Below are 56465 nucleotides of genomic sequence, written 5' to 3'. Positions count from 1 at the left end.
CGCGGGGAGCTTGCGCCAGGTGAGGGCGCAGGCCACGCCGCCGACCACGGGCAGCACCCAGGCCAGAGGCAGGCGCAGCACGCTCATGGCGATGAAGGTGGCGGCGGTGATCAGCGCGCAGGGCAGGGGCCCCAGGGGGTGCCGGGCCAGCGATGCCGCCAGCTTGCAGCCCATGCCTGCCACCAGCCCGGCGGCCACGGCGCCCATGCCGCGCAGCGCGCCGGCCATCATGGGGTGGCTGGCAAAGGCCGCGTACAGCGTGGCCACGGCCAGCAGCAGCAGCATGGGCAGCAGCAACATGCCGGCCACGGCCACCAGGGCGCCGCGCAGGCCGAAGTAGCGGTCGCCCACCATGATGGACAGGTTCACCACGTTCGGGCCGGGCAGGATCTGGGCGGCGGCCCAGTCCTCGATAAATTCGTCGTTCGTGATCCAGCGTCGGCGCTCCACCAGTTCGCGCTGCACCACGGCCAGCACGCCACCAAAGCCCTGCAGCGCCAGCCAGGTGAAGGCCCAGAACAGCTGGCCCAGGCTGTGCGGGCGCGGACGTTGATCGGGTGTAATGGTGGGGGCGGTCATGGTTACGGGCATGGCGCTGGCTGCGAAGCCGGCCATGGTAAGCCGGCCGCGCCATGCCTGTCGTACATGAGTCAAAATAACTTGTAACGCCCAATAGATAAGCGCTGGGAGCTATCATTTTCATGTTTTCACCATGGGTGGCGAGGCAACTGTTCCATCAATGCACCCCTATATCCTGCTCGCCATCTCCATAGCGGCCGAGGTCGTCGCGACCTCGGCCCTCAAATCCTCCCAGGGTCTTACCCGCCTGTGGCCCAGCGTGCTGGCCGTGCTGGGCTATTGCGCGGCCTTCTATCTGGTGTCCAAGGTCATGAACCATATGGCCACCGGCGTGGTGTACGCCATCTGGTCGGGGCTGGGCATCGTGCTGATCTCGCTCGTGGGCTGGTGGCTGTATGGCCAGAAACTGGACTTGCCGGCCGTCGTCGGCATGCTCATGATCGTGGGCGGTGTGGTGGTGATACAGGTGTTGTCCAAGACGGCTGGAAATTAGGCATTGAACAGGCATCTGGCGCTTATCCAGCAAGCGTCAAAAGCTATAAATTTGAAAGCAATTATGGCCATGCCGTCCGAGAATCACACCCTGTCCGCCACGGATGCGGCCCTCGCGACCTTGCTGCGCCGGGCCGAACCCTGTTTGTGGCTCAACCCCCGGCGGCAGGCGGTGCTTCCCCGGGCGCAGCCGGTGGCCGGCAGCTCCATCGGCCTGGACGATACGCGCGCCGCCGCGGCGCGGTTTGCGCGTTTCGCGCCGCTGCTGGCGCGCCTGTTCCCCGAGCTGCAGGCCACGGCGGGCGTGATCGAGTCGCCGCTGTTGCCGGCGTCCGGCCTGCATGTCGGGCAGGGGCGTTTGTGGCTCAAGGCCGACCATTTGCTGCCCGTGGCCGGCTCCATCAAGGCGCGCGGCGGCATGCATGAGGTGCTGGAGTTTGCCGAGCGCCTGGCCCTGCGGCATGGACTGATAGGCGCGCAGGCCGGGCCTGACGACTATCTGGCCCTGGCCAGTCCTGCGGCGCGCGCCCTGTTTGCGCGCCATACGGTGGCCGTGGGCTCCACCGGCAACCTGGGCCTGTCCATAGGCGTGGCCGCGTCGGCCCTGGGCTTCTCGGCCGTGGTGCATATGTCGCTGGAGGCCAAGGAATGGAAGAAGGAGCGCCTGCGCCAGCGCGGCGTACAGGTGGTGGAGCATGCCGGCGACTACGAGGCGGCGGTGGCGGCCGGCCGCGCCCAGGCTGCGCAAGACCCGTTCAGTCATTTCGTCGATGACGAGCGTTCGCTGTCCCTGCTGCTGGGCTACAGCGCCGCGGCGCTGCACCTGCAGGGGCAGCTGCGGGACGCGGGCATTGCCGTGGATGCTGAGCACCCGCTGTTCGTCTATCTGCCCTGCGGCGTGGGCGGCGCGCCGGCGGGCATCACCTTTGGCCTGCGCCAGGTGCTGGGGCCGCATGTGCATTGCTTCTTTGCCGAGCCGGTGCAGTCGCCCTGCTTCATGCTGCAGATGATGGCCGGGCAGGGCGCGCATCCCTCGGTGTACGACTGGGGCCTCTCCAACCAGACCGAGGCCGACGGCCTGGCCGTTCCGCGTGCGTCGCTGCCGGCGGCCGAGCTGATGGAGTCGTTGCTCTCGGGCTGCTTCACGGTGCATGACGACACGCTGTTTCGTCAGCTGGTGCAGGTGCTGGACGCCACGGGCGAGCGCATCGAGCCCTCGGCCGCTGCCGGCTTTGGCGGGCCGGCCATGCTGACGGGCAGCGACTCGGGTCGCGCCTGGCTGGCTGAGCAGGGCCTGCAGCAGCATCTGGCCCGGGCCACGCACCTGGTGTGGACGACCGGCGGGCTGTTCGTGCCGCCGGACGAATATGAGCGCTTCGTCCAGCGGGGACGGGCGCTGTCCTGAACAACTGCCCATGGCCACAGCCAACGCTTCGTTACTGAACCCTGAACCCATGCACCACTACGACTTCGTCATCATCGGCGCGGGCATTGCCGGCGCCTCCATGGGCTGGGAACTGGCCGGGCAGCGCCGCGTGCTGCTGCTGGAGCGCGAATCCCAGCCCGGCTACCACACCACGGGGCGCTCGGCGGCGCTGTACTCGGCTACCTATGGCACGGCCAATATCCGGGCGCTGACGCGCGCCAGCCGCGCCTTCTATGACGCGCCGCCGCCCGAGTTTGGCACCTCACCCATCCTCACGCCGCGCGGCGTGGTCTATCTGGCGGGGCCGGATCAGCTCGATTTGCTGGACGCGGCCTATGCCGAGATCCTGCCGCTCAACCCCGGCGTGCGCCGCCTGACGCACGATGAGCTGCTGGCCGAGCTGCCCTGCCTGCGCCCCGAGGCCGTGGCCGCCGGCATGAGCGAGCCCGGCGCCGCCGACATCGACGTGCACGCGCTGCACCAGGGCTATCTGCGCGGCCTGCGCCAGCGCGGCGGCGCCATCCGCTGCCATGCCGAGGTGACGGGGCTGCAGCGCCTGGATGACGGCTGGCGCGTGACGCTGGCCGGTGGCGAGGCCATCACCGCCGGCGCCGTGGTGAATGCCGCCGGTGCCTGGGCCGACGTGGTCGCAGCACTGGCCGGCGTGCCGCCGATTGGCCTGGAGCCGCGCCGGCGCACGGCCTTCACCTTCCCCGTGCCCGCAGGCATGGACGCCAGCGGCTGGCCGGCCGTGATCGGAATCGACGAGAGCTATTACTTCAAGCCCGACGCGGGCCAGCTGCTGGGCTCGCCGGCCAACGCCGACCCGGTGGCGCCGCACGACGTGGTACCCGAGGAGCTGGACGTGGCGCTGGGCATACACCGCATTGAGCAGGTCACCAGCTTTCAGATCCGGCGCCCGTCGCACAGCTGGGCCGGGCTGCGCTCCTTCGTGGCCGATGGCGACCTGGTGCTCGGCTGGGACAACCATGTGCCGCGCTTCTTCTGGCTCGCCGCCCAGGGCGGCTACGGCATACAGAGCGCGGCCGGCGCGGCGTTGCTGGCGCGGCAGCTTGCGCTGGACGAGCCGCTTTCGGCCAGCCTGGTGGAGGAGGGCGTGACGCGCGATGCGCTGTCGCCCGCGCGCCTGCGCTGACGGGGGAGGTCAGGCGTAGGTATTGAGCTGCGTGCCCAGGGTGCCGCTGGTGGCCAGCTCCGGGGCGGCGGGCTGCACGCCGCCCAGCAGCGTGGCGACGGTCGTTTCGTTGGCGTCCATGGCCTTTTTCAGCACGGACACCTGCACGGCCTGCGCGGTCTGCTGGTTGGACATCAAGGTGGCCGTATTGACGATGGCGGAGCTAAGGGCGATATGCATGGTAGGCATGCAGAATAAAACGATGCCTTGCCTATCGGCCGAATGGCCCGACTCTTGAGCCCTATTGCGCGTCCAGCCAGCCGGCGCGCCCCTGGCACAGGTCGTTGATGCGCGCCACAAAGGCTTCGGCCTCGGGCTCGGGCAGGCTCCATTGCAGCGTGACCAGGGCCGCATGGGCCACGTCCAGCAGAGGCGCGCCGGCGGCCGCTATCTCGCGGCGCAGCAGGCCCTCGAGCGCATAGGGCACGCTGCAGCGCAGGCTGCGGGTGCGCACCAGGGGCACTTTCTCGGCCTGCAGCAGGGCCTGGGCCACGCTGTCGGTATAGGCGCGCACCAGGCCGCCCGCGCCCAGCTTCACGCCGCCAAAGTAGCGCACCACGGTGGCCAGCACGCCCTCCAGATCCTGGTGGCGCAGCACGTCCAGCATGGGCCGGCCGGCCGTGCCGCCGGGCTCGCCGTCGTCCACCGCGGCCGACTGGCCGCCGGCCAGCAGCGCCCAGCAGACATGGGCCGCGCCCGGGTGCTGGCGCCACAGCGCGTCCACCACCGCCTGGGCGCCGGCCCGGTCCGCCATGGGCTGCACGCAGCCTATGAAGCGGCTCTTCTTGATGATGAGCTCGCTGTGGACCGGGGCGTGCAGGGTATAGGGCATGGGGCGGCGAGCTTACTCCATGGCCCTGATCGCCAAAGGCCCACGCTGGGCGCCGCTATCGGCAAACTTTTAAAATATCGGCCCCCACCCCGCAGGCCCGCCGATGAACGCCCTTGTTGATGTCTCCTTTTTTCCGCGCCATGCCAAGCCCCTGACGAGCTACCGCCCGTTCTGGGCCAAGCGCTTTGGCCCGGCGCCGTTTTTGCCCATGAGCCGCGAAGAAATGGCGCAGCTGGGCTGGGACAGCTGCGACATCGTGCTGGTGACGGGCGACGCCTATGTCGATCACCCGAGCTTTGGCATGGCGGTGATCGGCCGCACGCTGGAGGCCCAGGGCTTTCGCGTGGGCATCATCTCCCAGCCCGACTGGCAGAGCGCCGAACCCTTCAAGGCCCTGGGCAAGCCCAATCTGTTCTGGGGCGTGACGGCGGGCAACATGGATTCCATGATCAACCGCTACACGGCGGACCGCAAGATCCGCACCGACGACGCCTACACCCCCGGCGCCGAGGGCAACCGCCGCCCGGACCGCGCCGCCATCGTCTACAGCCAGCGCTGCCGCGAGGCGTACAAGGACGTGCCCATCGTGCTCGGCGGCATGGAAGGCAGCCTGCGCCGCATCGCCCACTACGACTACTGGAGCGACAAGGTGCGCCGCTCGGTGGTGGTGGACAGCAAATGCGACCTGCTGCTCTACGGCAACGCCGAGCGCGCCCTGGTGGACATTGCCCACCGCCTGGCGCGGCGCGAGCCGGTGGAGAAGATTACCGACGTGCGCGGCACGGCCTTCATCCGCCGCCCGGGCGACGAAACGGCCGAGGGCTGGATGGAGATTGACTCGACCGAGGTGGATCAGCCCGGCAAGGTGGAGGAGCACATCAACCCCTACCAGACCACCAGCGAGCAGGCTGCCAGCCAGGGCGCGAGCTGCGCCAAGGAAGATGCTGCAAAAATAGAAGCTGCTGGCGCTTGCTCCACGGGCGACGCAGGCCAAAATGCATCTGAAAAACCGCTGCAGTTCATGCCCAATCCGGCGCTGGTGAGCAAAAAGGCCCTGCAGCGCGAGAAGACCGTCATCCGCCTGCCCAGCTACGAGCAGGTGAAAAGCGACCCCGTGCTCTACGCCCACGCCAGCCGCGTGTTCCACCTGGAGACCAACCCCGGCAACGCCCGCGCCCTGGTGCAGGCGCATGGCGAGGGTGCGACGGCGCGCGATGTGTGGCTGAACCCCCCACCCATTCCGCTGACCACGGCCGAGATGGACCACATCTTCGATCTGCCCTACGCCCGCAGCCCGCACCCGCGCTACGCCGACGAACATGGCCGCCACGACGGCGCGACCAAGATCCCGGCCTGGGAGGTGATCCGCTTTTCCATCAACATCATGCGCGGCTGCTTTGGCGGCTGCACCTTCTGCTCCATCACCGAGCACGAGGGGCGCATCATCCAGAGCCGCTCCGAGGACTCCATCCTGCGCGAGATCGAGGACGTGCGCGACAAGGTGCAGGGCTTTACCGGCACCATCTCCGACTTAGGGGGCCCCACGGCCAATATGTATCGCCTGGGCTGCCGCACGCCCGAGATCGAGGCCGCCTGCCGCAAGCCCAGCTGCGTCTACCCCGGCATCTGCCAGAACCTGACGACCGACCACGACCCTTTGATTTCGATCTACAAAAAGGGCCGGGGCATCAAGGGCATCAAGAAGATTTTGATCGGCTCGGGCCTGCGCTACGACCTGGCGATTCAGTCGCCCGAATACGTGAAGGAGCTGGTGCAGCACCATGTGGGCGGCTACCTGAAGATCGCCCCGGAGCACACCGAGGCCGGGCCGCTGACCAAGATGATGAAGCCTGGCATTGGCAACTACGACAAGTTCAAGGTCTTGTTCGAGAAGTACACCGCCGAGGCCGGCAAGAAGCAGTTCCTGATCCCGTACTTCATCGCCGCCCACCCCGGCACCAGCGACGAAGACATGATGAACCTGGCCGTGTGGCTGAAGAAGAACGGTTTTCGCGCCGACCAGGTACAGACCTTCTACCCCAGCACCATGGCCACGGCCACGGCCATGTACCACACGGGCATCAACACCCTGAAGGGCGTGCACCGGGATGAACGCGGCGAGAAGGTGGACGTGGTGCGCGGCGAGAAGCGCCGGCGCCTGCACAAGGCCTTTTTGCGCTACCACGACCCGGTCAACTGGCCGCTCTTGCGCGACGCCTTGAAGGCCATGGGCCGGGCCGATCTGATAGGCAATGGCAAGCACCATCTCATCCCCACCTACCAGCCCATGGGCAAGCAGTGCGCCAGCAAGGACAAGGGCAAGTACCTGGTGATACCGACTATGGTGCTGGACCAGGCCCGCGCCGACGCCGCCAAGAAGCCCCAGGCCGGGGGGCAGCAGGGAACGGGCGGCCGCGCCGCGGCCAAGCCAGCGGCCAAAGGCCGTGCCACGCCCCAGCCCAGGCCGGGCCAGATCCTCAGCCAGCACACGGGCCTGCCGCCGCGCATGCAGCGTTGAGGTTGTGGTGAAATGGGTCTGTAGCGCGCTATGGCTGCGCGCTACAAGCTATTAAATCGGTAGTAAATCGGGTCGTACTACCAGCACGCCCAGGCCCGCGCAATGCAGCAGCACGGTGGCCCAGTAGACGACGCGAAACTCCTGCTTGCTCGACTTGTGGCGCAGCCACTGCTGGGCCCACCAGGCGGCGGGCCAGCCGCCCAGCAGGGCCAGCAGGTGCAGCTGCTTTTCGCTGGTGCGCCAGCCGCCGCTTTGAGCAGCGCTCTTGTCCAGCTTGTAGCTGACATACGTGACCAGGTTCAGCCCCGCCATGGCGCCCAGCAGCCAGAGCGGAAAACGCTGCGCCCAGCTGCCCCAGGCCAGCAGGGCCAGCCAGGCGAGCATCAGCCCCATGGCCAGGCTTGCGCCGGCCGGTGTGTTGTCACGGGCCTGGGGCGCGGTGCGGCGCCGGGTTGCCGGCTGGGCAGGGGCAGGGCGCCCAGCCCGGGCGGGTGCGGGCGCTGCCGCCCGGGCGCCAAGCGGGCGCACTGCCATGGCGCGCGGACCCTTGCCGCCAACCTGGATCTCCTCGAACTCCACCCTCATGCCCTCGGCGGGCGGCGTGGCGCCGCGATAGTCGCGGACGTGAAAGAACACGTTGGAGCTGTGCGCCCCCTGGATGAAGCCAAAGCCCTTGGCGGAGTCCCATCGGCGGATGGTGCCTTGTGTGTGCATGTCAAAGCCGTAAAAAAGCCGCCCGCAGGCGGCTCGAGTTGGAGTAGGGGCGCTCAGATCACCTTGGCAATCGCCTGGCAGACATAGTCAATGTTCTTGCTGTTGAGCGCGGCCACGCAGATGCGGCCGGTGTCGGTGCCATAGACACCGAACTCGCTGCGCAGGCGCAGCATCTGCTCCTTGGACAGGCCAGAGTAGCTGAACATGCCGATCTGCTCGGTCATGAACGACATGTCCTGCTTGACGCCGGCGGCCTTCAGGCCGTCCACCAGCTTGCTGCGCATGGCCTTGATGCGCACGCGCATTTCGCCCAGTTCCTTTTCCCACAGCGCGCGCAGCTCGGGGGTATTGAGCACCGCAGCCACCACGGCGCCGCCGTGGATGGGCGGGTTGCTGTAGTTGGTGCGGATGGCGATCTTGAGTTGCGACAGCACGCGGTCGGCTTCTTCCTTGCTCTGGCACAGCACCGACAGGGCGCCCACGCGCTCGCCGTAGAGCGAAAAGCTCTTGGAGAACGATGTCGAGACGAAGAAGGCCAGGCCGGCGGCGACAAACTTCTGGATCACCGCGCCGTCCTCGGCAATGCCGTTGCCAAAGCCCTGGTAGGCCATGTCCAGGAAGGGCGTCAGGCCGCGTGCCTTGACCACGGCAATCACCTGATCCCACTGCGCCGGCGTGATGTCATAGCCCGTGGGGTTGTGGCAGCAGGCATGCAGCACGACGATGGTGCCGGACTCGGCGGCATTCAGGCTGGCCAGCATGCCGTCGAAGTTCACGCCGCGCTTTGCCGCGTCGTAGTAGGCATAGCTTTCGACCGTGAAGCCGGCGTTGGTGAACAGCGCGCGGTGGTTCTCCCAGCTGGGGTCGGAGATCAGCACCTTGGCCGCCGGGCTGATCTTCTTCAAAAAGTCAGCGCCAATCTTCAGCCCACCCGTGCCACCGATGGCCTGCACGGTGGCCACGCGGCCGGTCTTGACGGGTTCGGAGTCGGCGCCAAACACCAGGCCCTTGACGGCAGCGTCGTAGGCGGCGATGCCGTCGATCGGCAGGTAGCCGCGCGCGGCGGGCTTGTCCATCATGGCCTTTTCGGCGGCCTGCACGCAGGCAAGCAGCGGCAGCTTGCCGTTGTCGTCGAAGTACACGCCCACGCCCAGGTTGACCTTGGCGGGGTTGGTGTCGGCGTTGAATTGTTCGTTCAGACCCAGGATGGGGTCGCGGGGGGCCATTTCGACGGCGGTGAACAGAGACATGGAGAGTCCTTGAGGGGAAATCGGGAGATATGTGCCTGGCGGCATGGCCCCATGCATGTTTCGCATTCGGGGCAGCCCGCCATTTTAACGGCCGATACCTTGCGCCGTTGACCGTGCCGACAGGTCATCAGCCCTGTGCCAGCAGCCTGGTCGCCTGCGAGGCGGCGATCCACTCCTCGTTGGTGGGCTCCACGCCCACGAGCACGCGGCTGGCGCTGGTGGAGATCACGGCCGCGTGGCTGGCGTTGGCGTCCTGGTCCAGGTTCAGGCCCAGCCAGCCGAGCTGCACGCAGACGCGCCGGCGCAGCTCGGCGTTGTTCTCGCCAATGCCGGCAGTAAAGACCAGCATGTCCAGGCCGCCGAGCACGGCGGCGAGCGCGCCGATCTCGCGCACGATGCGGCGCACATACAGCGCCAGCGCGGTGCGCACGCGCTCGTTCTCATGCTCCAGCGGTAGCAGCACGCGCGGGTCGGGCGACACGCCCGACACACCCAGCAGGCCCGAGTCCTGGTACAGCATGCGTGCCACCTCGTCCAGCGACAGCTTCTCTATCTGCATCAGGTAGATCACGGCGCCCGGGTCCAGGGCGCCGCAGCGTGTGCCCATCATCAGGCCGTCCAGCGCCGAGAAACCCATGGTCGTGGCCACGCTCTTCAGGCCCTGCATGGCGCACAGGCTGGCGCCGCTGCCCAGGTGGGCGACGATGGTGCGCCCGCGCGCGGCGTCGCCATGGCGCTCGGGCAGGGCGTGGCCCATGTAGTCGTAGGACAGACCATGAAAGCCGTAGCGGCGCACGCCGCGCTCCCAGGCCGACCAGGGCAGGGCAAACATCTGCTCCACGGGCTCGGCCGTGCGGTGAAAGGCGGTGTCAAAAACGGCCACCTGGGGCACGTCGGGGTGCTGCTGCATCAGCAGGCTCATGGCCTTGAGCGGAAACGGCTGGTGCAACGGCGCCAGTGGTATGTAGCCGCGCAGCTCGTCGATCACCTGCTGCGTGACCAGGGTGGGCGCAAAGTAATGCTGGCCGCCATGTACCACGCGGTGCGCCACGGCGCACGGGCGCTGGCCCTGCAAGCGCTTGAGCACGCGCTCGCGTATCAGCGCCAGGGCTGCGGTGTTGGGGTGCTCGGTGTCCAGCGTGATCGGCTGGGGCGGCTGGCCGGCCTCGTCAAAGGTGGGGGTGGGCCCGCCTATGCCCTGCACCTTGCCGCTCCACAGCGGCTGGCGTGGCATGGGGATAGTGGCGGCGTCGAACAGCGCGAACTTGATGCTCGATGAGCCGCAGTTGAGAACGAGGATGACGTCACTGGCCATGGCTGTGTATTCCCTATTCAATGCAATCACGGTGGCGTGACGCGGTAGCGCTGCGCCAGCATCAGGGCGATGGCGCAGGAGGCCAGCCGCGTCTGGCGCGAGTCGGCCCGGCTGGTCAGCACCACCGGCACGCGCGCGCCCATGACGATGCCGGCGCTGTCGGCGCCGCCCAGGTATTCCAGCTGTTTGGCCAGCATGTTGCCGCTCTCCAGGTCGGGCACCACCAGCACGTCGGCGCGGCCTGCCACTTCGGACTGGATGCCCTTGACGCGCGCCGCCTCGGGCGAGACGGCGTTGTCGAAGGCCAGCGGGCCGTCCAGCAGGCCACCGGTGATCTGGCCGCGATCGGCCATCTTGCACAGCGCGGCTGCGTCCAGCGTAGCGGGCATGCGCGCGTTGACGGTCTCCACTGCGGCCAGTATGGCCACGCGGGGCTGGGCCACGCCGATGACATGCGCCAGGTCGATGGCGTTGCGCACGATGTCGGCCTTGTCGTCCAGCGTGGGGGCGATGTTGATGGCGGCGTCGGTGATGATGAAGGGGCGCGGGTAGCTGGCCGTCTCCATGATGAAGCAATGCGTCAGGCGCCGCTCGGTGCGCAGGCCCACGTTGGGCGCGAGGATGGCGCCCAGGTATTCGTCGCTGTGCAGGCTGCCCTTCATCAGCGCCTGCACCTCGCCCTTGCCGGCCATGCAGGCGGCGGCGGCAGCAGCGGCGTGGCTGTGCGGCGCGTCCACGATCTCACAGCCGGCAAGCGATATGCCGGCCTCTGCCGCCACGGCCTGCAGGCGCGCCTTTGGCCCGACCAGCACCGGGATGATGATGCCGGCGTCGCGCGCGTCCATGGCGCCGCCCAGGCTGAGCGCGTCGCAGGGGTGGACGACGGCCATGCGCACCGGCTCCAGGTTGCGCACATGGGCGATGAGGCGGTCGATGCCGCGCAGTTGCTGGCCGTTGGCGGGCGCAGGGTTGGTGGAGGTGATCATGTGCTCTGCCTGCCTTTTCTCTTGCTGGCCGCACGCTTCGGGGGCTGCACGGCCGGTGGGGTCTCGGGTGCGGGCAGCGCTGGCTGGCCGGCCTGCGCTGCCTGCTCGAACAACTGCCGCATGGTATGCCAGCGCGCGGCCTCTTCGCCCTCCAGCGCATTGCCCGCCTGTAGCAGGGCGCCCAGGTGCAGTGCGGCGGCCTGTATGCGCTCGGCGGGCGCGCGCGCCAGCAGCGTGGGCAGGGCTGCGATGGCCTCGGGGCCGGCAATGTGCATCAGCAATGCCTGGCGGCGCACCAGGTCGCGCGCGCCCTCGATGTCAAGGCGGCTCGCCAGCTCGGTCTGGCGCAACAGCAACGCGCGACGGTACTGGCGCTCGTCCGCTTCGCGCCGTGGTTGCAGCACGAATATCAACGCCCGTACCGTCGCTTCGGGCAGGCCGCCCTGCTCGATCGACACGCGCAACCCGCCCAGCCGTTGCGCCATCCACGCGCGGTGCTCGGGGGTGTCGCCAGGATGCGGCCGCAACGCCGCGGCCGGATCGGCCTGGCCCGCCAGCGCCTGCACCAGCGGATGGCTGTAGATCGCCTCGAAAGCCCTCTCCTCGGCCTCGTCGCGCGATTGGCTGAACACCTGCAGCAAGTGCGTGATCGCGTCCGAGCAGGCCTCTTGCCAACTCCACCACGGGTTGTCGGCGCCCACCGGCTTGCGATCGGCGCGCACGGATTCGGCCTGCTGTTCGACCACAGGCGCGAGCAGGTTGCGGTCGGACCACATCTCGTAGCCGATGCGCAGCGGATGCCAGGCGCGCAGCGCGTCGGCCAGCTGCGGGGTGACCGCGCCCCGAACCCAGGGCTGAAGGTAGCGACGGTACAGCGCCAAATTGACCTGCGAGACATGCGCTGCAGCGGCAAAGCGCCGGTCGCTTGCGGCCACCTGCACGGGATCGGGGGACACGATGGCGCGCACATCGTCCAGCGTGCGCTGGTGCACGGTCATCAGGTAGTCACCGGGCACGATCTCGGCGTGCGCCATGTCCGGCTCCTTGTCCTGCACGCTGAGCTCGAACAGACCGGCGGGCAGCATGTCGATCAGGTCGATGTTGCTGGTGAACTTGGCGTGCTCTTTGCGGCCGACCGCGCCCGAAACGAAGATGCCGAGGTGGCCGATGCTCTGGTGCGTCGCATAGACGATGGTCTGATCATGGCCCAGCAGCTCGTCGTCGCTGCGATAGAGGTCGGTGATCCAGCCTAGCGCCTGCGGTGGCGGAGTGATGTTGTCGCCGTAGGAGCAAAACACCACGATCGGCGAGGTGATGTTGCGCAGGTCGATGCGCACGCCGTCGCTGGTAACCAGCTCGGCCGAGCTCAGCTTGTTGCCGATGAACAGGTCGTCGACGATGGTCTGCATCTCCACGTCGTTGAGGCAGACGTGGCCGCCCCAGTATTTCTCGAAGGCAAGAAAGCGTGGTCCTTCGGTGTCGACGTTCGCATAGACATGGTGCTTCTTCTCCCACAGGGTGTTGGCCGGGTTGAGGTTCTCGAAGTTCTGCACCAGCCAGGCGCCGTCGAACTTGCCGGCGCCGATGTCGCTGGCCAGCGCGGTCAGCCAGCTGCCGCCGGTCAGCCCGCCGCCGTAGCGCATCGGATTCTTGCCGCGCCAGCCGGCCCAGTATGACAAGGGCGTGCCGGCCAGGATGATGGGGCCGAACAGCTCGGGCCAGACGGCCGCGGTCATCATGATCTGCCAGCCGGCCTGGCAATTGCCGATCACCGCAGGCTTGCCGTGCGCGTCGGGGTGCAGCTCGATCACCTTGCGCAGAAAAGCGGCTTCGGCGCGCATCACGTCCTCGACCGTCTGCCCCGGGATCGGGTTGGGTGTGAAGCCGACGTAGTAGCAGGGGTGTCCGGCAGCCAGCGCGGCACCGATTTCGCTGTCGGGCTTGAAGCCGCCGATGCCCGGGCCATGGCCGGCACGCGGATCGACGACGACAAACGGGCGCCTGGTCTCGTCGCTGGCCACGCCCGGCTGCGGCTGTATGCGAACCAGCCCGTAATTGACCGGGCGCGGCAGCGTGTCGCCGCGCATCACCAGCTCGGCCGCGAAGTTCAGCACGTTGGGCGCGGTTTCCTGCATGTGCGCGCGGTACTGGTTGCCGCGCGCTCGCATGATGTCGGCGTAAAGCACCGCGCGCTGCATGGCGTCGATGCCGTAGTCCAGGGTGTCGCGGGTGAAGGTCGATGGGTTGAACAGCAAGACGCAAATCCTTTCTTCAATACATGGGTGGGTCGCCGTTCATGGCGACGTTGCTTGCGGCCATGAAGCCGACCACGCTGCTGACATCCTGCCGGCATGAGGATGCGACAGGATGACGGCGCCAACTCTCCAAATTCGGATGAAAATCAGCTATAGCCCTTATCCATCAAGCGCAGCATGCTATAAAAAAAGCATACGCAAGCCCAAAGGAGGGCGAGCGGCCATCCGAAACGCGTTGCCACTCAGGCTCTCAGGCATGGCTTACTTCTGCATCACATAGGTGCCTGGGGCGGCGCCCAGCGTTTTTCCGCTGCCGCTCTTGCCGCCCATGGGCGGGGGCGCCACCTGGGCGCTGGCGTTGTGCGCCAGCCAGGCACTCCAGGCCGGCCACCACGAGCCCTCATGCACTGGCGTCTCGGCCTGCCACTGGTCGGGGTTGCGGTAGCGGGCACCTGCCTTGCGCGTGGCAATCTGGTAGCTGCGCCTGGGCCGCCCCGGCTCGCTGACGATGCCCGCGTTGTGGCCGCCGCTGGTGAGCACGAAGCTGATGTCGGAGTCATTGAGCAGGTGAATCTTGTAGACCGAGCGCCATGGCGCCACATGGTCGCGCAGCGTGCCGACGACGAACAGCGGCACGCGGATGTCGGCCACCGTCACCGGCTGGCCATCGACCTGCCAGCGGCCTTCGGCCAGGTCGTTGTTCATGTAGAGGTGGCGCAGGTATTCGCTGTGCATGCGATACGGCATGCGTGTGGTGTCGGCGTTCCAGGCCATCAGATCTACCAGCGAGCCGCGCTCGCCCAGCAGGTATTCACGCACACGCCGCGACCAGATCAGGTCGCGCGAGTTGAGCATCTGGAACGAGGCGGCCATTTGCCAGCCTTCCAGGTAGCCCTTGCGCCACATGCCAGCCTCCAGCCAGGCGAGCTGGCTGTCGTCGACAAACAGCTTGACCTCACCCGATTCGCGGTAGTCGATCTCGGATGCCAGCAGCGTCAGGCTGGCCAGGCGCTCGTCGCCGTCGCGCGCCATGGCCGCCGCCGCGGTGGCCAGCAGGGTGCCGCCCAGGCAGTAGCCCACGGCCTGCACCCGGTGTTTTGGAACGATGGTGCCCACGGCGTCCAGCGCCGCCATCACACCCAGCTGCCGGTAGTCGTCCAGGCCCAGGTCGCGGTCGTCCGCGTCGGGGTTTTTCCAGGAGATGATGAAGACGGTGTGGCCCTGAGCGACCAGGTAGCCGACCATGGAGTTGTGCGGCGACAGGTCGAGGATGTAGTACTTCATCACCCACGAGGGCACGATCAGCACTGGCTCGGCCCCCACCTTGCGCGTGGTTGGCGCGTACTGGATGAGTTCGATCAGGCGGTTGCGCAGCACCACCTTGCCGGGCGTGACCGCCACGTCCTTGCCGACTTCGAACCCCTCGGCGCCAGCCGGCCCCTTGCCGGTGAGCTGGCGCTGCGCGTCGTCCAGGAAATTCATCGCGCCCCGCCATAGATTGAGGCCGCCGCTGCTGGCGGTGGCGCGCAGCACTTCGGGGTTGGTGGCAATGGCGTTGGCGGGCGACATCATGTCCAGCCATTGGCGCGCGGCAAATTCGACCATTTTCTCGTGGTGCTCGGACACGCCGCGCACGTCGGTGGTGGCCTCTTTCCACCATTGCTGCTGCAGCAAAAAGCCCTGCTGGATCAGGTTGAACGGCCACTGCTGCCAGGCGGGATCGGCAAAGCGCCGGTCATGCTCCAGCGGCTCGACGCAGGCGGGGCAACTGGCCTGCAGGCCGGACTGCTGCGCGTAGCGCGCAAACTGCCATTGCTTGCGCCAGGCGTCCAGCCACAGGCTGCGCTGCTTGCCAGGCGACAGCGCCAGGTGCATGGACCAGTCGAACCAGGCCAGGGCACCTGCGGTGGGCGCAGCCCCGGCCGTCAGCCGCGCCCGCGCGGCGTAGGCCAGGTTGTCGATCATGTCCAGAAAGTCCCCCGGCGCCTGGGCTCGCGGCTCTGGCGCCTGGGGTTGCGAAGTGACAAGGTCGTTCATGTGTCGATTTCCTTGGGTATGGGGCCCTGCGAAAGCGGGGCAGGGCCCGCACGGATGCAGCGTCTCAGGCGTTCATGTCGAGCACGATGCGGCCCTCGATCTGGCCGGCATGCATGCGCGCGAAGATGTCGTTGATGTTCTCCAGCCGGTCGCTGGCAACGGTGGCGGCCACCTTGGCCTGCTCGGCAAACGCCAGCGACTCCTGCAGATCCAGTCGGCTGCCAACAATGGAGCCGCGCACGGTGATGCCGTTCAGCACCATGCCGAAGATGTCCAGCGGAAAGTCGCCTGGCGGCAGTCCGACCAGCGACATGGTGCCGCCGCGGCGCAGCATGCCGGTGGCCTGTGCGAAGGCCTTGGGCGATACCGCAGTCACCAGCGCACCATGGGCGCCGCCGATTTCCTTCTTCAGAAACGCCGCCGGATCGGTGTTCAAGGCGTTCACGGTCACCGTGGCGCCCAGGCGCTCGGCAAGCCTGAGCTTGGTGTCGTCCACATCCACCGCCGCCACGTTCAGGCCCATGGCCCGGGCGTATTGCACCGCCATATGGCCCAGGCCGCCGATGCCCGAGATCACCACCCAGTCGCCCGGCTTGGTGTCGGTCACCTTGAGCCCCTTGTAGACCGTGACGCCCGCGCACAGCACCGGCGCTATCTCGACAAAGCCAACGTTGGCCGGCAGGTGGCCCACGTAGTCGGCGTTGCCCAGCGCGTATTCGGCAAAGCCGCCGTTGACCGAGTAGCCGGTGTTCTGCTGGCTCTCGCACAGCGTCTCCCAGCCGCCCAGGCAGTGCGTGCAATGGCCGCAGGCCGAGTACAGCCATGGAATGCCGACGCGGTCGCCCTCCTTGACATGCTTGACACCGGCGCCCACCGCGGCGACGAAGCCCACGCCCTCGTGGCCGGGAATGAAGGGCGGGTTGGGCTTGACCGGCCAGTCGCCCTCGGCGGCGTGCAGGTCGGTGTGGCAGACGCCGCAGGCCTCGATCTTGACCAGCACGTCACCCGCACCTGGGCGCGGCACTGGCACTTCTTCGATGGCCAGCGGCTGGTCGAAGGCGCGTACGACGGCGGCTTTCATGGTCTTGTTCATCACGAAACTCCTTTTCGGGGGGTGGGTGGAAACTCAACAGGTGTTGCGGCGGGCGTATCAGGCCATTTGCGCGATGGTCTTGCGAAAGCGCGCCAGCGACAGCGCAAACAGCACGGCGCCGATCAGCGCCATCCACAGAAAGGGCTGCCACACGACGTCGATGCCAGCGCCGCGGTAGAGGATGGCCTGGCCGATCTCGACGAAATGCGTGGTCGGCGCCGCCAGCATGATGGTCTGCACCATCTCGGGCATGCTTTCGCGCGGCGTGGTTCCGCCCGAAAGCATCTGCAGCGGCATGATGGTGAGCACCAGCAACATGCCGAACTGGGCCATGTTGCGCGCCAGCGTCGCCAGAAAAATGCCCATCGACGTGGTGGCAAACAGGCACAGCGCCGCCCCGGTGAAGAACAGCGGCAGCGACCCCTGCACCGGCACCTGCAGCATGGCGCGCACCACCAGGTTGAGCGACAGGGCGGCGGCGGCCAGCACCACCAGCCCCATGGCCCAGATCTTGGACAACATGATCTCGGTGGGCGTCACCGGCATGACCAGCAGGTGCTCGATGGTGCCGTGCTCGCGCTCGCGCAGCAGCGCCGCTCCGGTCAGGATGATGGACAGCAGGGTGATCTGGTTGATGATCTGGTTCAGGCTGCCGAACCAGCTTTTCTCCAGCGCCGGGTTGAAGCGCGCGCGCACGGCCAGCTCCACCGGCGCGGCCGTGCCGACGCGCTGGCGCTGGACGAACTCGCCCACCTCGGCCAGCACGATCTGCTGCACATTGCCGCTGCCAGTGAAGGCCTGGCTCATGCGCGTGGCGTCGACGTTGAGCTGCAGCTGCGGTGCGCGCCCAGCCAGCACGTCGCGCTGCAAGCCCTGGGGCAGGTGCAGGGAGAAGGTGTACAGGCCGGCGTCCATGCCCCGGTCGGCCTCGGTCATGGAGACGAGCCGCGGCGCAATGAACTGCGGCGGGTAGAACGCGCTCACGATGCGCTGCGATAGTGCCGAGTCGTCCTCATCGATGATCGCGATGGGTACGTTGTGCAACGTCTCTGGCATGGCCGTGGCGGCGGTGTAGACCGAGCCGGTGAACACCCAGACGATGAGCACCAGCATCATTGGATCGCGCCACAGGCTCCACAGCTCCTTGACGCCCAGGCGATAGATGTTGACGAGGTGGCGGATGCTGGAGCGCGCGCGGTTCATCTCAACGCTCCTGCTTCTTGAGCAGCACGATGGCGGTGCCAATGATCACCGGCACCGACAGCAGCATGGGCCAGAAGGCGCCCGACAGGTCGGCAAAGTCCAGCGCCTTGCTGAACACTCCGCGGCTGATGGTGATCATGTGGGTGGCCGGGTAGACCTGGCCGATCAGCTTGCCGCTGCCTTCGAGCGAGGACACCGGATCGATCAGCCCGGAGAACTGGGTGGCCGGAATGATGGTGCCTATCATGGCCAGAAACATCGCCGCGATCTGGCTCTTGGTCACCGTGGAGGCCAGCAGGCCCATGCCGGTGGAGACAAAGCCAAACACCAGCGCGGCCAGCGTCAAGGTCACAAAGCTGCCCTTGACCGGCACACCGAACACGGTCACCGCCAGCAAGGCCATCAGCAGGAAGTTGACCATCGCCAGGCCGACGTAGGGTAGCTGCTTGCCGAGCAGAAACTCACTGCGGGTGACCGGTGTGACGTAGAGGTTGGTGATCGAGCCGGTTTCCTTCTCGCGCACCACGGCCAGCGCCGTCAGCATGGCTGGCAGCATCAGGAGCAGCATCGGAATCACTGCCGGCACCATGGCCGGCAGGCTTTTCACATCCGGGTTGTAGCGAAAGCGCGTCTCCACCTGGGCGGTGCCGGCCGTGCGCACGCCCATGGCCGCGGCCTGCGTGGCCAGCCAGCTCTGGTGCATGCCCTGCACATAGCCCCGCACGGTTTCGGCGCGCGTGGGCATGGCGCCATCGACCCAGGCGCCGATCTGCACGCCATGGCCGCGCAGCGCGTCGCGCATGAAGCCCTGGGGTATCTCGATGGCCAGCGACAGCTCGCCGCTTTGCATGCGCCGGTCGAGTTCGTCGTAGTCTGTGAGCGCGGGTCGCTCGACGAAGTAGCGCGATCCCGACAACTGCAGCGCATAGTCGCGGCTGAGCGTGGTGTTGTCGCGGTCGAGCACGGCGTAGCGCAGATCCTGCACGTCCATGCTGATGCCAAAGCCGATCACGAACATCAGCAAGATCGAGCCACCCAGCGCCAGCGTCAGGCGAATCGGGTCGCGCCGCAGCTCCAGCGCCTCGCGCCACAGGTAGCTGAGCAGACGCTGCAAGCTGAATGGGGTGCTGCGTGCGGGCGCCGTGGCAACTTCTTGGGTGCTTGCTGCCGGGGCCGAAACCGGCGGCGCATCCTGCGCCTCCTGCGCGCCGCCCTCGGCTTCGACCAGGTAGCCGATGAAGGCTTCTTCCAGCGTCTTCGCACCGCGCTTTTGCACCAGCTTGGCCGGCGCGTCGCTGTCGAGCACCTTGCCCGCGTGCATCATCGACATGCGGTCGCAGCGCTCGGCCTCGTTCATGAAGTGCGTCGAGATGAAGATCGTCACCTGGTCGCGCCGCGACAGCTCGATCAACAGCCGCCAGAACGCATCGCGCGCCACCGGGTCCACGCCCGAGGTGGGCTCGTCGAGGATCAAGAGCTCGGGCTGGTGCACCATGGCCACGGCCAGCGACAGGCGCTGGCGCATGCCCAGCGGCAGGCTAGCGGGCAGGCTGTCCATGGCGCCGGTGAGGTCAAAACGCTCGGCCATTTCCTGCACGCGCTGCGCGATATGGGCCTCGGGCACGTTGAACAGCTGCGCGTGCAGCACGAGGTTTTGCCGTACCGTGAGCTCGCCATAGAGCGAAAACGCCTGTGACATATAGCCCACGCGGCGGCGGGTGTCGATGTCCCTGGGGTCGACCTCATGGCCGAACAGCCAAGCCTGGCCTTCGCTGGCTGGCAGCAGGCCGGTGAGCATCTTCATGGTGGTGGACTTGCCGCAGCCGTTGGAGCCGAGAAAGCCAAAAATCTCGCCGCGGCGGATGCGAAACGACACCTGATCGACGGCGACGAAATCGCCAAAGCGCATGGTGAGATTCTTGGCCTCGATCGCGATGTCGCCGGCATCGGCCTCCAGAGGAGGAATCGTCACCGGCGCATGGCCGTGCTTCTTCTCCGGTGGCAACAGTGCGATGAAGGCCGCCTCCAGCGAGTCGGTCGCCGTGCGTGCGAACAACTCCTGCGGCGTACCGGTGGCCAGCACGCGGCCGTCGTCCATGGCCATCAGCCAGTCAAAGCGCTCGGCTTCGTCCATGTAGGCGGTGGCGACCAGCACGCTCATTTGCGGGCGCTGGCTGCGAATGCGATCGATCAGATCCCAGAACTGCGACCGTGCCAGCGGATCGACGCCGGTGGTTGGTTCGTCGAGGATCAACAGATCGGGGTCGTGGATCAGCGCGCAGCACAGCCCGAGCTTTTGCTTCATGCCGCCCGAGAGCTTGCCCGCCGGGCGGTCGAGAAACCGGTGCAGGCCGGTGGAGCGGGTGAGGTCATCGATGCGCCGGCGCCGCTCGGGCGCATCGTGGCCAAACAGTCGCGCGAAGAACTGCAGGTTCTCTTCGACCGACAAGGTGGGGTAGAGGTTTTTGCCCAGGCCCTGCGGCATGTAGGCGATGCGCGGGCAGACCCGGTTGCGGTGGCTGCGTTCGCGCATGTCGCCGCCGAGCACCCACACCGTGCCGTCCTGAATCTTGCGCGCGCCGGCGATCAGCGACAGCAGGCTCGACTTGCCCACGCCATCGGGCCCGATCAGGCCGACCATGCAGCCCGCTGGCAGGGCCTGGTCGATCCCGGCGAGAGCGCACCGCTTGCCGTAGTGCAGGCCAACGCCGCTGAGCCGGATGACCGGTTCGAGCTGTGCTGAGGTCACCATGAAATCAGCTCCCACCCACGGCCGTTGTACGCGGATCCAGCGCCAGTGAAGCCGGCCACTGGGCGTTGGAGTCCAGCTTGAGCCAGGCAACGCCCGGCACTCCGGTCTTGACCTGCTCGATGTAGCGCTGCAGCAGCTGCGGCGCGATCTGCGCGCGCACGCGGAACATCAACTTCTGGCGCTCGCTGGCCGTCTCCACCGTCTTGGGCGTGAACTGCGCCTGGCTGGCGACGAATGACACCTGGGCCGGGATCACCGTGCCAGGCATGGCGTCGAGCACGATCCGCACCTCGCTGCCCAGCGCGATGCGCCCGGCCACGGTTTCGGGCACGAAGAAGGTCATATAAACGTCGGATAGATCGAGCAGATTGAGCACGCGCCCGCCCGCGCCCAGCACCTCGCCCGGTTGCGCCACGCGCACCTGCACGCGGCCGTCGCGCGGGGCCGTCAACACGGCATCTTTCATGTCGGCGTCAATGCGCTCGATGCTGGCCTGCGCGGCGTCGACCTGCGCCTTGGCGCCGGTGACCTGGGTGCGGGCCGCTTCGGTGGCGGCGCGTGCGGCATCGACCTGGGCCTTGGCCGCCGTCACCGCCGCCTGCGCGCCGCGCACGCGGGTGCGGTCGTCGTCCAGCTCCTGCTGCGACGAGGCGCCGTCGCGCGACAGGTCGGTGGAGCGTGCCAGGCGTCGCTGGGCGGCATCCAGCTCGCTCTCGCGCAGCAGTACCTGGGCCTGCATGGCGCGCAGGTCGCTCTCGCGCAGCGCCACTTGGGCATGCGCCGTGGCCACGCCATGCTGGGCCTGTGCATGGCGCGCCACGGCCTCGCTGCGCTGGGCCTGCAGCGAGGCTATGTCCATGCGTGCCAGCACGTCACCGGCCTTGACGAAGGCGCCTTCGGCCGCCAGCACCTCGGCCAGGCGGCCCGGCAGCTTGGTGGCCACGTCGATCTCGGTGGCCTCGATGCGGCCGTTGCCGTGCACGAAGCCTTCGCCCGGGCCCTGGTCGCGCGTGGCATTCCAGGCCATGTAAGCGCCGCCAGCGAGCAGCGCGATGGCGGCAGGGACAAGCCATTTTTTCAATGTTGCGTTCATGGTGTCATTCCTCGGATTTCTGGAGCGGCAAGGGAAGCGGGGCGAGTGTGCGCGAGCCGCCGCCCAGCGCCGCGTACAGGCGCAGCCGCGCAGTCAGCAAGGCATGCTCGGCCTGTACCACCTGCTGCTGCGTGGCGAGCAGGTCGCGTTCGGCATCCAGCACCTCGAAGTAGCGCGCCGCGCCGGCCTCGTAGCGCCGGCCGGCCAGGCGCGCACGCTCGGTCAGCGTGTCCTCGGTGGCGCGCAGGGTCTGCAATTGCTCTTGCAAGGACTGGCCTGCGGCAAGCGCATCGGCCACGTCGCGGAACGCGGATTCGATGGCCTGCTGGTATTCGTTCAGCGCCTGTTCGCGCTGCACCTGGGCGAGCTCCAGGTTGGCCTGGCGGCGCCCGCCATCGAAGATGGGCAGCGACACGCTGGGCGCGAACGTCCAGGCGCGGCTGCCGGAGGCAAACAGGCCATCGAGATCAGCACTGGCCGTGCCTGCCATGGTGGTGAGGGCGATGCGCGGGAAGAACATAGCGCGCGCTGCGCCAACGCGGGCGTTGGCGGCCTGCAGCTGACGCTCGGCAGCGACGATGTCGGGGCGGTTTTCCAGCAACTGAGAGGGCAGGCCGGGTGCCAGTGGCGGCAGCGGTGCCAGGGCGGACAGCGGCTGCGTCGCCGGCGCCAGGCTCAGGCTCGGATCACCCACCAGCAGGCCCAGCGCATGCAGCTGCGTGCTGCGCTGCAGCTGCAACTGCGTCACCAGGGCGCTGGCCTGTTGCCACAGCAGCTCCACCTGCACGAAGTCCAGTTTGGATGACGACCCCACCTCGACTCGGCGCGCGAAGCGTCGGCGCGCCTCGGTGCGCGTGGCCAGCGCCTGATCGGCCAGCTGAATGCGGTGGTCGAGCTCGCGCACCGAGAGCCAGCCGTCCGCCACCTGGGCGACAAGCATCAGGGTCGTGGCGCGTTGGCCGTCGGCGCTTGCCAGGTAGGTTTGCAGTGCGGCTTCGTTCATGTTGCGCACGCGACCCCACAGGTCTATCTCCCAGCTGGTCAAGCCCACGCCCAGCTGGTGTTGGCTGGAAACGATGGGCCGGCCCGTGAAGTTCAGGTCGCCTGGCACGCGTGTGCGCTGCGAATCCAGGCCCAGGCCCACTGCCGGCACGCGGTCGGCGCGCGAAATGCCGTAGGCGGCACGCGCCTGCTCCACGCGCAGCATGGCGGCGCGCAGGTCACGGTTGTTGGCCAGGGCCTTGGTGATCAGCGCTTGCAGTTCGGGTTCGGTGAAGTAGTCGCGCCAGGCCAGCTCGCCGACCTGGCTCGCGTCGGCCGGGCTTGCGCTTGAGAACTGGGCTGGAATCTGCGCTGCAGGAGTCTGGTATCCGGGGGCCAGCGTGGTGCAGCCGGCCAGGGCCCACAGTGTGCCGGCAACCAGGGCACCGGCCGGCAGGCGCTGCGCCCAGGCGCCGCGACCGGCAGCAGCCGGGCGCCGGCGGGCAATGGAAAACGGGAAGTCGTTCATAGGCTTTGATCTTTATAACAACCGACCAGTCGGTAATTAATATACCATCGACACCGCTGCAGCACCAGCCCTGAAAGATCACAATGCCCCACATGAGCGATAGCGAAATCAACCTGCCCAAACGCAGGCTGCGCCTGGCCCCCGAGGCGCGCGTGCCCCAGATACTGGATGCGGCGCTGCAGGAGTTTTCCCGCCGCGGCTTCAGCGCCGCGCGCATAGACGACATAGCGCAACGCTGCGGGCTGTCCAAGGGCGGGCTTTACGCGCATTTCGATAGCAAGGACGCGATCTTCAAGGCGCTGCTCGATCGCACCCTGCACCGCACGGATTGGGCGCGGATGCCGCAGCTGGCGGCCGGCGCGGGCACGCGCGCCGTCGCCGAGTGGATCGTTGACCACCTGCGGGCCGCGCTGCTGGCGCCGGACGTGATCACGCTGCTGCGGCTATTGATTCCGGAGCGCGAGCGCGTGCCGCTGCGCGTGGATGAATGGAAAAACCTGACCCAGCTGAACACGCAGCACGTGACGGCGGTGATCAGCGAGAACCTGAAGGCCAGCGGCAGGAAGGACAGCGTGCTGGCGCGCCACCCCTGGCTGGCGCTGTCGCCCATGGTGCATGTGCTGCTGTGGCATGCGGTGTTTGGCGAGGGCAGCGATCCCGATCCAGATTTTCACCAGGCGCATGTGGACATGCTGTGCGAGCTGTTGGCGTGATGCCGATGCGGCATGGGGGTGGAAGTCCTGCACGGCGCCCCCAGCTGCAGTAGGCTTACCTGTTCACCCTTCTATCGCCATGCATGAAGTCACCGCAGAGCCCGCCGCCGTGGACGGGCAGTTCGTCCAGTTTCCCGGCTCGCCGTTCCAGCTGTTCCAGCCCTATCCGCCCGCCGGCGACCAGCCCGAGGCGATTGCCAGGCTGGTGGAGGGCGTGCAGGACGGCGAGGTGTTCCAGACCCTGCTGGGCGTGACCGGCTCGGGCAAGACCTTCACCATGGCCAATGTGATCGCCCAGATGGGCCGGCCGGCCATCGTGTTCGCGCCTAACAAGACGCTGGCGGCGCAGCTGTACTCGGAGTTTCGCGAGTTCTTTCCGAAAAACGCGGTGGAGTATTTCGTCAGCTATTACGACTACTACCAGCCCGAGGCCTATGTGCCGCAGCGCGACCTGTTCATAGAGAAGGACAGCGCCATCAACGAGCATATCGAGCAGATGCGTCTGTCGTGCACCAAGAGCCTGCTGGAGCGGCGTGATGTGGTCATCGTCGCCACGGTGTCGGCCATCTATGGCATTGGCAACCCCGAGAGCTACCACCGCATGATCATGACGCTGCGCGCGGGTGACAGGTTGAGCCAGCGCGATGCCATAGGCCAGCTGATACGCATGCAGTACCAGCGCAATGAACAGGACTTTTCGCGTGGCAAGTTTCGTGTGCGCGGAGACACCATCGACGTTTTTCCGGCCGAGCATTCGGAGTTGGCCGTGCGCATCGAGCTGTTTGACGACGAGGTGGAGAGTCTGCAGCTTTTCGATCCGCTCACCGGGCGCGTGCAGCAGAAGATTCCGCGCTTCACGGTCTACCCCAGCAGCCACTACGTGACGCCGCGCGACGTGGTGCTGGGCGCGGTGGAGACCATCAAGGAGGAGCTGCGCGAGCGCCTGGAATTTTTTGCCAAGGAGGGCAAGCTGGTCGAGGCCCAGCGGCTAGAGCAGCGCACGCGCTTTGACCTGGAGATGCTCAGCGAGGTGGGGCATTGCAAGGGCATCGAGAATTATTCGCGCCATCTGTCGGGCGCGCAGCCGGGCGAGCCGCCGAGCACGCTCACCGACTACCTGCCGCCGGATGCGCTGATGTTCCTCGACGAGAGCCACCAGATGATCGGCCAGCTCAACGCCATGTACAACGGCGACCGCTCGCGCAAGACCACGCTGGTCGAATATGGCTTTCGCCTGCCCTCGGCGCTGGACAACCGGCCGCTCAAATTCGAGGAATTCGAAGGCCGCATGCGCCAGGTGATTTTTGTCTCGGCCACGCCGGCTGACTACGAGAAGCAGCATTCCGGCCAGGTGGTGGATCAGGTGGTGCGGCCCACGGGGCTGGTCGATCCCGAGGTGGAGGTACGCCCGGCCACCCATCAGGTGGATGACGTATTGCAGGAGATTCGCCTGTGCGTGCAGCAGCGCCAGCGCGTGCTCATCACCACCCTGACCAAGCGCATGGCCGAGCAGCTGACCGACTATCTGTCCGACAACGGTGTCAAGGTGCGCTACCTGCATTCTGACGTGGACACGGTGGAGCGCGTGGAGATCATTCGCGACCTGCGCCTGGGGGCGTTCGACGTGCTGGTGGGCATCAACCTGCTGCGCGAAGGCCTGGATATCCCCGAGGTGTCGCTGGTGGCGATTCTGGATGCCGACAAGGAAGGCTTTTTGCGCGCCGAGCGCAGCCTGATCCAGACCATAGGCCGGGCGGCGCGCAATTTGCACGGAAGGGCCATCCTGTATGCAGACCGCGTGACCGACTCCATGAAGAAGGCCATTGGCGAGACCGAGCGTCGGCGTGCGCGGCAACTGGCCTACAACCAGGCGCATGGCATCACGCCGCGTGGCATCGTCAAGCAGGTGCGCGACCTGATCGACGGCGTTTACAGCGACAAGGCCGGTCAGGAGGCGCTGCGCCTGGAACAGGAGGCTCAGCGCCACGCCGAGCTCGACGAGATGTCCGAAAAGGACATTGCGCGCGAGATCAAGCGGCTGGAAAAACGCATGTTGGAGCATGCGCGCAACCTGGAGTTCGAGCAGGCGGCGCGCGTGCGCGACGAGCTGGCGCATCTGAAGGACAGGGTGTTCGGCGCCCATGGCGGCGACCAGGTGCCGGCGTAGTGACCTGGCGGGTGATTACGCGACTTTCCAGTCTATTTACCCGACAGAATTACTTGGGTTTGTGGTATACTCCCACAAACTACTCAACTAATCAGCCCATTACGCACGGGGGCCTCGGGGTGGCGGTTTCGGCCGCATGCCTCTGGAGGAGGGCGCGGAGGGTGCCCAGGCGTGGCCTCATGGCGCGCCTTGTGCGTTTCTCTAAAACGAACACGCCTAGACCCTAGGCAAGGAGCTTGGAATGCGACTCACCACGAAAGGCCGTTTTGCGGTCACCGCCATGATTGATTTGGCCCTGCGCCAGAACAACGGCCCCGTCACGCTGGCTGCCATCAGCCAGCGTCAGCAGATCTCGCTGTCGTACCTGGAGCAGCTGTTTGGCAAGCTGCGCCGCCACGAGCTGGTGGAGTCCACGCGCGGTCCCGGTGGCGGATATACGCTGGCGCGCAAGGCTGGCGACATCACCGTGGCCGACATCATCGTCTCGGTGGACGAGCCGATTGATGCCACCCAGTGCGGCGGCAAGGAAAACTGCCTGGGCGAGGCCGGCCGCTGCATGACGCACGACCTGTGGGCCACGCTGAACCAGCGCATGGTCGAGTTTCTGGATTCGGTCACGCTGCAAAAGCTGGTGGACGACCAACTCGCCAAGGGCATCCAGATCGAGGACAGGCCCGTTACGCGCCGCGCGATTTCCACCACGCCGGTGGTCAAGCCGATCCGCGTGAATGCGCCCAACTCGGTGTTTGCCCTGGGCAACGCATTCGCCAAGTCTTGAGAGCCTGAGCCGGCCGTTGGCAGGCCCAGGCCTGCGCCGGGCCGTGACCCGTATTACCTTGTTTGACTTCTGACTCGCGCCAGCCAGAGCCCTGTACTTGAGCCAGCCATGGATATGACACCGCATTTCCCCATTTACCTAGACTACGGCGCCACCACGCCCGTCGATCCTCGCGTCGTGGACGCCATGGTTCCCTGGCTGCGTGAACATTTTGGCAACGCCGCTTCGCGCAGCCACGCCTGGGGCTGGGAGGCCGAGGAGGCCATCGAGAAGGCGCGCGGCCAGGTGGCCGACCTGATAGGCGCTGACCCGCGCGAGATCGTCTGGACCAGCGGCGCCACCGAGTCCATCAACCTGGCCTTGAAGGGTGCCGCCCAGTTCTACAAGACCAAGGGCAAGCACCTGATCACCCTGAAGACCGAGCACAAGGCCGTGCTCGACACCATGCGTGAGCTCGAGCGCCAGGGCTTCGAGGTGACTTACCTGGATGTCAAGGAAGACGGCCTGCTGGATCTGGATGCCCTCAGGGCCGCGATCCGTCCTGACACCATCCTGATCAGCGTGCTGTTCGTGAACAACGAGATCGGCGTGATCCAGGACATTCCCGCCATCGGCGCCCTGTGCCGCGAAAGGGGCATCCTGCTGCATGTGGATGCGGCCCAGGCCACCGGCCGGGTCGAGATCGACATGGCCAGCCTGCCCGTCGACCTGATGAGCATGACGGCGCACAAGACCTACGGCCCCAAGGGCGTGGGTGCGCTGTATGTGCGCCGCAAGCCCCGCGTGCGCCTGGAAGCGCAGATCCACGGCGGCGGCCATGAGCGCGGCATGCGTTCGGGCACCCTGCCCACGCACCAGATCGTGGGCATGGGTGAGGCCTTTCGCATCATCAAACAAGAGATGCACGAGGTGAACGCCAAGGCGCGCGTGCTGCAGCAGCGCCTGCTCGACGGCCTGAAGGACATCGAACAGGTATTCATCAACGGCAGCCTGGAGCAGCGCGTGCCGCAGAACCTGAACATGAGCTTCAACTACGTCGAGGGTGAGTCGCTGATCATGGGCATCAAGGGCCTGGCGGTGTCCAGCGGCTCGGCCTGCACCTCGGCCAGCCTGGAGCCCAGCTACGTGCTGCGCGCCCTGGGCCGCAGCGACGAACTGGCGCACAGCAGCCTGCGCATGACCATAGGCCGCTTCACCACCGAGGAAGAAATCGACTACGCGATCAGCACCATTCGCCACAACGTGGCCAAGCTGCGCGAGCTGAGCCCTCTGTGGGAGATGTACCAGGATGGCGTGGACTTGAGCACCATCCAATGGGCGGCGCATTGAGCGCGCCAGAGCAGATTTGAATCAGGAGAAATACACCATGGCTTACTCGGACAAAGTGATTGACCATTACGAGAACCCGCGCAACGTGGGCTCGTTCGACAAGGGCGACGACAGCGTGGGCACCGGCATGGTGGGCGCGCCCGCCTGCGGCGACGTGATGAAGCTGCAGATCAAGGTGAACGCCGAGACCGGCGTGATCGAGGACGCGCGTTTCAAGACCTATGGCTGCGGCTCAGCCATTGCCTCCTCGTCGCTGGTCACCGAATGGGTCAAGGGCAAGACGCTGGACGAGGCTGCGCAGCTCAAGAACAGCCAGATCGCCGAGGAGCTGGCGCTGCCACCCGTGAAGATCCACTGCTCCATCCTGGCCGAAGACGCAATCAAGGCCGCCGTCAAAGACTACAAGGCCAAGCACGACGCCGTCGTGGAGGCCGCCTGATACCGCCATGGCCATTACGCTGACCGAAGCCGCCGCCCGGCATGTGATCCGCTACCTGGCCCGCAGGGGCAAGGGGTTTGGCGTGCGCCTGGGCGTCAAGACCACGGGTTGCTCGGGCCTGGCCTACAAGCTCGAATACGTGGATGAGCAGGCACCCGAGGACATCGTGTTTGAACAACATGGCGTGAAGGTGCTGATCGACCCCAAGAGCTTGGCGTATATCGACGGCACCGAGCTGGATTTTGTGCGCGAGGGCCTCAACGAGGGGTTCAAGTTCGTCAACCCCAACGAGCGTGACCGCTGCGGCTGTGGGGAGAGTTTCCGCGTCTGACCATGTCGTGACCGCGTTGACGACCGCAACCGCCATCGCCCGCCGCGCTGGCGGTTTTTTATTGCCATGAATCTTCAATCCGACGATTTCGAACTCTTTGGCCTGCAGCCACGTTTTGCGCAGGATCGCGCCATGCTGGATGCCCGCTGGAAGGACCTGCAGCGCGAGGCCCACCCCGACCGCTTTGCCGCGCAAGGGCCGGCCGCGCAGCGCGTGGCCATGCAGTGGTCGGTGCGCATCAACGAGGCCTACCAGCGCCTGAGGGATCCGCTCAAGCGTGCCGCCTACCTGTGCGAGCTGCATGGCGCGCCGATTCGCGCCGAGGACAACACGGCCATGCCGGCGGCCTTTCTGATGCAGCAGATGCAGTGGCGCGAGGCGCTGGACGAGGCCACCGGCGTGGCCGACCTCGACGCGCTGGAGGACGAGACCCAGGCCGCGCGCGGCGCCGCCCTGGCGCGCTGCGGGCAACTCATCGACGTCCGCCAGGATTACGCGGGCGCCGCGCGCGAGGTCAGATCCCTCATGTTCATTGCGCGATTTGCACGGGACATCGATTTGCGCCGTGAGCAACTGGGACAATAGGGCATCTCCCGATTGATCTTCCAGAGGTTCACCTTGTGGCCTGCTGGGACTCTTCATGACAAACATCCATGGCGCTTTTGCAGATTTCCGAACCCGGCCAGTCGCCTGACCCACACCAGCGCCGGATTGCCGTAGGCATAGACCTGGGCACCACGCATTCGCTGGTAGCCGCGGTAAAGAGCGGCGTGGCCGAATGCCTGCCAGACGCCCAGGGCCGGGTGCTGCTGCCCTCGGTCGTGCGTTATCTCCAGGACGGCGGACGCCATGTTGGCCATGAGGCCGCCGCGGCGCAGACGCAGGACCCGGTCAACACCGTGGCCTCGGCCAAGCGCTTCATGGGCCGGGGCCTGGCCGACATCGCCGGGCGCGAGAAGCTGCCCTACGACTTTGTCGCTGCACAGGCCGCCGGCGGCATGCTGAGCCTGTCCACCGTGGCCGGCGTGAAGTCGCCCGTGGAGGTCAGCGCCGAGATCCTGGCCACGCTGCGCTACCGTGCGGAAGACAGCTTCGACAGCGACATCTACGGCGCCGTGATCACCGTTCCGGCCTATTTTGACGACGCCCAGCGCCAGGCCACCAAGGATGCGGCGCGCCTGGCCGGCCTGAACCTGCTGCGCCTGATCAACGAACCCACGGCCGCGGCCATTGCCTACGGCCTGGACAACGCCGCCGAGGGTGTCTACGCCGTGTACGACCTGGGCGGTGGCACCTTCGATATTTCCATACTGCGCCTGACCCAGGGCGTGTTCGAGGTCATCGCCACGGGCGGTGACTCGGCTCTGGGCGGTGACGACTACGACGCGGCTCTTGCCGACTGGGTGCTGCAGCAGCTGGGCCTGCAGGCGCATACGCCCGCCGACAAGGCTGCCGTGCGCCTGGCGGCACGCGCCTGCAAGCAAGGGTTGACGACTACTGAAACTGTAGCGTTCAGCGCTTATTTGGCGGGCGTTGAGGCCAAATTTGATGTTAAAAGCTCCGATTTTGCGGCCGTCACGGCAGCGCTCACCCAGCGCTCGCTGGCCGCCGTGCGCCGCGCGCTGCGCGACGCGCAGATCACACGCGACGAAGTGCGGGGCGTGGTGCTGGTGGGTGGCTCCACGCGCATGCCGCAGGTGCGCGAGGCGGTGGCCGACTTTTTTGGCCGCGAGCCCCTGACCAATCTGAATCCCGACGAGGTCGTGGCCCTGGGCGCGGCCATACAGGCCAACCAGCTGGCCGGCAACAGCACCAGCGGCGACCTTCTGTTGCTCGACGTGATCCCGCTGTCCCTGGGGCTGGAGACCATGGGCGGCCTGGTCGAGCGCATCGTGGCGCGCAACGAAACCATTCCCACCGCCAAGGCCCAGGACTTCACTACCTACAAGGACGGGCAGACGGCCTTGGCCATCCATGTGGTGCAGGGCGAACGCGACCTGGTGCAGGACTGCCGCAGCCTGGCGCGCTTTGAGCTGCGCGGCATACCGCCCATGGCGGCGGGCGCGGCGCGCATCCGCGTGACCTTTACCGTGGACGCCGACGGCCTGCTGAGCGTGAGCGCGCGCGAGCAGGGCAGCGGCGTGGAGGCCAGCATCGACGTCAAGCCATCCTATGGCTTGAGTGATGAAGAGATCGCCCGCATGCTGCAGGACGGCTTTGCCACGGCCGAGCAGGACATGCAGGCGCGCGCCCTGGTGGAGGCACGCGTCGACGCCGACCGCCTGCTGATCGCCACGCAAAGCGCGCTCGACGCCGATGGCGATGTGCTCGCCACCGATGAGCGCACGGCCATAGACGCCCTGATGCGGGCGCTGCGCGCAGTGCTCGACGCGGGGGAGGGCGCGGCCAGCGTCGAGGCCGCCACGGCCGCCCTGGCCAAGGGCACCGAGGCCTTCGCCGCTCAGCGCATGAACCGCGGCATCCGCCAAGCCCTTTCCGGCAAAAACGTCAGCGCGCTTTAACCCATTTCTTTTCCCATGCCCGTCATCAAAATTCTGCCCCACCACGAATACTGCCCCGAGGGCGCCGAGATCAGCGCGAGCGCCGGCACCTCCATCTGCGAGGCCTTGCTGGAGCATGACATCAAGATCGAGCACGCCTGCGACATGAGCTGCGCCTGCACCACCTGCCATGTCATCGTGCGTCAGGGATATGAAACACTCAACGAGGCCGAGGAAGAGGAAGAAGATCTGCTCGATCGTGCCTGGGGCCTGGAGCCGCAGTCGCGCCTGTCCTGCCAGGCCATCCTGGCGCAGCAGGACGTGACCATAGAAATCCCCAAATACACGATCAATCACGCCAGGGAGAACCATTGATGACCCGGCAGATCGTTCTGGACACCGAAACCACCGGCCTGTCCGCGCAGACGGGCGACCGCATCATCGAGCTCGGTTGCGTGGAGCTGGTGAACCGCAAGCTCACCGGCAACAACCTGCACCTGTACCTGAACCCCGAGCGCGACAGCCACGAGGACGCGCTCAAGGTGCACGGCATCAGCAACGAGTTTCTGCGCGACAAGCCCAAGTTTGCCGACTGCGTGCAGGACATCCTGCAGTACCTGCAGGGGGCCGAGCTGATCATCCACAACGCCGGCTTCGACGTCGGCTTTCTGGACAAGGAGCTGGAGCTCGTCGGTCTGCCGCCGCTGGCCACGCATGTGGACAGCATCACCGACACCCTGGCCATGGCCAAGGAGCTGTTCCCAGGCAAGCGCAACTCGCTCGATGCGCTGTGCGACCGCCTGGAGGTGGACAACTCGGGCCGCACGCTGCACGGCGCGCTGCTCGACGCCGAGCTGTTGGCCGACGTGTACATCAACATGACCCGGGGGCAGGACGCGCTCCTGATCATGGACGAAGCGCCTGCCGGCGACGACGGCATCAGGGTCGCCGCCATGGACCTGAGCCGCATCGCGCTGCCCGTGCTGCCCGCCAATGAACAGGAGCTGGCCGAGCACGAAGACCTGCTCACGCAGATCGACAAATCCAGCGGTGGGAAAACAATTTGGCGGACTTTTGCTGGTGGCGAAAAAGCTATGCCATAATCGCAGGCTGTCGCAACAACGACAAACGGGTGATTAGCTCAGCGGTAGAGCACTGCCTTCACACGGCAGGGGTCACATGTTCGATCCATGTATCACCCACCAATTTTCCAGCTTTTGGCCTGTCGGCCATAGGCCCGGGGCGATTAGCTCAGCGGTAGAGCACTGCCTTCACACGGCAGGGGTCACATGTTCGATCCATGTATCGCCCACCAACACAACCCCTTGCAAGGCTTGCCTGCAAGGGGTTTTTTGTTGCCTGATCGCACTGTCTAACATTGTTTGAACGGAGATAACCATGAGTGACTTGGTGGATTGCATCGTCGTGGGCGCCGGCGTGGTGGGTCTGGCAGTAGCACGGGCACTGGCCCTGGATGGGCGCGAGGTCTTGGTGCTGGAGGCGGCGAACGCCATCGGAACCGAAACCAGCTCGCGCAACAGCGAGGTGATACACGCCGGCATCTACTACCCCCAGGGCTCGCTCAAGGCGCGGCTGTGCGTGCAGGGTAAGACCATGCTGTACGACTATTGCGCCGAGCGCGGCGTGCCCTACCAGCGCAGCGGCAAGCTCATCGTGGCCACCGCGCCCGGGCAACTGGCGCAGCTCGACGGCATCCGGCAGCGCGCCGCAGCCAACGGGGTGGATGACCTGCGTTGGCTCACGCGCGAAGAGGCGCGTGCGCTGGAGCCCGCGCTGGAATGCGTGGCCGCGCTGCTGTCGCCCAGCACTGGCATCGTGGACAGCCATGCGCTGATGCTGGCGCTGCTCGGTGATCTGGAGAATGCCGGTGGTCTTTTGGCATTGAATTCGCCCCTGGCGCAGGCGCAGTGTGCGCAAAACGCTATACATATTGAAGCTAAAGACGGCACCCGTATCAGCGCCCGCACGGTGGTGAATGCGGCCGGCCTGCATGCGCCCGGTCTGGCGCGCTGCTTTGCGGGGCTCGATCCTGCCCTGGTGCCGCAGGCGGCCTACGCCAAGGGCAATTACTTCACGCTGTCGGGCCGCGCGCCGTTCAGCCATTTGATCTACCCCGTGCCCGAGGCTGCCGGCCTGGGCGTGCACTTGACGCTGGATCTGGGCGGCCAGGCCAAGTTCGGGCCCGACGTGCAATGGGTAGATGGCCCCGATGACCTGGTGGTGGACGCCAGCCGCGGCCAGGCCTTTTATGCCGAGGTGCGCAAATACTGGCCTGGCCTGCGGGATGGTGCGCTGGCAGCCGGCTATGCCGGCATACGCCCGAAGATCCACGGTCCGCAGGAGCCGGCGGCGGATTTTCTGATCCAGGGGCCGCGCCAGCATGGCGTGGCCGGACTGGTGAATCTGTTTGGCATCGAATCTCCGGGTTTGACCAGCGCCTTGGCGATTGGTGCGCATGTGGCCGACATGCTGCGCTAAGATGTCGCATCCGCCCTCGTGCCTGCCATGTATGGCGTCTTCCCGTTGTTTCCTGCTATGAAAGGCTTGTTCATGTCCTCCGTATCCGAAACCGTTTCCACATCCCAGGGTGAACTCGAAAAGCTGGTCGGCGACCTGCGCGGCCTGCTGGCCAGCCGCGATCTGGACGGCATTCCCGAGATCAAGCAACTGCGCCAGCGCCTGGACGACGGTATCCAGACCGTGCGCGATGCCACGGTGCGTGCGGCGCAGCAGGCGGCCGGCCAGGCCAGGGACGCCGCCCGTGCCGCCGACCGGTACGCCCATGACGAACCCTGGCGCGTGGCCAGCGCCGCGCTGGCCGTAGGGGCCTTGGTGGGTTTTTTGCTGGCGCGCCGCTGATCCGTCGATGGCGCGTGTCAACTGGGCTGCGTTGCTGAACCTGCAGGGCCTGGCCGGGCGCTGGCGCTCGGCCATGGGCGAGGGCGCAACCGCTGTCGAAGACCGCATGGAGCTGGCGCGGCTGGAGTGGGCGGACCACAAACGCCGTCTGGCTCTGCTGGCGTTGCTGCTGGTCGTCTTTGGCGTGCTGGCCGTGGTGGCCTTGTTGCTGCTGTCCGCGGCGGTGCTGGTGCAGTTCTGGGACACGTCGCAGCGCGCCCTGGCGGCCTGGTTGCTGGCGGGCCTGTGGTTAGTCGCCTGTGGCGCGGTGTTGGCCGTCTTGCTGTCGATGGCACGCAAGACGCGCAGCGCGTTTGCGCTCACGCGCCGCGAGCTGGCGCAGGACTGGCGCGTGATCAAGGAGCAGCTGTGATGCCCGGCACAACCCCCACACCGACCCCCGCGCAGCAACAGGTGCTCGACCGCATCCATGCGCAGCGCGAGCGCCTGGTCAAGCGCCGCCAGGCCATGCGCCAGGCGCGTGCGGCTGCGGCCACGCAGGGGCGGGTGGATCCCAATGATCCCCTGCTGACGCGCTTGCTGACGTTTGCACGGCTGCACCCTCTGGCGCTGGGCGCGGTTGCGGGCATTGCCGCATTGGCCGGGCCGAATCGCGTGCTGCGCTGGGTGGGCGTGGTGCTTCCGGCCATTGCGCGCATGCGGCGCGGCTGATTGCCGGCGTTTCAATCCAAGGGCTGCAGACGCGGCCCTTTGCTATTTCAGCGCATGGCCTGGTCAGCGCATGGCCTGGATGGCGCGTGCGGCGCGGCCGATCAGGGTCGGGCCCTCGTAGATCAGGCCGGTGTAGATCTGCACGAGGTCGGCACCCGCGCGGATTTTGCTCACCGCGTCCTCGGCGCTCATGACGCCGCCCACGCCGATGATGGGGAAGGCCGGCCCCAGCGCGGCGCGCAGCTGCGCGATGACGGCGTTGCTCGCCGCCAGCACCGGTGCGCCGCTCAGGCCGCCGGTTTCTGCGGCATGGGGCAGCCCCTGCACCGCGTCGCGGCTGATGGTGGTGTTGGTGGCGATCACGCCGTCCATGCCGTGGCGTTGCAGCGTGGCGGCAATCACGCTCACTTGCTCCTCGCTCAAGTCCGGGGCGATCTTCACAAAGATGGGTACGCGCCGGCCCTGGGCGGCAGCGAGCTTTTCACGGTGCCCGGCCACGGCGCCAAGCAGGCCGTCCAGCGCCTCGTCGCTTTGCAGCGCGCGCAGGTTCTGCGTGTTGGGCGAGCTGATGTTCACCGTCACATAGTCGGCATGCGGGTACACGCCCTCCAGGCAGGTCAGGTAGTCGCGCGTGGCGTCCTCGATGGGCGTGCTGGCGTTCTTGCCGATGTTCAGGCCCAGCAGCAGCGGCTTGCCCTGCCGGCGCACCTGGGACTGTTGCACGTTGGCGATGAAGGCGTCCAGCCCCTCGTTGTTGAAGCCCAGGCGGTTGATCAGGGCGCGCGCCTGGGGCAGGCGGAACATGCGCGGCTTGGGGTTGCCCGGCTGGCCCTTGGGCGTGACGGTGCCCACCTCGACGAAGCCAAAACCCATGGCGGCCAGGCCGTCAATGCAGCGCGCGTTCTTGTCCAGGCCGGCGGCCAGACCCACGCGGTTGGGAAAACGCAGGCCGGCTAGCGTGACGGGGTCGCTCACGGTGTCGTTGCACCAGGCCCATTGCAGTGGCGTGCGCTGGCCGCGGGCCAGCATGTCCATGGTCAGCTCGTGGGCGGCTTCGGCATCCATGCCAAAGAGAAAAGGGCGGGCGAGGGCGTAGGGAAGTAGGGACATGGAGATAATTCAAGGTTCACTCCCGATTTTCCCCCATGACTGCACCCACCACGCTTTCCCAAGACGAACTCAAGACCCTGGTCGGCCAGGCCGCGCTGCACTATGTGGTGCCCGGCGAGATCGTGGGCGTGGGTACGGGCTCCACTGTCAACAAGTTCATAGACGCGCTGGCGACGATCAAGGACAGCATTCGCGGCGCGGTGTCCAGTTCCGAGGCCAGCACCGCGCGCCTGCAGGCGCTGGGCATACCGGTGTTCGATGCCAACGAGGTCGAGCGCCTGTCGGTGTACATCGACGGCGCCGATGAGATCGACGGCGCCGGCTACATGGTCAAGGGCGGCGGCGCGGCGCTGACGCGCGAGAAGATTGTGGCGGCGCTGGCCGAGCGTTTTGTCTGCATCGCCGACGAGTCCAAGCTGGTGCCGGCGCTGGGCGCCTTTCCGCTGCCGGTGGAGGTGATCCCCATGGCGGCGGCGCAGATCGTGCGGCGTTTTGCCGCCATGGGCGGCCAGGCCACGCTGCGCTGCAAGGATGGCCAGCCGTTGGTGACCGACAACGGCCAGCATATCCTGGACGTGCGCGGCCTATCGATTGCCGAGCCGCTGGCCTTCGAGAGCCAGGTCAACCAATGGCCTGGCGTGGTCACCGTGGGCGTTTTCGCGCACCAGAAGGCCCATGTCTGCCTGCTGGGCACGGCGCAGGGCGTGCGCACGCTGCAGTTCTGAACGGTTCTAAAAGATGATGCCGGCCGGGTTGGACGGCGACTTGCCTGTCGCGGGTGCCGGCGCCGGGCGTGCCGCCGGTGTCGCGGCGGCAGGTGCTGCGGCTTCCGTGGCCGGTGCCGCCGGTTTGGCTGCCACCAGCGGCGTCGGCGCCGGGCGGCGGTAGCTGGGCGGCAGCTGCGACTGCGCGGGGTAGCCGGCGGCGTCCAGGTACTGGCTCCACTCGCTGTCGGAAAAACCCTTGAGCTGCTGGCCGCCTATGGTGCCGAACGGCAGGCTGGCCACGCCGCTCAATTGCTTGAGCGCGTCTATGTCTTCGTTGCTGGTGATGGTGCGCTCGGTGAAGGGCACGCCACGGTTGATGAGCAGGTTGCGCGCGCTGTTGCAGGGCTGGCAGTCGTTGCCGGTGTAGAGCGTGACGGGAAAGCGCGCCGCCACCTGGCGCAGCTGATAGGGCAGGGCGTCATTGGCATTGCCGCCGCGCTGGCCGCTGCCCGCCTGTGCCGCTTCGGCGCCGCCACTGGGTGCGCGGTCGGAGAACGTGACCTTGCCGTCGGGCCCGACGATGCGGTAGACCTGCTGGGCCTGCGCGGCCGTGGCCAGGGCGACGAGGGTGGCGCAGGTGGCGACAAAGCGGAGGATGGTCATGCGGCGAATCCTGTGCGGTTCTCAAAAACAATAGCTGCTTGCGCTGATATCTGGCTGGTTTAACGCTGAAAATAGTTTAAATACCTTGGTAGACAAGCGCAAGCAGCTCACTTTTTATCAGGCCATGCCCTGGTGGCGCAGCAAGGCGTCCAGCGTGGGCTCCCGGCCGCGGAAGGCCTTGAAGGATTCCATGGCCGGGCGGCTGCCGCCGGCCTCCAGAATGGCCTGGCGGTAGCGCCGGCCGGTCTCCAGGCTGGGCACGCCGTCGGCGCCGGTGGTTTCCTCGAAGGCGGCGTAGGCGTCGGCGCTCAGCACCTCGGCCCATTTGTAGCTGTAGTAGCCGGCCGCGTAGCCGCCGGCGAAGATATGGCTGAAGGTGTGGGCCGTGCGGCTGAAGGCCGGGGGCTTGAGCACCGCCACCTCGGCGCGCACGCGCGCCAGCAATGCCAGCAGGTCGCCCTGCGGCTCATGCTCGGTGTGCAGCAGCATGTCGAACAGCGCAAACTCGATCTGGCGCAGGGTCTGCATGCCGGCCTGGTAGTTCTTGGCGGCGATCATCTTGTCGTAGAGGGCGCGCGGCAGCGGCGCGCCGCTGTCCACATGGGCCGTCAGGTGCTTGAGCACCTCCCATTCCCAGCAGAAGTTTTCCATGAACTGGCTGGGCAACTCCACCGCATCCCACTCCACGCCGCTGATGCCCGAGACATCGCGCTCGTTCACATGGGTCAGCATGTGGTGCAGGCCATGGCCGAACTCGTGGAACAGGGTGATCACGTCGTCGTGGGTCAACAGGGGCGGCTTGCCGTCAACTCCTTGCGCGAAGTTGCACACCAGATAGGCCACGGGCGTCTGCAGCCGGCCGGTGTCGGGGCGCAGCCAGCGCGCGCGCGCGTCGTCCATCCAGGCGCCACCGCGCTTGCCGGCACGCGCGGGCTGGTCCAGGTAGAACTGGCCCACCAGCTTGCCGTCACGCTCGATCCGGTAGAACTCCACGGCCTCATTCCACACCGGCGCCTGGTCGCGGCGTATCGCCACCTCGAACAGGGTCTCGACGATTTTGAACAGGCCGGCCAGCACCTTGGGCGCCGTGAAATATTGTTTCAGCTCTTGCTCGCTGAAGGCATAGCGCGCTTCCTTGAGCTGCTCGGAGATATAGGGCCAGTCCCAGGCCTGCGGATCCTGCAGGCCCAGCTGCTCGGCCGCAAAGGCGCGCAGGTCGGCCACGTCTTTCTCGGCAAAGGGCCGGGCGCGCTGGGCCAGGTCGCGCAGGAAGTGGGTGACCTGCTCCGGCGTGTGCGCCATCTTGGGCACCAGCGATACCTGGCCGAAATTCTCGTAGCCCAGTAGCTGCGCCTCTTCCCTGCGCAGCGCCAGGATCTCGGTCATGACGGCGCTGTTGTCAAAGCGTTTCGCATCGCCCTCGGCCTGATCCGAGGCGCGGGTGACATAGGCGCGGTAGAGCTTTTCGCGCAAAGTGTTGCTCTTGGCGAACTGCATCACCGGCAGGTAGCAGGGCATCTTCAGCGTGAGCTTGTAACCCTGTTTTCCTTCCCCCTCGGCCGCCGCGCGCGCGGCCTGCATCACGTCGGCGGGCAGGCCTTCGATCTCCTCGGCGCTGGCGTAGTAGGCGTAGGCGTCGGTGGCGTCCAGCGCGTTTTCGCTGAATTTTTGCTGCAGCTCGGCCTGGCGCTCCTGGATGGCGGCGAAGCGCTCCTTGGCCGCGCCTTGCAGCTCGGCGCCCGAGAGCACGAAGTTGCGCATGGCGTTGCTGCGCGCCTGGCGCTGCTCGGCGTTGAGCGTCGCCGGGTCTATGGCCTTGTACTTGGCGTACAGGCGCTCGTCGGCGCCCAGGCGGGTCCAGAACTCTGTGACGCGCGGCAGGGCGGCGTTGTAGGCGGCGCGCAGCTCGGGGGTGTCGGCCACGCTGTTCAAGTGGCTCACCGCGCCCCAGGCGCGGCCCAGCTCCTCGGTGGCCACGTCCAGCACGCGGGCGATTGAGCCCCACTGCGCGGGAAAGTCGGGCGCGGTGACGCTGGCCAAGGCCGCGTCGGCGCGTGCCAGCAGCTGATCCACGGCGGGCGCCACGTCGGCGGGGGTGATGCGGTCGAACGGGATCTGGGCCGAGAAGTCGAGGAGGGGATTGCTCATGCGGGTTTAGATGGCGGCAGTGGGAGCGGGTTCAAGCAGCGATCGATCAACTACAGGCGCTCGGCCGCTTCAAGGGTGTTGACCAGCAACATGGTGATGGTCATGGGGCCGACGCCGCCGGGAACGGGGGTGATCCAGCCCGCGACCTGCTTGACGCCGTCAAAATCCACGTCGCCGCAGAGTTTGCCCGCGTCGTTGCGGTTCATGCCCACGTCGATGACCACGGCGCCGGGCTTGACCATGTCGGCCGTGAGCACATTGCGCTTGCCCACGGCGGCGACCACGATGTCGGCCTGGCGCGTCATGGCGGCAAGATCTGCCGTGCCGCTGTGGCAGACGGTGACGGTGGCGTTGGCGGCCAGCAGCATCATGGCCATGGGCTTGCCGACTATGTTGCTGCGGCCAATCACCACGGCATGCTTGCCACGCAGGTCTTGCATGCCGATCGATTCAAGCATCTTCATGCAGCCGTAGGGCGTGCAGGCCTTGAAGCCGACCTCGCCCACCATCAGCGCGCCGGCGCTGGCGACGTGAAAGCCGTCCACATCCTTCAGGGGCGAGATGGCCTCGATGACCTTGTGGTCGTCAATATGCTTGGGCAGCGGCAGCTGCACCAGGATGCCCTGGATGGCGGGGTCGTTGTTCAGCGCCGCCACGCGCGCCAGGAGCTGTTCTTCGGTCAGCGTGGCGTCGTACTTTTCGAGTACCGAGTGAAAGCCCACGTCTTCGCAGGCCTTGACCTTGTTGCGCACATAGACTTGGGATGCCGGGTTGTCGCCCACCAGCACCACGGCCAGGCCTGGTGTGATGCCACGCGCCTTCAGGGCTTGCGTGCGCTGGGCGACTTGCGCGCGCAGTTGGCGCGAGAGGGCGTTGCCGTCTATCAGTTGGGCGGTCATTGTTGAACTAATCCGGAATACAAATGAAAAAGCCGCCTGGCGCTTTTGTGGCGGGCGCAGGCAGCTATGAATAAAGGAGTAATCAAGCCTTGGCGGTGGTCTGCCCCAGGGCAATTTTCAGCAGGTCGGCCACGGTGTTGGCGTTGAGCTTTTCCATGATGTTGGCGCGGTGCGCCTCGACGGTCTTGATGCTGATGCCCAGATCGTCGGCGATCTGCTTGTTCAAGCGGCCGGCGACGATGCGCTCGAGCACCTGGGCCTCGCGGCCGGTGAGCTTGGACAGAAGCGCATCGCGGCTGGCGGCCTGCTGGTGGTCGGTGAAGGCCTCGCGGGCATGATCGAGCATGCGCTCCACCAGGCCCAGCAACTCCTGCTCGTCAAACGGCTTCTGGATGAAATCCAGGGCGCCCTTCTTCATGGTGTTGACGGCCATGGGCACGTCGCCATGGCCGGTGATAAAGACGATGGGCAGGGGCGACTTGCGTTCCAGCAGCCTATCTTGCAGCTCCAGCCCGGTCATGCCGCCCATGCGGATGTCCACGATCAGGCAGGCCACTTCACGCGGGTCGTAGCGGGTCAGGAAAGACTCTGCCGAATCGAAGCACCGAACGCGGTAATCCTTGCCCTCCAGCAGCCACTGAAGTGAATCGCGGACGGCTTCATCGTCATCGACGACATAGACGGTACCTTTTTTCGGAATCAAGCTCATGCAGTAGTCCTTGGATATGTCGTTGCTGCTGAAGTAATAGCACTATCGCCCGTATTGGCGAGTGGTAACCAGAAAGAAAACCGACAACCGGTAACCTCTGTTGCATTGTAGAGGTTCTCCGCGGCCATCCTTCCCTGGTGCGATTCGACAATGCTGCGGCACAAATTTAAGCCTATCCCCATACCCTCGCTCTTGGTGGAGAAAAAGGCCTCGAACAAATGCGCCAGCACTTCCGGCGCCAGGCCCCTGCCGGTGTCCTGTACCGAGAATTCGATGACCTCGGCGCCATCCACCTGGCGTGGTACCACGCGCAGCTCCACGCTGCGTAGCGCCGGCGGGCGCTGCGCCTGGGCGATGGCCTCGGCGCCATTCTTCATCAGGTTGATGAGCACCTGTTCAATCAATATGGAGTCCGCCATGACCGGTGGCAGGCGGGCCGCGACATGGTGTGTCAGGCGCACGTTGTGGCGGCGCAGCTCTATTTCGGCCAACTCCAACGCTTCGCCCACCATGTCGTGCACGTTGGCCAGCGTGCGATTGGGCTCGCTTTTCTTCACGAAGGCGCGAATGCGCTGGATGATCTGGCCGGCGCGCTGGGCCTGGTGCGCGGTCTTTTGCAGCGCGGTCAGCAGAGCCTCCTCGCTGAGGGTGCCGTTCTGGATGCGCGAGACCATGCCACTGCAGTAGTTGTTTATCGCGGTGAGCGGCTGATTGAGCTCGTGCGCCACGCTCGATGCCATCTCGCCCATGGTGATCAGCCGGCTGACCGACTGGGCGCGCTCGGCCTGGCGTGCAGCCTGTTCCTCGGCCACGCGCCGCGGGGTGATGTCGGTGGCGATGACCATCTGCGCCAGCCGGCCATCGACCCAGTTCAGGTAGCGCGAGCGCACTTCCAGCCATTTGCCCAGGTCGCTGCGGTAGATCTCGGCGTTTTCCGCGCGGGCCCTGGCCAGCGGATCCACCGGCAGGCCCAACAGGTCGTCCTCTGCCCCCACGTCGTCACCACTTGGCGCAGACGGAGAGAGCGGAACACCCGCCTGCGCCACCATCTCCAGGTGCCCTCCGGTCTGCGAGCCAAACCACTGGCGGTACAGGCGGTTGGCAAACAGCAGCTCCTGGCTGCCCAGCGGGGCGACCGACACCGATGCATCCAGCGCCTCCAGCACGATGGTGAAGCGCTCGTGTGAGGCGGTGAGCTGCTCGCGCACGCGGTTGGGCTCGGTGATGTCCGTCATCGATGTCATCCAGCCGGTCTGCTGGCCGCGCGCGTCAATCAGCGGTGAGACGTACAGGCGCGCATCGAACAGGGTTCCGCTCTTGCGTCGCACGCGCACCTGAAAGCCGCCGGGCACGGTCTTGCCCGAGAGCTCGTCGCGCAGGTTGGCGTGCAGCTTGTCGTATTCGCCCTCGGGCCAGTAGCTGTAGGGCGGTGTCTGGCCCACCAGCTCGGCCTCGGTCCAGCCCGTCATCTGGCAGAAGGCGGAGTTCACGTAGGTGATGCGCCCTTGCAGATCCAGGGCGCGCATGCCGGTCAGGATGGAGTTTTCCATTGCCCGGCGGAAATTGGTCTCGACGATCAAGGCCTCTTGCGCGCGCATGCGCCGGCGCGTGTGGCGCCAGGTGGCGATCAACAGCCATGACGTCATGACGCTCAAGCTGCCCACCAGCCAGAACAGGCCACTGCCCACCACGCCCAGCGAGGTGCGGTAGGCCTGGGCGCGCAGTACCAGGCCATTGCCTACCGGCGAGACGGGGATGGCATAGGCGTTGGCCTTGGTCGTCCAGGGCAGCAGGGCGTTGTGCCTGGGCGCCAGAGGCGTTCCGGCCAGAACCTGGCCACGGCCGTCGAGCAGGGTCACGGCGTAGCGCGCCAGAACCTCCGTGGGCGTGCCGTAGCGCAGCAGGCTGTCGATGGAGTACTCGGCCAGCACCACGCCGCCAAACTGGTCATGCGGCGATAGCGGCACCTGCAATTGCAGCAGTGGGGCGGTGTCGCCTGCTCCTGCCGTTGGCAGTGAATACACGGGTTGCCGCAACTGGCGCGCCTGCTTGAACAAATCAGCTGCCTCGCCCGTCTTCAGCACCTCGCCGGTCACGCGCAACTGGCTGCTGGTCACGGTGGGGGCGGCCTGGCTGGCACGGATACGGCGGCGCTCGTCGATCCAGGTGATGGACTGCAGCTCGGGGTACTGGCTGATCAGGGCCTCGGCGCGGCTCACGAAGTCGGCGCGTTCCAGTTCTTCGTTGGACAGATCGCGCGCGATGCGCATGATCTGCTCCTGGCGCTCCAGCAGGCGCAGTCGTACGCGCTGCTGGGCGTATTCCACGTCGCGTTTGAGGGCCTCCTTTTCACGGGCGATCTCTTCGGAGCGCAAATACCAGAAAGAAGCCACGATCGCCGCCAGGAACATCAGCACCGCCGCCAGCGGGGCCAGCGTGGCAAAGCGATCCTGGCGCATCGGCGACAGGCTGCGCCACCATGCGCGCCACCAGCGCGCCGGCGTTTTTATCGCAGACACGGGTGAGCTGGGCGAGGGGCAGGGGGTGGCCATGCAGTGGAGTTTAAGGCCGCGCAGGAGCTGTTTTCATTGTGAAAAATGATGTGCATCTGCAGCAAAATTTCATAATAAGAAATCAACAGCCGCTATTTGATATTTTGTCGAACTATGCGAAACTTGCGCCCGTAATTCGTTCACCATAGTCACTCACTTCAAAGGAGACAGGGCATGTCCGATCCGACCAAAGCCAAGACTGCTGCCGATATAGACCAAGAGGAAACCCGCGAATGGCTGGAGGCGCTGTCCGCGGTCATTGAGAAAGAGGGCCCGGAGCGGGCGCACTTTCTGCTGGAGCAGCTGCTCGAACATGGTCGGCAAAGCAGCATCGACCTGCCGTTCTCGGCCAACACCGGCTATGTGAACACCATCGAGCCCGAGCAGGAGGCGCGCTGTCCCGGCAACATCGCCATCGAAAAACGCCTGCGCGCCTATATGCGCTGGAACGCCATGGCCATGGTGGTGCGTGCCAACCGCCTGCACCCGGCCGATGGTGGCGACCTGGGCGGGCACATCGGCTCGTTTGCCTCGCTGGCTTCCATGTGGGGCGCGGGCTTCAACCATTTCTGGCATGCCGAGAGCGAAACCCACGGCGGCGACTGCATTTACTTTCAGGGCCATAGCGCGCCCGGCATCTATGCCCGCGCCTTTCTGGAGGGCCGTATCAGCGAAGACCAGCTGGAGAACTTCCGCCAGGAAGTGGACGGTAAAGGCCTGTCAAGCTACCCCCACCCCAAGCTGATGCCGGGCTTCTGGCAGTTCCCCACCGTGTCCATGGGCCTGGGCCCGATGATGGCCATCTACCAGGCACGCTTTTTGAAATACCTGCACGCCCGCGGCATTGCCGACACGGCCAAGCGCCGCGTCTGGGTGTTCCTGGGTGACGGCGAGATGGACGAGCCCGAGAGCAAGGGCGCGATCAGCCTGGCGGCGCGCGAGAACCTGGACAACCTGATCTTCGTCATCAACTGCAACCTGCAGCGCCTCGATGGCCCGGTGCGCGGCAATGGAAAGATCGTGCAGGAGCTCGAAGGCGACTTCCGCGGCGCCGGCTGGCATGTCATCAAGCTCTTGTGGGGCAAGGGCTGGGACGAGCTGCTGCGCCGCGACAAGAGCGGCAAGTTGAAGCAGGTGATGATGGAGACGCTGGACGGCGACTACCAGACCTACCGCGCCATGGACGGCGCCTACATCCGCAAGCATTTCTTCGGCAAGTACCCCGAGACGCTGAAGCTGGTCGAACACCTGACCGATGACGAGATCTGGGAGCTGCGCCGCGGTGGCCACGAGCCCGAGAAGGTCTACGCCGCCTTCCATGCGGCCAATGAGCACCATGGCGAACCCACGGTGCTGCTGGTGAAGACCGTCAAGGGTTACGGCATGGGCAAGGCCGGTGAGGCCAAGAACACCGTGCACCAGACCAAGAAGCTCGACGACGAGGACATCAAGTACATCCGCGACCGCTTCAACATTCCGATCCCGGACAGCGAGCTGGAAAAGCTGCCCTATTACAAGCCGGCCGACGACACGCCCGAGATGCAGTACCTGCACGAGCGCCGCAAGGCCCTGGGCGGTTACCTGCCCAAGCGCCGCGAGCAGGCCGACGAGCATTTCACCGTGCCCGCGCTGGATACCTTCAAGGCCGTCATTGAGCCCACGGCCGAGGGCCGCGAGATCAGCACCACCCAGGCCTATGTGCGCTTCTTGACGCAACTGCTGCGCGACAAGGCACTGGGCCCGCGCGTCGTGCCCATCCTGGTCGATGAGGCGCGCACCTTCGGCATGGAGGGGCTGTTCCGCCAGATCGGCATCTACAACCCTCTGGGCCAGCTCTACACCCCGGTCGACCGCGACCAGGTGATGTATTACAAGGAAGACAAGGCCGGGCAGATCCTGCAAGAGGGCATCAACGAGGCGGGCGGCATCTGCTCGTGGATTGCGGCGGCGACGTCGTACTCGACGAACAACCGCATCATGATTCCGTTCTTCGTCTACTACTCGATGTTCGGCTTCCAGCGCTTTGGCGACTTCGCCTGGGCTGCCGGCGACATGCAGGCGCGCGGCTTCATCCTGGGCGGCACGTCCGGGCGCACCACGCTCAATGGCGAGGGCCTGCAGCACGAGGACGGCCACAGCCATATCCTGGCGGGCACCATTCCCAACTGCATCAGCTACGACCCGACGTTTGCGCATGAGGTCGGCGTGATCCTGCACGCAGGCCTGAAGCGCATGGTGGAAAAGCAGGAGAACGTGTACTACTACATCACCCTGCTGAACGAAAACTACGCCATGCCGGGCCTCACCGCCGGCACAGAGGAGCAAATCCTCAAGGGCATGTATTTGTGCAAGCAGGGCGCCGAAGGTGCGTTGCGCGTGCAGCTGCTGGGTTCGGGCTCCATCCTGCGCGAATCCATCGAGGCGCAGAAGATCCTGGCCGCCGACTGGGGCGTGCAGTCCGACGTCTGGAGCTGCACCAGCTTCAATGAGCTCACCCGTGAGGGCCAGGACGCCGAGCGCCACAACCTGCTGCACCCCACGGCCACGCCGCGCGTGCCCTTCGTCACGCAACAGCTCACCGGTCACGCCGGCCCGGTGGTGGCTTCGACCGACTACATGAAGAACTACGCCGAGCAGATCCGCGCCTTCATCCCGGCCGGGCGCAGCTACAAGGTGCTGGGTACCGACGGCTTTGGCCGCAGCGACTTCCGCAGCAAACTGCGTGAGCATTTCGAGGTCAACCGCCACTTCATCACCGTGGCCGCCCTGAAGGCGCTGGCCGACGATGGCAAGCTGCCGCTGGCCAAGGTGGCCGAGGCGATTGCCAGGTACGGCATCAAGACCGACAAGATCAACCCCCTGCACGCCTGAAGACGAGGGAGACAACCATGGCATTGATTCAAATCCAGGTACCCGATATCGGGGACTTTGACGAAGTCGGCGTGATCGAATTGCTGGTCAAGCCCGGCGATACGGTGGCGCTGGAGCAGTCGCTGATCACGGTCGAGTCGGACAAGGCATCGATGGAGATTCCGTCGAGCCACGCCGGCGTGGTCAAGGCGCTGACCGTGAAGGTGGGCGACAAGGTCAAGCAGGGCAGCGTGATCGTTGAGCTGGAGGCCGCCGATGGCGGTGCCGCCGCTGCTCCCGCGCCCGCAGCGGCGCCCACTGCCGCCGCGCCGGCCCCGGTGGCTGCCCCCGCTGCGGCCCCCGTTGCAGCAGCAGCTGCTGGCCCCATCAACGTGCATGTACCCGACATCGGCGACTTCAAGGACGTGGCCGTGATCGAGCTGCTGGTCCAGGTGGGTGATGCCATCAAGGTCGAGCAGTCGCTGTTCACCGTCGAGTCCGACAAGGCGTCGATGGAGATTCCCTCGCCCGTGGCCGGCACGCTCAAGGAGCTGAAGATCAAGGTGGGCGACAAGGTCAACATCGGTGACCTGGTGGCCGTCATCGAAGGCGCCGCGGCCGGCGCTGCGCCAGCACCAGCCAGCGCAGCTCCAAGCCCGGCACCGGTTGCAGCACCTGCATCCGCGCCGGCACCTGTGGCCGCTGCCGCCACCGCTATTGCCATGCCCGCGCACCAGCCCGGCAGCCCCACGCCGGGCCTGCCCCACGCATCGCCGTCGGTGCGCAAGTTCGCCCGCGAACTCGGCGTGCCGCTGGCCGAGCTCAAGGGCACGGGCCTCAAGGGCCGCATCACGGCCGAGGATGTGCAAGCCTTCACCCGCTCCGTCATGGCAGGCGCCGTGCAAACCCAGGCCCAGGCCGCCAGGGCCCCGGCCGGAGGTGGCTCGGGTGTGGGTCTGGATCTGCTGCCCTGGCCCAAGGTGGACTTCGCCAAGTTCGGCCCCATCGAGCGCAAGGAGCTGTCCCGCATCAAGAAGATCAGCGGCGCCAACCTGCTGCGCAATGCCATCGTGATTCCGGCCGTCACCAACCATGACGATGCCGACATCACCGACCTGGAAGCCTTCCGCGTCTCCACCAACAAGGAGAACGAGAAGGGCGGCGTCAAGGTCACCATGCTCGCCTTCCTGATCAAGGCCTGCGTCGCGGCGCTGAAAAAATTCCCCGAGTTCAACAGCAGCCTGGACGGCGATGCGCTGATCTACAAGCAGTACTACCACATCGGTTTTGCCGCCGATACGCCCAATGGCCTGGTCGTGCCCGTGATCAAGGACGCCGACAAGAAGGGCGTGCTGCAGATCAGCCAGGAAATGGGGGATCTCGCCAAGAAGGCCAGGGATGGCAAGCTGGGCCCGGCCGACATGAGCGGCGCCACCTTCACCATCTCCAGTCTGGGCGGCATTGGCGGGCGTTATTTCACGCCCATCATCAACGCGCCCGAGGTGGCCATCCTGGGCGTGTGCCGCTCGACCATGGAGCCGGTGTGGGACGGCAAGGCCTTCCATCCGCGCCTGATGCTGCCGCTGTCGCTCACCTGGGATCACCGCGTGATCGATGGTGCCGCAGCCGCGCGCTTCAACGTCTACCTGGGCCAGATCCTGGCGGACTTCCGCCGCGTGCTGCTCTGAAAGGAATACTGACATGGCAGTCATCGACATCAAGGTGCCCAATATTGGCGACTTCGCCGAGGTTGGCGTGATCGAAGTGCTGGTGCAACCCGGCGACAGCGTGGCCGTCGAGCAATCGCTCATCACCGTGGAGAGTGACAAAGCCTCCATGGAAATCCCCAGCAGCCATGCCGGGGTGGTGAAAGAGCTCAAGGTCAAGGTGGGCGACAAGGTGGCGGAAGGCACGGTGGTGCTGACGCTGGAGGCAGCCGCTGCTTCTCCCTCTCCCGCCGGGGCGGGAGAGGGCAGGGGTGAGGGTGGGGTCAGCAAGGCCACGCCGCCTGCACCCTCACCCCAACCCTCTCCCGCGAGCGGGAGAGGGGGCGAACAACCAGCGGCCGCCAGCTACGCCGGCAACGCCGACCTCGACTGCGACGTGCTCGTGCTGGGCGGCGGTCCCGGCGGCTATTCGGCGGCGTTCCGCGCCGCCGACCTGGGCCTGAAGGTGGTGCTGGTCGAGCGCTACGCCACGCTGGGCGGCGTGTGCCTGAACGTGGGTTGCATCCCATCCAAGGCCTTGCTGCATGTGGCTGCGGTGATGGATGAGGTCAGCCACCTGAAGGCCGCGGGCATCGACTTCGGCGCGCCCAGCGTCAACGTCGATACCCTGCGCGGCCACAAGGAAAAGGTGATCTCCAAGCTCACCGGCGGCCTGGGCCAGATGGCCAAGATGCGCAAGGTCACGATCGTGCGCGGCTATGGGCATTTCGTCGGCAGCCACCACCTGGAGGTGGAGGAAACGACAGGCAGCGGCCAGGACAAGACCGGCGCCAAGAAGGTCGTGCAGTTCAAGAACGCCATCATCGCCGCCGGCAGCCAGGCCGTGCGTCTGCCCTTCATGCCCAACGACCCGCGCGTGGTGGACAGCACCGGCGCGCTGGCGCTCGCTGGCGTGCCAAAACGCATGCTGATCCTGGGCGGCGGCATCATCGGCCTGGAGATGGGCACGGTGTACTCCACGCTGGGCGCGCGCCTGGACGTGGTCGAGATGATGGACGGCCTGATGCAGGGCGCCGACCGTGATCTGGTCAAGGTCTGGCAGAAGATGAACGCGCCGCGCTTCGACAACATCATGGTCAACACCAAGACCGTGGCGGCCGAGGCCACGCCGGAAGGCATCAAGGTCACGTTCGCTCCTGCCAAGGACGGCGTCACGGTGCCCGAGCCGCAGACCTACGACCTGGTGCTGCAGGCGGTGGGGCGCTCGCCCAACGGGAAGAAGATCGCCGCCGACAAGGCGGGGGTGGCGGTGACGGATCGCGGCTTCATCGACGTGGACATTCAGATGCGCACCAACGTGCCGCATATCTTTGCCATCGGCGACATCGTCGGCCAGCCCATGCTGGCGCACAAGGCGGTGCACGAGGCCCATGTGGCGGCCGAGGTCATCGCCGGCGAACTGCAGGGCAACAAGGAGCTGGCGGCAGCCGCCTTCAACGCCCGCGTCATCCCCAGCGTGGCCTACACCGACCCCGAGGTCGCCTGGGTCGGCCTGACCGAGGACCAGGCCAAGGCGCAGGGCATCAAGGTCAAGAAGGGCCTGTTCCCATGGGCGGCCTCCGGCCGGGCGATTGCCAACGGCCGCGACGAGGGCTTCACCAAGCTGCTGTTCGACGATTCACCCGAGGCCCACGGCCACGGCAAGATCCTGGGCGGCGGCATCGTCGGCACGCACGCCGGCGACATGATCGGCGAGATTGCCCTGGCCATCGAAATGGGCGCAGACACGGTGGACATCGGCAAGACCATCCATCCGCACCCCACGCTGGGCGAGAGCATAGGCATGGCGGCCGAGGTGGCGCATGGCAGCTGCACCGACGTGCCGCCGGCGCGCAAGTAGGCACACCGCCCCCCCGAGAAAGGCAGCTTTGGCTGCCTTTTTCTATGGTTTTTATAGCTTTTGGCGCTTGCTGTATAAGCTCTGGGCCTTCTTTTTATCTCAAATCACGCCATGCAAGCCCTGCTAGCCGCCATTGCCGCTATGCCTGTTGCCACGGATGCCTGCCGCCTCTTCCACGGCCGGGGCGGGCGCTTTGCCGGGTGCGAGCAGTGGGCGCTGGACGCCTATCCGCCGGTCTTGGTGCTGACCAGCTTTGCGCCGGCCACGGAGGAGCAACTGGCCATCATCGGCAGCGCGCTGCAGGCCCGTTGGCAGCAGATCGCGCCGGGTCAGGGCTTGAACTGGGTGTTCCAGCACCGTGGCGAGGCGCTGCGCATGGCGGGTCGCAGCGAAACGCGGCTGATGGCCGGCGCCGTACCTGATCCGCATGTGGTCACCGAGGACGGCGCGCGCTATCGCGTGCATGTGCTGCGCGGGCAGAACCACGGCCTGTTCCTGGACATGGCGGCGGGCCGGCGCTGGGTGCGCGCGCATGCCGCCGCGCATCGGGCGCGCACAGGGCAGGGCGCCAGGGTGCTGAACCTTTTCGCCTACACCTGCGCCTTCTCGGTCGCGGCGCTGCAGGCCGGCGCGGCCCAGGTGGTCAACGTGGACATGGGCCGGGGTTCGATAGCCACCGGGCAGCACAACCACCAGCTCAATGGCCTGGCCGGCGGCGCCAGCTTTCTGGCGCATGACATCTTCAGCTCCTGGGGCAAGATCGCGCGCGGCGGGCCGTACGACCTGGTGATCGCCGACCCGCCCAGCTATCAGAAGGGCAGCTTTGTCGCCACCAAAGACTACGCGCGCATCATGCGCCGCCTGCCCGATCTGCTGGCGCCCGGCGGCCATGCGCTGCTGTGCCTGAATGCGCCGGAGCTGGGCCTGGCCTTTCTGCGCGAGCAGATGCAGGCATGCGCGCCTGCGCTGGATTTTGTCGCGCGCGTGGACAATCCGCCGGTGTTTGCCGACGTCGATGAGCAGAGATCCTTGAAGGTGCTGGTTTTCAAGCGCGACTGAAGCCGCTGGCTACAACCCATTACGCATAAGGGCCATCCATGAACACCTTACCTGTCGGCCTGGTCGGCGTCGGCCTGATGGGCCATGGCATTGCGCTGAACATCGCGCGCAGGGGCTACGCCCTGACGGTGCTGGAGCACCCCGGCAACCAGCCGCTGGATGAGCTGCGTGCCCTGGGTGTGGACACGGCAGAGTCGGTGCAGGCGCTGGTGCGGCGGGTCAAGGTGCTGATCCTGTGCGTGACCGGCTCGCCCGAGGTCGAGGCCGTGCTGCTGGGCGAGCAGGGCGCGCTGGCCGCGTTGCGGCCCGGCACGGTGGTGATCGACTGCTCGACGGCCATTCCCGTGTCTACCGAAGCGGTAGCGCGCGCCGTGGCCCAGGCGGGCGGGCGCTTTCTGGATGCGCCCATGACGCGCACGCCACGCGAGGCCGCCGAGGGGCGCCTGAACCTGCTGGTCGGCGGCGATGCCGATCTGCTGCAGGAATGCCTGCCGCTGCTGCAATGCTTTGCCGAGCACATCACCCACACCGGCGCCGCGGGCAGCGGCCACCGCATGAAGCTGCTGCACAACTATGTGTCGCTGGGTAGCGTGGCCCTGATCGCCGAGGCCGCCGCCTGCGCGCTGGCGGCCGGCGTGGCGCCAGAGGTGTTCGTCGACGTGCTGGCCAAGGGCGGCGGTGGCGGCGTGGCGCTGGAGCGGCTGCGGCCCTATCTGTTGGCGCAGGATCCGGGTGGCCTGCGTTTTTCCATGTCCAACGCGCTCAAGGACATGGGCTACTACAGCGCCATGGCACGGGACGGTGAGGCGGCACACGGCATAGCCCAGGCCGTGCATGACAGCTTTGCCCTGGCCGTGGCCGATGGCGGGCCGCAAAGACTGGTGTCAGAGCTGGTTGAAATTTTTAAGAAAAAAAGCCGCTAACGCCCGTACATAAAGCGCGGACAGCTATCCTTTTGTTGTGCTGATACCCAGGCAGTCGGTCAGGATGGCGGTCCATTCCCGTGCCGCTACCGGCGTGATCGACAGCCGGTTGCCGCGCTGCAGCACGCGCATGTCGGCCAGCGCCGGGTGCGCGCGCAGTTCGGCCAGGCCGACGAGGCGCGTCTTGCGCAGGGCCTGCACGTCCAGCAGCAGCCAGCGCGGCTTGCCTGGGGCGGCCTTGGGGTCGTAATAGGGCGATTGCGGGTCGAACTGCGTGGGGTCGGCGCGCACGCCCGAGGCCACGCGCGCAATGCCGACAATGCCGGGCTTGGGGCAGCTGGAGTGGTAGAACAGTACGCCGTCGCCCACTTGCATCGCGTCGCGCATGAAGTTGCGCGCCTGGTAGTTGCGCACGCCAGTCCAGGGGACGGTGGCGCCGGCAGCCGCCAGGGCGTCGTCGATGGAGCATTCGTCAGGCTCCGACTTCATCAACCAGTAGCGGGGGGGCTTGGTGGTTTCGGTAGTCATTCAGGCAGGCCGCAATGCAAACCGGCCGCGCTGGGGCGGCCGGTGGTAGGGCAGGGTGTGTTCAACGGGCCGAGGCAGCGAGGTTCGCCGTCTCCCGGTCGTTTGCCGCAACGCGACGCGCACCGTTGAAGCGGCGCGCCCAGTAGGCCACTCCCATGTCTTCGACGCGCACCTGCGCGCCCGAGCGCGGGGCATGGATGAATTTGCCATCGCCCACGTAGATGCCGACATGGCTGAAGGCCCGGCGCATGGTGTTGAAGAACACCAAGTCGCCCGGTTGCAGGTCTTTCTTGTCGATGACTTCGGTGGCTGCGGCCTGCTCGCTGGCCTTGCGTGGCAGCACCATGCCCTTGGCCTGGTCAAAGATGACACGCACGAAGCCGCTGCAGTCAAAACCGGTTTCGGCGCTGTTGCCGCCGCGGCGGTAGGGCACGCCTATGAAGCCCATGGCGGTGGAGATCAGATCGGAGGTGCGATCGGCGACATCGTGGCGCAACTCCTGCAGCTGCCCGATCAGGCCACGCTCCGCCAGCATGCGCTCCACCTCGTCGGGAGGAGACGCGTAAGCATTCGCGCTCACAAGTAACAAAACGATAAGCCAACGAGACATGGAGGGGGAGGGTAACACGGCAGTGGGCAAATTCCGCCACAAAAATGTTGGAATTTGTTGATCCTGCTGAAATTCCATGCATCGAGGTCAAGGCCGATGCTGGCCTGTCGCTGCCTGCCTACCCAGATTTTCTGTTTTCGTCTGGGCTGTTGAAGTTTTGATTTATTCTTGCGTGCTTTTTCTTTTTTTCTTCCAGTTCCGGTGTTTGCTTGCTGCTTTGGCGTGAATGCCGCAAGAAAAGCCATCGCTTGCCTGCCGAACTCTGCGATGGATTTTGTTTGACTTTTGCGCCCGCTGCGACCGGGCTTGATTCCCATGACTTTCAAGGACGCCGCCTCGGGGCAGGGGGAGCAGGGTCAGCATGACCTGCAGCGCCATCTCACCAACCGCCACATCCAGCTCATCGCCATTGGCGGCGCCATAGGCACGGGCCTGTTCATGGGCTCGGGCAAGACCATCAGCCTGGCCGGGCCCTCCATCGTGCTGGTCTACGCCATCATCGGCGCGATGGTGTTCTTTGTGATGCGCGCCATGGGCGAGCTGCTCCTGTCCAACCTGCGCTACAAGTCGTTCATAGACTTTGCCTCCGACCTGCTCGGCCCCTGGGCGGGGTTCTTCACCGGCTGGACCTATTGGTTCTGCTGGATCGTGACCGGCATTGCCGATGTGATCGCGATATCGGCCTATGCGCAGTTCTGGTTTCCTGACCTGCCGCAATGGGCGCCGGCGCTGGCCTGCGTGGGCCTGCTGCTGGGCCTGAACCTGCTCACGGTGCGGCTCTTTGGCGAGATCGAGTTCTGGTTCGCCATGATCAAGATCGTGGCCATTGTCACGCTGGTGGGCACGGGCGTGGCCATGGTCGCCGGCGGCTTCGTCTCACCCGCAGGCCGCGCAGCCAGCCTGTCCAACCTGTGGAATGACGGCGGCTTGTTTCCGCATGGGGCCATGGGCTTTTTTGCCGGTTTCCAGATCGCGGTGTTCGCCTTCGTGGGCATAGAGCTGGTGGGCACCACGGCGGCCGAGGCGCAGGATCCCGAGCGCACGCTGCCGCGCGCCATCAACTCGATACCGGTGCGCATCATCATCTTCTACGTCTGCGCGCTGATTGCCATCATGGCCGTGACACCCTGGCGCGACGTGGTGCCGGGCAAGAGCCCGTTTGTCGAGCTGTTCGTGCTGGCCGGCCTGCCGGCCGCCGCCGGGGTGATCAACTTCGTGGTGCTGACCTCGGCCGCTTCGTCGGCCAACGGCGGGGTGTTTTCCACCAGCCGCATGCTGTACGGGCTGGCGCTCAAGGGCGATGCGCCGCGCGCGTTCTACCAGCTCTCGCGCGCCAGCGTGCCCTCGCGCGGCCTGCTGTTTTCCTGCGGCTGCCTGCTGTTGGGGGCGTTCTTGATGTGGGTCGTTCCCGATCTGGTCCAGGCCTTCACGCTGGTCACCACGGTGTCGGCCATTTTGTTCATGTTCGTGTGGTCGCTGATCCTGCTGTCCTATATCGCCTACCGGCGCCAGCGCCCCGCGCTGCATGCCGCGTCCAAATACAAGATGCCCGGCGGTGTGGCCATGTGCTGGGCCTGCCTGGCGTTCTTTGCCGGCATCCTGGTGCTGCTGTCCCTGGAGACGGATACGCGCCAGGCGCTGGTGGTCACGCCGCTGTGGTTTGTGCTGCTGGGCGTCGCCTACCGGTTCATGCTGCGGCGCCAGCCAGAGGGTGCGACCGTGGTGTCGGTGCCGTCCTGAGGGCAAGACCTGTCTGCACGGGAGTGGTGACACCGATGGTCTGATCGGCCAGTTGGCTTGCTACGGTTTGTAAGGCGACGCTGCAATTGCCGCTATTCTGTGCGGCACAGGTGCAACCCTGTACCGCCATTGTTGTCCCACCCACCATGTTCATACTCGCCGCGCGACGCCGACTGCTCGGGCACTGGCTGCCAGGCCTGGCGCTGGCGCTGGCAGGCTGCGCGGCCAGCTATGCGTTGTGGTTGCAGCAGACCGCGTCCATGCAGTCCATCGCGCAGGCGCGCTTTGCCCAGGAGACACGGTTGTTTGCCGATGCGCTGCAGCGGCGCATGGAATCGCATGCCGAATTGCTGCAGGGCATGCGCGGCCTGCTGACCGTCAACCCGGAGCTGCGGCGCAGCGAGTTCGAGCGCGTGGCCAGTGACCTTGCGTTGGCCAGCAGCCACCCTGGGGTGAAGAACATCAACTTCACCCGCCATGTTGCCGGGGATGAGCGCCGCGCCTTCGAGACGCGGGCCCGAGGCGACGCCCATCTGGACGGCAGCCTGCCGACGGACTTTGCGATTCGGCCGGCGCAGGAGCGTCCGGAGTATTACGTGGTGGAGTTTCTCTGGCCACGGGCTGGCAACGCAGGCATTCTGGGGCTGGAAATCCATTCCGTGCCGGAGGCACTGGAGGCCTTGCTGCGCGCCCGCGACAGCGCTGGATTGACCGCGTCGGCGCCATTTCAATTGGCAGGTTCCGACGGAGACCGAACCGGCATCATGCTCCGCCTGCCGGTGTTTGCCGGTCCAGCGCCGGGTGATGGCCAGGCTCGGCGTATTCTGGGGGCCGTCGGTGTCAGCGTGCATATCGAGACTGCCATCCACGCAATGCGCAATCAGGGGCAGATGCACAACCTGTCGGTGACCCTGTCCGACATCGGCCTGGCCGGTGGCGTGTCGCCGGCGGCCGCCGAGCGGCTGTACCAATCCCCATCCATGGACGCGTCCGCTGTTGACGGCATGCAGCGCACCGAGGAGGTGCTGGTGGGCGGGCGGCGCTGGTTGCTGCAGCTACAGCCGACGGCGAGCTTTCTGTCGAGCCAGGAGCAGCGGCTGCCGGGCCTGCTGGCCCTGGGGGGGCTGCTGGTCACGGCGTTGCTCACAGTCTCCGTCAGCATGCTGGTGCTGCGCCGCGCGCGCGCGCTCAGCGATGTGCGGCAGGCCGGCACCGCTTTAAGCGAGAGCGAGGCACGCTTCAGCGCCGTGTTCCATCAGGCCGCCGTGGGCTTTGTGCAGGTGGATCTGGACAGCGACAGG

The 56465-nt window shown here is 66.4% G+C and carries 48 protein-coding genes, 2 tRNA genes and 1 pseudogene (2 of these 51 only partly in view); 28 read left to right on the top strand and 23 right to left on the bottom strand.

Annotated elements, in window-relative coordinates:
- Window positions 1-579: the 5' portion of a chromate transporter gene (locus P4826_RS04540; RefSeq protein WP_317702721.1), read on the bottom strand. Its footprint begins 3 nt before the window's first position; the window shows 579 of its 582 coding nt (coding positions 1-579); its start codon is at window positions 577-579; its stop codon lies beyond the left edge, outside the window.
- Window positions 580-739: 160 nt separating this feature from the next.
- Between P4826_RS04540 and P4826_RS04535 the strand changes: the two genes are divergently transcribed.
- The 3 genes from P4826_RS04535 to P4826_RS04525 all read left to right on the top strand — a co-directional run bounded on the left by P4826_RS04535 (window position 740) and on the right by P4826_RS04525 (window position 3653).
- Window positions 740-1072 carry an SMR family transporter gene (locus P4826_RS04535; protein WP_317702720.1) on the top strand — a complete coding sequence of 111 codons (333 nt, stop codon included), beginning with the start codon at window positions 740-742 and terminating at the stop codon, window positions 1070-1072.
- Between the two features lie 69 nt (window positions 1073-1141).
- Window positions 1142-2476 (top strand): D-serine ammonia-lyase, encoded by a 1335-nt coding sequence (gene dsdA / locus P4826_RS04530; protein WP_317702719.1) that lies wholly within the window; start codon window positions 1142-1144, stop codon window positions 2474-2476.
- 49 nt (window positions 2477-2525) lie between these two features.
- Window positions 2526-3653 (top strand): NAD(P)/FAD-dependent oxidoreductase, encoded by a 1128-nt coding sequence (locus tag P4826_RS04525; RefSeq protein WP_317703708.1) that lies wholly within the window; start codon window positions 2526-2528, stop codon window positions 3651-3653.
- A 9-nt stretch (window positions 3654-3662) separates the two neighbouring features.
- Here P4826_RS04525 and P4826_RS04520 read toward each other — a convergent pair whose 3' ends face one another.
- Both P4826_RS04520 and P4826_RS04515 read right to left on the bottom strand, forming a co-directional pair.
- Window positions 3663-3872, bottom strand: coding sequence for a YjfB family protein (locus tag P4826_RS04520; RefSeq protein WP_317702718.1), 210 nt, complete (start codon window positions 3870-3872; stop codon window positions 3663-3665).
- 61 nt (window positions 3873-3933) lie between these two features.
- On the bottom strand, window positions 3934-4524 hold the full coding sequence (locus P4826_RS04515; RefSeq protein WP_317702717.1) for an IMPACT family protein: 591 nt from the start codon (window positions 4522-4524) through the stop codon (window positions 3934-3936).
- A gap of 103 nt (window positions 4525-4627) precedes the next feature.
- Between P4826_RS04515 and P4826_RS04510 the strand changes: the two genes are divergently transcribed.
- On the top strand, window positions 4628-7042 hold the full coding sequence (locus P4826_RS04510; RefSeq protein ID WP_317702716.1) for a YgiQ family radical SAM protein: 2415 nt from the start codon (window positions 4628-4630) through the stop codon (window positions 7040-7042).
- Window positions 7043-7093: 51 nt separating this feature from the next.
- On the opposite strand, the gene P4826_RS04505 is transcribed toward P4826_RS04510, so the two are convergent.
- From P4826_RS04505 to P4826_RS04455, 11 genes and pseudogenes are all read right to left on the bottom strand, one after another.
- Window positions 7094-7756: a DUF1294 domain-containing protein gene (locus P4826_RS04505; protein WP_317702715.1), complete on the bottom strand. Its 663-nt coding sequence runs from the start codon at window positions 7754-7756 to the stop codon at window positions 7094-7096.
- 53 nt (window positions 7757-7809) lie between these two features.
- Window positions 7810-9006 carry an amino acid aminotransferase gene (locus P4826_RS04500; protein ID WP_317702714.1) on the bottom strand — a complete coding sequence of 399 codons (1197 nt, stop codon included), beginning with the start codon at window positions 9004-9006 and terminating at the stop codon, window positions 7810-7812.
- Between the two features lie 127 nt (window positions 9007-9133).
- Window positions 9134-10321 carry an acetate/propionate family kinase gene (locus P4826_RS04495; protein WP_317702713.1) on the bottom strand — a complete coding sequence of 396 codons (1188 nt, stop codon included), beginning with the start codon at window positions 10319-10321 and terminating at the stop codon, window positions 9134-9136.
- A 26-nt stretch (window positions 10322-10347) separates the two neighbouring features.
- Window positions 10348-11259 (bottom strand): annotated as a pseudogene (locus tag P4826_RS04490) (bifunctional enoyl-CoA hydratase/phosphate acetyltransferase); the annotation flags it as partial.
- A gap of 44 nt (window positions 11260-11303) precedes the next feature.
- Window positions 11304-13562: a DUF3141 domain-containing protein gene (locus P4826_RS04485; protein WP_486599134.1), complete on the bottom strand. Its 2259-nt coding sequence runs from the start codon at window positions 13560-13562 to the stop codon at window positions 11304-11306.
- Between the two features lie 261 nt (window positions 13563-13823).
- The gene (locus P4826_RS04480; RefSeq protein ID WP_425605219.1) at window positions 13824-15599 is read right to left on the bottom strand and encodes an alpha/beta fold hydrolase; all 1776 of its coding nucleotides are present in this window, start codon (window positions 15597-15599) and stop codon (window positions 13824-13826) included.
- Between the two features lie 64 nt (window positions 15600-15663).
- Window positions 15664-16692 carry an alcohol dehydrogenase AdhP gene (adhP, locus tag P4826_RS04475; protein WP_317702712.1) on the bottom strand — a complete coding sequence of 343 codons (1029 nt, stop codon included), beginning with the start codon at window positions 16690-16692 and terminating at the stop codon, window positions 15664-15666.
- A 57-nt stretch (window positions 16693-16749) separates the two neighbouring features.
- Window positions 16750-17895, bottom strand: coding sequence for an ABC transporter permease (locus P4826_RS04470; RefSeq protein WP_317702711.1), 1146 nt, complete (start codon window positions 17893-17895; stop codon window positions 16750-16752).
- 1 nt (window position 17896) lies between these two features.
- Complete coding sequence (gene rbbA, locus P4826_RS04465) at window positions 17897-20647, bottom strand: ribosome-associated ATPase/putative transporter RbbA (protein WP_317702710.1); 2751 nt, start codon at window positions 20645-20647, stop codon at window positions 17897-17899.
- Between the two features lie 4 nt (window positions 20648-20651).
- The gene (locus P4826_RS04460; RefSeq protein WP_317702709.1) at window positions 20652-21740 is read right to left on the bottom strand and encodes an HlyD family secretion protein; all 1089 of its coding nucleotides are present in this window, start codon (window positions 21738-21740) and stop codon (window positions 20652-20654) included.
- Window positions 21741-21744: 4 nt separating this feature from the next.
- Entirely contained in the window at window positions 21745-23250 is a 1506-nt protein-coding gene (locus P4826_RS04455) for an efflux transporter outer membrane subunit (protein ID WP_317702708.1), read from the bottom strand.
- 92 nt (window positions 23251-23342) lie between these two features.
- Between P4826_RS04455 and P4826_RS04450 the strand changes: the two genes are divergently transcribed.
- The 16 genes from P4826_RS04450 (at window position 23343) to P4826_RS04375 (ending at window position 35099) form a co-directional block, all read left to right on the top strand.
- Window positions 23343-23963 (top strand): TetR/AcrR family transcriptional regulator, encoded by a 621-nt coding sequence (locus P4826_RS04450; RefSeq protein ID WP_317702707.1) that lies wholly within the window; start codon window positions 23343-23345, stop codon window positions 23961-23963.
- Between the two features lie 79 nt (window positions 23964-24042).
- Window positions 24043-26130: an excinuclease ABC subunit UvrB gene (gene uvrB, locus P4826_RS04445; protein ID WP_317702706.1), complete on the top strand. Its 2088-nt coding sequence runs from the start codon at window positions 24043-24045 to the stop codon at window positions 26128-26130.
- 241 nt (window positions 26131-26371) lie between these two features.
- Window positions 26372-26908: a Fe-S cluster assembly transcriptional regulator IscR gene (gene iscR / locus P4826_RS04440; RefSeq protein WP_317702705.1), complete on the top strand. Its 537-nt coding sequence runs from the start codon at window positions 26372-26374 to the stop codon at window positions 26906-26908.
- Between the two features lie 108 nt (window positions 26909-27016).
- Window positions 27017-28237, top strand: coding sequence for an IscS subfamily cysteine desulfurase (locus P4826_RS04435; protein ID WP_317702704.1), 1221 nt, complete (start codon window positions 27017-27019; stop codon window positions 28235-28237).
- Window positions 28238-28274: 37 nt separating this feature from the next.
- Window positions 28275-28676, top strand: coding sequence for a Fe-S cluster assembly scaffold IscU (iscU, locus tag P4826_RS04430; protein WP_317702703.1), 402 nt, complete (start codon window positions 28275-28277; stop codon window positions 28674-28676).
- A gap of 7 nt (window positions 28677-28683) precedes the next feature.
- Window positions 28684-29007: an iron-sulfur cluster assembly protein IscA gene (gene iscA / locus P4826_RS04425; protein ID WP_317702702.1), complete on the top strand. Its 324-nt coding sequence runs from the start codon at window positions 28684-28686 to the stop codon at window positions 29005-29007.
- Window positions 29008-29073: 66 nt separating this feature from the next.
- Window positions 29074-29592, top strand: coding sequence for a Fe-S protein assembly co-chaperone HscB (gene hscB, locus P4826_RS04420; RefSeq protein ID WP_317702701.1), 519 nt, complete (start codon window positions 29074-29076; stop codon window positions 29590-29592).
- Between the two features lie 68 nt (window positions 29593-29660).
- Window positions 29661-31529, top strand: a complete 1869-nt coding sequence (hscA, locus tag P4826_RS04415; RefSeq protein WP_317702700.1) for a Fe-S protein assembly chaperone HscA — start codon at window positions 29661-29663, stop codon at window positions 31527-31529.
- Between the two features lie 15 nt (window positions 31530-31544).
- A complete protein-coding gene (gene fdx, locus P4826_RS04410) occupies window positions 31545-31883 on the top strand; it encodes an ISC system 2Fe-2S type ferredoxin (RefSeq protein ID WP_317702699.1) in 339 nt (112 codons plus the stop codon).
- Window positions 31883-32611 carry a DNA polymerase III subunit epsilon gene (gene dnaQ / locus P4826_RS04405; RefSeq protein WP_317702698.1) on the top strand — a complete coding sequence of 243 codons (729 nt, stop codon included), beginning with the start codon at window positions 31883-31885 and terminating at the stop codon, window positions 32609-32611. The genes fdx and dnaQ overlap by 1 nt, the downstream gene beginning before the upstream one ends.
- Before the next feature lie 27 nt (window positions 32612-32638).
- Window positions 32639-32713: transfer RNA gene (locus tag P4826_RS04400), tRNA-Val, on the top strand.
- A gap of 35 nt (window positions 32714-32748) precedes the next feature.
- Window positions 32749-32823 (top strand) — tRNA-Val (locus P4826_RS04395).
- An 83-nt stretch (window positions 32824-32906) separates the two neighbouring features.
- Complete coding sequence (locus P4826_RS04390) at window positions 32907-34007, top strand: NAD(P)/FAD-dependent oxidoreductase (protein ID WP_317702697.1); 1101 nt, start codon at window positions 32907-32909, stop codon at window positions 34005-34007.
- 72 nt (window positions 34008-34079) lie between these two features.
- Entirely contained in the window at window positions 34080-34388 is a 309-nt protein-coding gene (locus tag P4826_RS04385; RefSeq protein WP_317702696.1) for a glycine zipper domain-containing protein, read from the top strand.
- 7 nt (window positions 34389-34395) lie between these two features.
- Window positions 34396-34800, top strand: a complete 405-nt coding sequence (locus P4826_RS04380; protein WP_317702695.1) for a phage holin family protein — start codon at window positions 34396-34398, stop codon at window positions 34798-34800.
- Window positions 34800-35099, top strand: a complete 300-nt coding sequence (locus P4826_RS04375) for a hypothetical protein (RefSeq protein ID WP_317702694.1) — start codon at window positions 34800-34802, stop codon at window positions 35097-35099. Before P4826_RS04380 ends, P4826_RS04375 begins: the two co-directional genes overlap by 1 nt.
- A 63-nt stretch (window positions 35100-35162) precedes the next feature.
- On the opposite strand, the gene P4826_RS04370 is transcribed toward P4826_RS04375, so the two are convergent.
- Window positions 35163-36209 (bottom strand): quinone-dependent dihydroorotate dehydrogenase, encoded by a 1047-nt coding sequence (locus P4826_RS04370; protein WP_317702693.1) that lies wholly within the window; start codon window positions 36207-36209, stop codon window positions 35163-35165.
- A 35-nt stretch (window positions 36210-36244) separates the two neighbouring features.
- Between P4826_RS04370 and rpiA the strand changes: the two genes are divergently transcribed.
- The gene (gene rpiA, locus P4826_RS04365) at window positions 36245-36934 is read left to right on the top strand and encodes a ribose-5-phosphate isomerase RpiA (RefSeq protein ID WP_317702692.1); all 690 of its coding nucleotides are present in this window, start codon (window positions 36245-36247) and stop codon (window positions 36932-36934) included.
- A gap of 6 nt (window positions 36935-36940) precedes the next feature.
- On the opposite strand, the gene P4826_RS04360 is transcribed toward rpiA, so the two are convergent.
- From P4826_RS04360 to P4826_RS04340, 5 genes are all read right to left on the bottom strand, one after another.
- The gene (locus P4826_RS04360) at window positions 36941-37579 is read right to left on the bottom strand and encodes a glutaredoxin family protein (protein WP_317702691.1); all 639 of its coding nucleotides are present in this window, start codon (window positions 37577-37579) and stop codon (window positions 36941-36943) included.
- A 117-nt stretch (window positions 37580-37696) separates the two neighbouring features.
- Window positions 37697-39727, bottom strand: coding sequence for a M3 family metallopeptidase (locus P4826_RS04355; RefSeq protein ID WP_317702690.1), 2031 nt, complete (start codon window positions 39725-39727; stop codon window positions 37697-37699).
- Window positions 39728-39777: 50 nt separating this feature from the next.
- Entirely contained in the window at window positions 39778-40626 is an 849-nt protein-coding gene (gene folD, locus P4826_RS04350; RefSeq protein ID WP_317702689.1) for a bifunctional methylenetetrahydrofolate dehydrogenase/methenyltetrahydrofolate cyclohydrolase FolD, read from the bottom strand.
- Between the two features lie 82 nt (window positions 40627-40708).
- On the bottom strand, window positions 40709-41335 hold the full coding sequence (locus P4826_RS04345; RefSeq protein ID WP_317702688.1) for a response regulator transcription factor: 627 nt from the start codon (window positions 41333-41335) through the stop codon (window positions 40709-40711).
- On the bottom strand, window positions 41332-43887 hold the full coding sequence (locus P4826_RS04340; RefSeq protein ID WP_317702687.1) for a PAS domain S-box protein: 2556 nt from the start codon (window positions 43885-43887) through the stop codon (window positions 41332-41334). The genes P4826_RS04345 and P4826_RS04340 overlap by 4 nt, the downstream gene beginning before the upstream one ends.
- A gap of 174 nt (window positions 43888-44061) precedes the next feature.
- Between P4826_RS04340 and aceE the strand changes: the two genes are divergently transcribed.
- From aceE to P4826_RS04305, 5 genes are all read left to right on the top strand, one after another.
- The gene (gene aceE / locus P4826_RS04335; protein ID WP_317702686.1) at window positions 44062-46758 is read left to right on the top strand and encodes a pyruvate dehydrogenase (acetyl-transferring), homodimeric type; all 2697 of its coding nucleotides are present in this window, start codon (window positions 44062-44064) and stop codon (window positions 46756-46758) included.
- Window positions 46759-46775: 17 nt separating this feature from the next.
- Window positions 46776-48425, top strand: coding sequence for a dihydrolipoyllysine-residue acetyltransferase (gene aceF, locus P4826_RS04330; RefSeq protein ID WP_317702685.1), 1650 nt, complete (start codon window positions 46776-46778; stop codon window positions 48423-48425).
- A 13-nt stretch (window positions 48426-48438) separates the two neighbouring features.
- On the top strand, window positions 48439-50304 hold the full coding sequence (gene lpdA, locus P4826_RS04315) for a dihydrolipoyl dehydrogenase (protein WP_425605218.1): 1866 nt from the start codon (window positions 48439-48441) through the stop codon (window positions 50302-50304).
- A gap of 111 nt (window positions 50305-50415) precedes the next feature.
- Entirely contained in the window at window positions 50416-51363 is a 948-nt protein-coding gene (locus tag P4826_RS04310; protein WP_317702684.1) for a class I SAM-dependent methyltransferase, read from the top strand.
- 38 nt (window positions 51364-51401) lie between these two features.
- Entirely contained in the window at window positions 51402-52286 is an 885-nt protein-coding gene (locus tag P4826_RS04305) for an NAD(P)-dependent oxidoreductase (RefSeq protein WP_317702683.1), read from the top strand.
- 24 nt (window positions 52287-52310) lie between these two features.
- On the opposite strand, the gene P4826_RS04300 is transcribed toward P4826_RS04305, so the two are convergent.
- From P4826_RS04300 to P4826_RS04290, 3 genes are all read right to left on the bottom strand, one after another.
- On the bottom strand, window positions 52311-52814 hold the full coding sequence (locus tag P4826_RS04300; protein ID WP_317702682.1) for an EVE domain-containing protein: 504 nt from the start codon (window positions 52812-52814) through the stop codon (window positions 52311-52313).
- A gap of 61 nt (window positions 52815-52875) precedes the next feature.
- A complete protein-coding gene (locus P4826_RS04295) occupies window positions 52876-53424 on the bottom strand; it encodes a C40 family peptidase (protein WP_317702681.1) in 549 nt (182 codons plus the stop codon).
- The gene (locus P4826_RS04290; protein WP_317702680.1) at window positions 53391-53741 is read right to left on the bottom strand and encodes a hypothetical protein; all 351 of its coding nucleotides are present in this window, start codon (window positions 53739-53741) and stop codon (window positions 53391-53393) included. The genes P4826_RS04295 and P4826_RS04290 overlap by 34 nt, the downstream gene beginning before the upstream one ends.
- Between P4826_RS04290 and cycA the strand changes: the two genes are divergently transcribed.
- Both cycA and P4826_RS04280 read left to right on the top strand, forming a co-directional pair.
- Entirely contained in the window at window positions 53740-55164 is a 1425-nt protein-coding gene (cycA, locus tag P4826_RS04285; protein WP_317702679.1) for a D-serine/D-alanine/glycine transporter, read from the top strand. The two genes, P4826_RS04290 and cycA, sit on opposite strands and share 2 nt — an antisense overlap.
- A 146-nt stretch (window positions 55165-55310) precedes the next feature.
- Window positions 55311-56465: the 5' end (the start) of a bifunctional diguanylate cyclase/phosphodiesterase gene (locus tag P4826_RS04280; RefSeq protein WP_317702678.1), read on the top strand. It continues 2025 nt past the right edge of the window; only the first 1155 of its 3180 coding nucleotides appear in the window; the start codon lies at window positions 55311-55313; the stop codon falls past the right edge of the window.

The organism is Diaphorobacter limosus, from assembly GCF_033100095.1.
In the GTDB taxonomy this organism is placed as follows: Bacteria; Pseudomonadota; Gammaproteobacteria; order Burkholderiales; family Burkholderiaceae_C; genus Alicycliphilus; species Alicycliphilus limosus.
The sequence above is the reverse complement of the archived record's forward strand: the minus strand, read 5'-3'. Positions and strand labels throughout refer to the sequence as shown.

Excerpts from the sequence above, each read along its gene's own strand:
- P4826_RS04355 (WP_317702690.1), bottom strand. The coding sequence starts at position 39,727 with ATGAGCAATCCCCTCCTCGACTTCTCGGCCCAGATCCCGTTCGACCGC.
- P4826_RS04455 (WP_317702708.1), bottom strand. The coding sequence starts at position 23,250 with ATGAACGACTTCCCGTTTTCCATTGCCCGCCGGCGCCCGGCTGCTGCC.
- adhP (WP_317702712.1), bottom strand. The coding sequence starts at position 16,692 with ATGAACAAGACCATGAAAGCCGCCGTCGTACGCGCCTTCGACCAGCCG.
- lpdA (WP_425605218.1), top strand. The coding sequence starts at position 48,439 with ATGGCAGTCATCGACATCAAGGTGCCCAATATTGGCGACTTCGCCGAG.
- P4826_RS04385 (WP_317702696.1), top strand. The coding sequence starts at position 34,080 with ATGTCCTCCGTATCCGAAACCGTTTCCACATCCCAGGGTGAACTCGAA.
- P4826_RS04525 (WP_317703708.1), top strand. The coding sequence starts at position 2,526 with ATGCACCACTACGACTTCGTCATCATCGGCGCGGGCATTGCCGGCGCC.
- iscR (WP_317702705.1), top strand. The coding sequence starts at position 26,372 with ATGCGACTCACCACGAAAGGCCGTTTTGCGGTCACCGCCATGATTGAT.
- P4826_RS04375 (WP_317702694.1), top strand. The coding sequence starts at position 34,800 with ATGCCCGGCACAACCCCCACACCGACCCCCGCGCAGCAACAGGTGCTC.
- P4826_RS04295 (WP_317702681.1), bottom strand. The coding sequence starts at position 53,424 with ATGTCTCGTTGGCTTATCGTTTTGTTACTTGTGAGCGCGAATGCTTAC.
- P4826_RS04290 (WP_317702680.1), bottom strand. The coding sequence starts at position 53,741 with ATGGGAATCAAGCCCGGTCGCAGCGGGCGCAAAAGTCAAACAAAATCC.
- P4826_RS04370 (WP_317702693.1), bottom strand. The coding sequence starts at position 36,209 with ATGTCCCTACTTCCCTACGCCCTCGCCCGCCCTTTTCTCTTTGGCATG.
- hscB (WP_317702701.1), top strand. The coding sequence starts at position 29,074 with ATGAATCTTCAATCCGACGATTTCGAACTCTTTGGCCTGCAGCCACGT.
- folD (WP_317702689.1), bottom strand. The coding sequence starts at position 40,626 with ATGACCGCCCAACTGATAGACGGCAACGCCCTCTCGCGCCAACTGCGC.
- iscA (WP_317702702.1), top strand. The coding sequence starts at position 28,684 with ATGGCCATTACGCTGACCGAAGCCGCCGCCCGGCATGTGATCCGCTAC.
- fdx (WP_317702699.1), top strand. The coding sequence starts at position 31,545 with ATGCCCGTCATCAAAATTCTGCCCCACCACGAATACTGCCCCGAGGGC.
- P4826_RS04305 (WP_317702683.1), top strand. The coding sequence starts at position 51,402 with ATGAACACCTTACCTGTCGGCCTGGTCGGCGTCGGCCTGATGGGCCAT.
- P4826_RS04390 (WP_317702697.1), top strand. The coding sequence starts at position 32,907 with ATGAGTGACTTGGTGGATTGCATCGTCGTGGGCGCCGGCGTGGTGGGT.
- cycA (WP_317702679.1), top strand. The coding sequence starts at position 53,740 with ATGACTTTCAAGGACGCCGCCTCGGGGCAGGGGGAGCAGGGTCAGCAT.
- P4826_RS04495 (WP_317702713.1), bottom strand. The coding sequence starts at position 10,321 with ATGGCCAGTGACGTCATCCTCGTTCTCAACTGCGGCTCATCGAGCATC.
- aceE (WP_317702686.1), top strand. The coding sequence starts at position 44,062 with ATGTCCGATCCGACCAAAGCCAAGACTGCTGCCGATATAGACCAAGAG.
- P4826_RS04460 (WP_317702709.1), bottom strand. The coding sequence starts at position 21,740 with ATGAACGCAACATTGAAAAAATGGCTTGTCCCTGCCGCCATCGCGCTG.
- P4826_RS04480 (WP_425605219.1), bottom strand. The coding sequence starts at position 15,599 with ATGAACGACCTTGTCACTTCGCAACCCCAGGCGCCAGAGCCGCGAGCC.
- P4826_RS04450 (WP_317702707.1), top strand. The coding sequence starts at position 23,343 with ATGAGCGATAGCGAAATCAACCTGCCCAAACGCAGGCTGCGCCTGGCC.
- P4826_RS04345 (WP_317702688.1), bottom strand. The coding sequence starts at position 41,335 with ATGAGCTTGATTCCGAAAAAAGGTACCGTCTATGTCGTCGATGACGAT.
- P4826_RS04520 (WP_317702718.1), bottom strand. The coding sequence starts at position 3,872 with ATGCATATCGCCCTTAGCTCCGCCATCGTCAATACGGCCACCTTGATG.
- rpiA (WP_317702692.1), top strand. The coding sequence starts at position 36,245 with ATGACTGCACCCACCACGCTTTCCCAAGACGAACTCAAGACCCTGGTC.
- P4826_RS04510 (WP_317702716.1), top strand. The coding sequence starts at position 4,628 with ATGAACGCCCTTGTTGATGTCTCCTTTTTTCCGCGCCATGCCAAGCCC.
- P4826_RS04535 (WP_317702720.1), top strand. The coding sequence starts at position 740 with ATGCACCCCTATATCCTGCTCGCCATCTCCATAGCGGCCGAGGTCGTC.
- P4826_RS04435 (WP_317702704.1), top strand. The coding sequence starts at position 27,017 with ATGGATATGACACCGCATTTCCCCATTTACCTAGACTACGGCGCCACC.
- P4826_RS04300 (WP_317702682.1), bottom strand. The coding sequence starts at position 52,814 with ATGACTACCGAAACCACCAAGCCCCCCCGCTACTGGTTGATGAAGTCG.
- P4826_RS04380 (WP_317702695.1), top strand. The coding sequence starts at position 34,396 with ATGGCGCGTGTCAACTGGGCTGCGTTGCTGAACCTGCAGGGCCTGGCC.
- aceF (WP_317702685.1), top strand. The coding sequence starts at position 46,776 with ATGGCATTGATTCAAATCCAGGTACCCGATATCGGGGACTTTGACGAA.
- P4826_RS04505 (WP_317702715.1), bottom strand. The coding sequence starts at position 7,756 with ATGCACACACAAGGCACCATCCGCCGATGGGACTCCGCCAAGGGCTTT.
- P4826_RS04500 (WP_317702714.1), bottom strand. The coding sequence starts at position 9,006 with ATGTCTCTGTTCACCGCCGTCGAAATGGCCCCCCGCGACCCCATCCTG.
- uvrB (WP_317702706.1), top strand. The coding sequence starts at position 24,043 with ATGCATGAAGTCACCGCAGAGCCCGCCGCCGTGGACGGGCAGTTCGTC.
- dsdA (WP_317702719.1), top strand. The coding sequence starts at position 1,142 with ATGCCGTCCGAGAATCACACCCTGTCCGCCACGGATGCGGCCCTCGCG.
- P4826_RS04310 (WP_317702684.1), top strand. The coding sequence starts at position 50,416 with ATGCAAGCCCTGCTAGCCGCCATTGCCGCTATGCCTGTTGCCACGGAT.
- P4826_RS04340 (WP_317702687.1), bottom strand. The coding sequence starts at position 43,887 with ATGGCCACCCCCTGCCCCTCGCCCAGCTCACCCGTGTCTGCGATAAAA.
- dnaQ (WP_317702698.1), top strand. The coding sequence starts at position 31,883 with ATGACCCGGCAGATCGTTCTGGACACCGAAACCACCGGCCTGTCCGCG.
- rbbA (WP_317702710.1), bottom strand. The coding sequence starts at position 20,647 with ATGGTGACCTCAGCACAGCTCGAACCGGTCATCCGGCTCAGCGGCGTT.
- P4826_RS04360 (WP_317702691.1), bottom strand. The coding sequence starts at position 37,579 with ATGACCATCCTCCGCTTTGTCGCCACCTGCGCCACCCTCGTCGCCCTG.
- iscU (WP_317702703.1), top strand. The coding sequence starts at position 28,275 with ATGGCTTACTCGGACAAAGTGATTGACCATTACGAGAACCCGCGCAAC.
- hscA (WP_317702700.1), top strand. The coding sequence starts at position 29,661 with ATGGCGCTTTTGCAGATTTCCGAACCCGGCCAGTCGCCTGACCCACAC.
- P4826_RS04470 (WP_317702711.1), bottom strand. The coding sequence starts at position 17,895 with ATGAACCGCGCGCGCTCCAGCATCCGCCACCTCGTCAACATCTATCGC.
- P4826_RS04515 (WP_317702717.1), bottom strand. The coding sequence starts at position 4,524 with ATGCCCTATACCCTGCACGCCCCGGTCCACAGCGAGCTCATCATCAAG.